Here is a 56722-nt window from a genome sequence, read left to right on the forward strand (position 1 = left end):
GGCGTGTCGACGAAGACCTCGATGAACTCGCCCTGGTCCAGCAGGTCGCGCGCCAGCTGGCGCTCGGCGCGGAACGGCGAGATGAAGGCGGTCAGCACGATCAGGCCGGCGTCGACCATCAGCTTGGCGACCTGGGCCACGCGGCGGATGTTCTCGACGCGGTCCTCCTCGGTGAAACCGAGGTCCTTGTTGAGGCCGTGGCGGACGTTGTCGCCGTCCAGCAGATAGGTGTGGCGACCCAGGGCGTGCAGGCGCTTTTCGACCAGGTTGGCGATGGTCGACTTGCCCGCGCCCGACAGGCCCGTCAGCCACACGACCTGACCCCGTTGGCTCTTCAGCGCCGAACGCGACGACTTCGTCACGTCGGTGTGCTGCCAGTGGATGTTGTCGGCCCGGCGCAGGGCGAAGTTCAGCATGCCAGCGCCAACCGTGCGGTTGGACAGGCGATCGACCAGGATGAAGCCGCCCATCTGGCGGTTGTCGGCATAGGCCTCGAATGGGATGGCCTGGTCGAGCGAGAGGTTGCAGACCCCGATCTCGTTCAGCTCCAGCCGCTTGGCGGCCGTGTGCTCCAGCGTGTTGACGTTCACGCGGTGCTTGATGTCGGTGACGCTGGCGCTGACCGTCCGCGCGCCCAGCTTCAAGAGATAGGTGCGGCCCGGGGGCAGGGGCTCGTCGTCCATCCAGACGAGCGTGGCCTCGAACTGGTTGGCGACCGGCGCGGGCGCATCGGCCGAGGCGATGACGTCGCCGCGCGAGATGTCGATCTCGTCTTCCAGGGTCAGGGTCACCGACTGGCCGGCGACGGCCTGGTCGAGGTCACCGGGCAGGGTGACGATGCGGGCCACGCGGCTCTCGCGGCCCGAGGGCAGGGCGCGGATGCGGTCGCCGGGTTTGATGGTCCCCGAGGCGACCAGGCCCGAGAAGCCCCGGAAGTCGAGGTTGGGGCGATTGACCCACTGCACCGGCATGCGGAACGGCTTGGCCTGCAGGTCGTCCTCGACCTCGACGCCTTCCAGCCAGTCCATCAGGATCGGGCCGTCCAACCAGGGCGTGTGCTCGCTGCGCGCGGCCATGTTGTCGCCGCCCAGGCCCGAGATCGGGATGGGCGTGAAGACGCTCAGGCCGATCTGGTCGGCGAAGGCGCGGTAGTCGGCGACGATGGCGTCGAAGACGCTCTGGTCCCAGCCGACCAGGTCCATCTTATTCACCGCCAGCACCACGTGGCGGATGCCCAGCAGCGAGACGAGATAGCTGTGGCGGCGCGTCTGGGTCAGCACGCCCTTGCGCGCGTCGATCAGGATCACGGCCGCGTCGGCGGTCGAGGCGCCGGTGACCATGTTGCGCGTGTACTGCTCGTGGCCGGGGGTGTCGGCGACGATGAACTTGCGCTTCTCGGTCGAGAAGAACCGGTAGGCGACGTCGATGGTGATGCCTTGCTCGCGCTCGGCGGCCAGGCCGTCGACCAGCAGGGCGAAGTCGATCGCGCCGCCTTGCGTGCCGACCTTCTTGCTGTCGGCTTCCAGGGCCGCCAGCTGGTCCTCGAAGATCATCTTGCTGTCGTACAGCAGGCGACCGATCAGGGTGGATTTGCCGTCGTCGACGCTGCCGCAGGTGATGAAGCGCAGCAGCGACTTGTGCTGGTGCTGGTGCAGATAGGCTTCGATGTCCTGGGCGATCAGGGCGGACTGGTGCGCCATCAGAAGTAACCTTCCTGCTTCTTCTTCTCCATCGAGGCGGACTGGTCGTGGTCGATGACCCGGCCCTGGCGCTCCGATGTCGTGGTCAGCAGCATCTCCTGGATGACCTGGGGCAGGGTGGAAGCCTCGCTCTCGACCGCGCCCGTCAGCGGATAGCAGCCCAGGGTGCGGAAGCGCACGCTCCTGGTCTGCGGAACCTCGCCCGGACGCAGGCGGAAACGCTCGTCGTCGACCATGATCAGCGCGCCGTCGCGCTCGACCACCGGCCGCTCGGCCGCGAAGTACAGCGGCACGATCGGGATGTTCTCCAGGTGGATGTACTGCCAGACGTCCAGCTCGGTCCAATTGGAGATCGGGAAGACGCGCAGGCTCTCACCCGGATGCTTGCGGGTGTTGTAGAGGTTCCACAGCTCGGGACGCTGGTTCTTCGGGTCCCAGCGATGCTCCGACGAGCGGAATGAGAAGACCCGCTCCTTGGCCCGGCTTTTCTCCTCGTCGCGGCGGGCGCCGCCGAAGGCCGCGTCGAAGCCGTACTTCGAGAGTGCTTGCTTCAGGCCCTCGGTCTTCCAGAGGTCGGTGTGCAGGGCGCTGCCGTGGTCGAACGGATTGATGCCGCGCGCCTCGGCGTCGGGGTTCTTGTGGACGATCAGGTCGAAGCCGAGTTCGGACGCGACCTTGTCGCGCAGGGCGTACATGTCCCTGAACTTCCAGGTCGTGTCGACGTGCAGCAGCGGGAAGGGCGGCTTGCTGGGATAGAAGGCCTTGGCGGCCAGGTGCAGCATCACCGCGCTGTCCTTGCCGATCGAATACAGCATGACCGGACGTTCGCACTCGGCCGCCACTTCCCGCAGGATGTGGATGCTCTCGGCCTCCAGGCGCTGGAGGTGCGTGAGACGGGCCGGCGAGATTTGGGTCGTCATCGGTTCCGTCGGGTACGCGGCGGGTGCGAATTGGGTAAGGGCCAAGGCGAAGATCCGCAAAGGGAAAATGTCCGGGTCCCGCTCGTCGAGCAGGGCGCCGAATGTAGGCTGGGACCTAGGCCCGACCGTCTCCGGGGACAACCGCCGGAAATCTGGGGGCGCTGTCAGTTGGCTTGGCGCCACACCTCGTAAGCTTGTGCTTTCATGACCAAAAGTTCACTCGCGATCGCCCGTCGAGTCTCGCATAACGGCGCTATCGGTTTCGATAGGTGGGGCAATGGGCTTCCTGACCGAAATGTTGGCCGTGGCGATCGTTTGGCTGTCGTCGTTCGCGCTGTGCCAGTTCGGCATGGCGGTCGAACAGGCGTGTCCGCACGCCAAGGGCCAGGCCCAGCACAAGACCGTCGCCCGCTCGCCGCGAGACCTGGTCAAGCCGCTGCCGATCGCCGTCAGCGCCCCCGCGGGCCCTTCGCGCGACGCCTGAAGGCGCTTCCAGACGCCGCAACCCCTGCAAACACAAGCAAAGTTGCTTTCCGTCAGGGCGTTTCGCCGTTAGGTTCATGCGACACGCGAATGAGGGGTTCGGCGCGCGAAGGTTGTCTCTGCGCCCCCCTCCGACGCTCTGGGACCCTGGCTGTGTATGAAGCCTAAGAAGCGCCAACCGCTCGATTTCTCCGCGACGCCGACGGAAGTTCCTCCCGAGGAGACGAAGATCGCGCCCGAGCTCCCTCCAGAGCTTCCTGAAACGACGTCGTTTGCCGAGCCCGAGGCGGACATTCCGACCGCCGAACCCTTGAGCCTGCAAGAGACCCTGCACGACGACCTCGCCGTCCCGCCGCCGTCGGCCGTGCGCTCGCGCCGTCGTCGCGAGCAAGCGCCCGAGCCGGTCACCAGCTTCGCCGAGCCTGAACTCAAGCCGGCCACGTCGCTGGCCTTTGGCGTCCAACCGGCGCCGGTCGTCGAGAGCGCGTCGGCCGCGCCGGCCAAGACCGAGAAGCGTGAAGTCGACCTGCGCGGTCCGGTGTCCGAAACGCCCACGCCGCTGACCGCCGAGCCCGCGCCGCGCCGCATGTCGGGCGTGCTGTTCTGGACGATCGCCACCGCCATCGCGGCCCTGTGGGCCCTGGCCCCGATCGCCTTCGCATTCGGTTTCGCCCGTGGCGTGCCGGCCTTCAAGGTCGAGGGCTTCGCGCTGATGGTGTTCGCGGGCCTGGCCATCGGGCCGGCCCTGCTGACCCTGCTGGGCGCCTATCTGCTGCGTCAGGCCACCGGCATCGCCGACGAGCTGAAGCGCACCCGCACCCTGACCGATCGCATCATCACTCCGGCCGCTCTGGCCTCCGTCGGCGCGTCCAGCGCGGCCGAGGCCATGCGTCAGGGAGTCGAGAACGCCGCTAACGCCGCCGAACGGGCGCGCGAACACATCATCTCGCTGCGCCAAGCGCTGGCCGAAGAGACCGCCCGCCTGGCCGAGGCCGCCGGCGAGTCGGCCAAGATGGCCAACCAACTGGCCCAGGGCCTGAGCCACGAACGTACGGCGATGGAGACCCTCTCGCAGTCGCTGGACGCCCGCTCCACGGCGGTCGTCGACGCGATCGGCAGCCAGGCCCGCATGGTGGCTGAGGCCTCCGACCTGGCCGAGACCCAGCTGCGTGAGGCCGAAGCCGCCCTGGCCGCCCGGGCCGCCGACCTGGCCGCCGCTGCCGCCGAAGCCTCGGACGCCGCCCGCGTCGGGGCCGAGGACCTGTCGCGTCAGATCGCTCGCCTGGAAACCGCCGGGACCGGCGTCGGCGACCAGGTCGCCACCGTCGAGAAGAGCTTGGCCGCCCAACGCGCCGCCCTGGTCGAGATCAGCCAGTCCCTGCGCTCGGAACAGGAAGACTTCGCCGCCGAGGCCGAGACCCGCACCGCCCAGCTCACCGAGTTCGTGGCCTATACCCGCGTCGGCGCCACCGAGCTGTCGGACACCGCCGCCATGGGCGCGGAGATCCTGCGCGGCCTGATCAGCGCGGCCTCGGACCAGTTCCGCGAGATGGGCGAGAGCGCCACGGCCCAGCGCGAGGCCTTCGCCGACAACGCCAAGAAGACGCTGGAGACGATCGGCGACGCCGCCGAGCAGCAGCGCACCCTGCTGGAGGACGAACTCAAGGCCGCCATGGAAGCCATGGCTGAGGCTGCGCTCAAGGCCGGCGAGAGCGTCGAGGCCCGCGTCGAGGCCGCGCGCAGCCGCGTCGACCAGCTGAACGAGATCGCCTTCGCCGCTGGCCAGAAGGCCGACGCCGTCTTCGAATCCCGCATGGAAGAGGCGCGCGACATCATCGAGCACTCCGCCCAAATGGTGGAACAGGCCGGGGCTCGCACCTCGCAGAAGCTGGCCGACTCCGTCCAGGCCGCGCGCGGCACGCTGGACGAGCTGGAAGCCATGCTGGCCGAGATCGGTAAGCGCACCGCCGAACTGCCGGCCGAGGCGCTGCACAAAGCCGGCGAGGTCCGCGTCTCGATCGAGCAGGGCGTCGAGCACCTGATGAACGCCATCCGTCGCACCGCCGAAGAGACGGCCGCGATCGACCAGGCCTTCCAGGAGCGCGTGCGCCGCAACTACGAGATGCTGAGCGAGGCGGCCGGGGCCGTCACCGCGTCCAGCGCCTCGACCATGGCCGCTCGCGCGACCTCGGCGACCGCGCCGCCGATCCGGACCCGCACGGCCGCGCCGCCGCCGCCGCCGGTCGAGCCCCTGCCGATGATCGAGTTCGAGGATGAGGACGAGCCGCCGGCCGATCGCCGCCGCCTGCGCCTGACGCCGACGGCCACCGACGAAGAGTTCCGCTCGGTGTTTGAGCAAGCCTCCACGCGCAAGCAGGCCGCCCAGTCCGCGCCCGAGCCGGATGGCGACGGTGGTTGGAGCTGGCGAAACCTGCTGGCCGGCATCGAGAACAGCACGCCGGGCGATAGCGGCCTGGGCGAGAAGCTGGCCGCCGAGATCACCGCGATGGGCATCGATCCGCACGCCCTGCTGCCGCGCGGCCGCATCGACGAGATCGCCGCCGCCTTGCAGACCCGCGACGCCGTCGGCGCCCGCGAAGTGGTCAAGCGCCTGGCGCCCGCCGCCATCCGCCGTCTGGTTCGCCGCCTGTTCTCGGACTCGACGCTAAAGAGCAATACCGAGCGCTTCCTGACGCGCTACGCCGGCATGATCGACGAAGCCGCCGGTCAGGACCGCGAAGGCTTCCTGCTGGCGGCGCTGCTGTCGTCGGACGCGGGCCGAGCCTATCTGTTGCTCGACGCGGCCAGCGGCGACCTGCGCTAGGTGAAACGCCTTTTCGATTTCACGGCGGCGGCGATCGGCTTGATCGTGCTGGCCCTGCCGCTTGTCGTGCTGTGGGGCCTAGTGCGGCTGACCTCGTCGGGGCCGGGTCTCTATTGGTCGCAGCGGGTGGGGAAGAGCTCAGGTTTGTTCCCGATGCCGAAGTTCCGCACCATGCGGATCGACACGCCCGAGGTCGCCACGCACCTGCTGGACAACCCCGACCAGTGGCTGACGCCGGTCGGGCCGCTGATGCGCAAGCTGAGCTTGGATGAGCTGCCACAGCTGTGGAGCGTGTTGGTCGGCCATATGAGCCTGGTCGGGCCGCGCCCGGCGCTGTTCAATCAGGACGACCTGATCGCGGCGCGTCAGGCCGCCGGCGTCGACGTCCTGCGGCCCGGCGTCACCGGCTGGGCGCAGATCAACGGCCGCGACGAGCTGGCCATCCCGGACAAGGTGGCGCTGGACGCCGAGTATCTGGCCCGGCGCTCGTTCCTGTTCGATCTGGAGATCTTGGTCAGCACCGTCGTGCCGGTGCTGACCGCAAAGGGTGTGACCCGCTAGGCGAGGTCGGCGTAGGCCTTCTCGACCGCTTCCACGAACGTCGCGTTCGAAGTCAGTTTCGCCGGGAACACGCTGTCCAGCGCCAGGAAGGCCGCGACGTCGGTCTTGGCGTCGCCCGTGACACCCACGCCGATCTCGGTCAGCTTGTCGTGCAGCGGGTCGGTGATCGCCTCGCCCGTCTTAGCGCGCAGGGCCACGAAACGCATCCAGGCCGCCAGCGGGATCGCCAAGCGCTCGACCGAGCGGCCGGCGTCCAGGGTCTCGGTCAGGGTGCCCAGGATGCGGAAGGGCAGCTTCTGAGTGCCGTCCCAGGCGATCTGGGCCAGCAGGTGGCGGATCTCGGGGTTGCGGAAGCGGGCCAGGATGGCCTCGGCGTATTCGGCTAGATCCAGGCCGCGCGGGGCGGTGAGCGTGGGGATGATGTCCTTGGCCATCATCTCGCGGGCCAGGGTCTCCAACACCGGGTCGCTGACGGCCTCGAACACCGTCTCGTGGCCGCGCAGGATGCCGACATAGGCCAGGGTCGAGTGCACCCCGTTCAGCAGGCGCAGCTTGGCGCGCTCGAAGCCGCGCACGTCGTCGGTCAGGATGACGCTGACGCTGGCCAGGTCCGGCGCGTCAGAGGGCAGCACGTCTTCGACCACCCACTGGGTGAAGGCTTCGCGCTGGATCGGCCAGGCGTCTTCCAGGCCGGTGGCGGCCTGGACGCGGGCGCGCAGGGCGTCGTCGGTGGCCGGCGTGATGCTGTCGACCATGGTGCGCGGGAAGCTGCCGTTGGCGTCGATCCAGGCGGCGAGGTCGGCGTCGATCTTGCCGGCGAAGGCCACCACGGCCGCCTTCAGGCGCCAGCCGTTGTCGGCGAGGTTGTCGCAGGCCACGACGGCGTAGGGCGCAAGGCCGGCGGCGAAGCGGCGGCGCAGGCCCTCGACGATGTAGCCGACGGCGCTCTTGGGTTCGCGCGGATTGGCCAGGTCGTGGACGATGTCGGGGTGCTTCTCGTCCAGCCCGCCCTCGGCTGACAGGGTGTAGCCCTTCTCGGTGACGGTCAGGGTGACGATGCGGGTCGAGGGGGCGGCCAGGCGGGCGAAGACCGAGGGCGGATCCTCGGGGGCGACCAGCACCTCGCGGATCGCGCCGATGACGCGGAAGGTGGTCTCGGCGTCCAGCTGGGCCAGGGTGTACAGGCCGTCCTGCGGGACCAGGGCGTCACGGACGCCGGGGCTCTTCAGCGAGACGGCGCAGATTCCCCAGCGTGGGTCCTTGGCCAGTAGTTGGTCGAAATAAAAGGCCTGGTGGGCGCGGTGGAAAGCGCCGGGGCCGAAGTGGACGACGCCGATCTCGACCTTGTCGCGGTCATAGGTCGGCAGAACCGTGCCGGGGACGGCGCCCGGATAGCTGGTCGGGCTCAGACGCAGGGCGGAGGAGGTCGCGGAGGTAGCCGTCAAGGGAGCACGCCTGGGTTCGAAATCGGGTCGGGAAGGAGAGCCCCACGCGGGAGACTCTCCTAACGGAACCCTTATTTGCGGCAGTGTGCCACCGGTGGCAACAGGATTGGCCTGACCGCCAGGCTTCAGTTCCAGACCCCGGTCGCGGCGGTGCGGGCGACATAGTCCTGGAAGCTGCCCGGCGGGCGGCCCAGGGCTTGTTCGACGCCATGGGCCAGGGGGATGTTGCGGCCGTCCAGCACGGTGGAGAACAGGTAGACGATCAGCTCGACCAGTTCGGGCGGCATGACTTCGGCCAGCCCCTGGCGATAGGCTTCCATCGGCACGGTGACCAGGGTGATCTCGCGTCCGGTGGCGCGGCCGATCATGTCGGCGGCTTCACCGAAACTCAGAGCCTGCGGTCCGGTCACTTCATAGAGCTTGCCGTTGTGGCCAGGGTCGACCAGGGCCAGGGCGACGATGTCGGCGATGTCGTCGACGTCGACGAACGGCTCGGGGGCCAGGCCGTGGGGCAGCACCAGCGTGCCTTCGCGGATCGGATCCAGGAAGAAGGCCTCGCTGAAGTTCTGCTGGAACCAGCTGGCGCGGACGATGGTCCAGTCCAGGCCGCTGGCCTGCAGGGTGTCTTCGGCTTCGATGCACTCGGGCTCGCCGCGGCCCGACAGCAACACGATTTTGCGCACGCCAGCCTTGGCGGCCTCGACGTAGAAACGCTTGACGATCGGCAGGGCGCCCGGCGCGGCGATGTCGGGCTGGTAGGTCAGATAGACCGTCTCAACCCCGGCCACGGCCGCCGGCCAGGTGGCGTCGTTCTCCCAGTCGAACGGGATGTCGGCCTGGCGCGAGCCGGGGCGGACGGCGTGGCCCTGGCTTTGGAGGCGTTGCATGACGCGGGCGCCGGTCTTGCCGGTGGCGCCCAGGACGAGGATCGGAGCGGTGGTGGTTGTCATCGGGGTATCTCCTGTTAATGTGAGGAAGTCTCGTATTCGAGAAAAGTGATAAATCCTCACATTTTTGCCGTCAATACCCCTTCTGGTGTTTTCATGAGCCAAGCCGATCCCACCGCCGCCCGTCGCACGCCTAGCCAGGCGCGCAGCCGCGAGCGGCTGGAACGCATCCAGTCCGTCGCCTGCGAGCTGATCTCGAAGACGGGCAGCGATCAGGTGAAGATGAGCGAGGTGGCGGCCCTGGCCGGGATCTCGATCGGGTCGCTGTACCAGTACTTCCCGGACAAGAGCGCCCTGATCCGCAGCCTGTTCGAGCGCTACGCGACCCAGTGCCGGGATTGCATCGCGCAGGTGCTGGAGGAGGTGACCGATCTGCCCAGCCTGCTGAAGGCCTTCGACGGGTTGGTTGACATCTATCTGGACGTCGTCATGGCCGAGCCGGTGATGCGCGACATCTGGTCGGGCACCCAGGCCGACAAGCACCTGGCCGAGCTGCAACTAGCCGAGAGCCGCGTGCAGGGCGCCTTGCTGGCCGAGGCCATGCGCAAGGTGCACTCGGGCCTCGCCGCCGAGGTGATCGACCGCAACGCCTTCTTCATCTGGGAGATGGGCGAGGCGGCCGTGCGGCTGGCGATCTCGGTCGGACCCGAGGAGGGCAAAGCCCTGGTCGAGATCTACAAGCGCATGAGCCTGAAGGAGATCGCGGCGCCGAGTTAGAGCGTCACGCCCGACTTCCAGATCGCGATCTCGCGTTCGCCGTTCAGCTCGGCCTTGGTGGCCTTGCCCGAGGCGGTGTCGACCACGAGGTCCATCAGGCGATCGGCGGCGTCGTCCATCGAGACGCCTTCCAGCACCTGGCCGGCGTCGAAGTCGATCCAGCCCGGCTTGCGCTGGGCCAGGCCCGAGTTGGAGGCGATCTTCAGGGTCGGGGCGGGGAAGCCCAGCGGCGTGCCGCGGCCGGTGGTGAACAGGATCACCGTGGCGCCGGCGGCGGTCAGGGCCGTCGACGACACCGCGTCGTTGCCGGGCGCTTCCAGGAAGGTCAGGCCGTGCGGACCGACCTTCTCGCCGTAACGCAGCACCTCAACCAGCTGAGCCCGGCCACCCTTCTGCACCGCGCCGAGGGACTTCTCCTCCAGTGTGGTGATGCCGCCGGCGATGTTACCGGGCGAGGGGTTCTCGTAGATCGGCTGGTTGTTATCGATGAAGTAGCGCTTGAAGTCGTCGATCACCGCGACAGCCTGGTCGAAGATCTCGCGGCTGGCGGCGCGCTGCAGCAGCACGTTCTCGGCCCCGAACACCTCGGGGATCTCGGTCAGCACCGGCGTGCCGCCGGCGTCGGCGACCTTGTCGGCGATGCGGCCGACCAGCGGGTTGGCCGTGACGCCCGAGAAGCCGTCCGAACCGCCGCACTTGAGGCCCACGACCAGTTCCGAGACTGGGATCGGCTCGCGCTTGTCCTGCTCGGCCAGTTCGACCAGGGCCTCGACAGCGGCCAGGCCGTCTTCCAGCTCGTCCTCGACCATCTGAGTGGTGAAGCTGCGCAGGCGATCGCGGTCGATCTCCGGGGCGCTGTCCAGCAGGGCCTTCAGCTGGTTGTTCTCGCAGCCCAGGCCCAGCAGCAGCACGCCGCCGGCGTTGGGATGGCTGGCCAGGGCCGCGATCAGCTTGCGGGTATGGGACAGGTCGTCGCCTAGCTGCGAGCAGCCGAACGGGTGGGGGAAGGCGAAGACGCCGTCGACGCGACCGGCGAAGCGCTGATTGGCCTTCTCGGCGATGCGGCGGGCGGTGTTGGCCACGCAGCCCACGGTGCACAGCACCCAGATCTCGTTGCGCGTGCCGGCCCGGCCGTTCTTGCGGCGATAGCCGTCAAAGGTGCGGGCAGGGGCGTCGACGTGGGGTTCCGGCGCGGTCGGCGTGAAGCTGTAGCCCTCGACGCCCTCCAGGCGGGTATGGACGTTATGGACGTGCACGTGGTCGCCCACGGCGATGTCGACGACGGCCCGGCCGATCGGCCAGCCGTACTTCAGGACGTCGCTGCCAGCGCTGGCAGCCAAGATAGCGATCTTATGGCCCTTGGGGATGTCGGCGCGCACCGTGATGGCCTGGCCGTGCAGGTCCAGGGTCTCGCCGGCGACGAGGTCGCGCAGGGCGGTCGCCACGTGGTCACGGGGGTCCACCGGGTGGATCGATTCGCGCTGGGCCAGGGTCGTTTCAGTCATCTTGGATCGTCGTCGCCAGAAGGAGTGTCGTCGATTTGCACATTCAATGACATGGTAACCGGTGTCAGCCGGGTCGCAAGCAGACGTTTCGACCTAGGTTGGCGATGCTTACGCCGCTAGAGTATGACAAAAGAAAATGACTTAGGCTGCTGGAAACGCCGTGAACTCTTCGAAGACGCCTTTGTCGCCCCCGGCCGAAGATAGTGAGAGCGTGGAGGGCGGTCGCCGCCGCGCCACGATCAATGACATCGCGAGATTGGCGGGGGTATCGAAGAAGACTGTCTCCCGCGTGATCAACCAGTCGCCGTTCGTTCGCGACGAAACGCGCGAGCGGATCGAGGCGGTGATCGCCGAGTGGGGCTATGCGCCCGACCCGCAGGCCCGAGGCCTGGCGTTCCGCCGCTCGTTCCTGATCGGCATGATCTATGACAACCCGAACCCGCAGTACGTCGTGAACATGCAGCTGGGTCTGCTGGACGGCATGCGGGGTTCGGGCTTCGAGCTGGTCGTCCACCCCTGTAATCGCGCCAGCCCGACCTTCCTGACCGACATCCGCTCGTTCGTGGAGCGCCAGAAGCTGTACGGCGTGGTGCTGCCGCCGTCGGTGTCGGAAGACGAACGCGTCGCCAAGCTGCTGAACGAGATCGGCTGCTCTTACATCCGCATCGCCTCGGTCGAGCTGGACAAGCCCGAGCACATGATCGTCGGTCACGACCGCATGGGCGGCGCCCAGGCGGCGCGTCACATTCTTGAGCTGGGTCACAAGACCATCGCCTTCATCTCGGGTCCCGACACCTTCCGCTCGTCGCACGAGCGGCGAGGGGGCTTCGAGGATGGCCTGGCCGAGGCGGGTCTGAAGCTGGGTCCCAAGGACATCGTCCAGGGCGCCTATACCTTCGAGTCCGGCGTGGCCTGCGGCGACGAGCTGCTGGCGCGTACGCCGCGTCCGACCGCGATCTTCTGCGGCAATGACGAAATGGCCGCCGGCGTCCTGCAATCGGCCCGCAAGGCTGGCCTGACGGTGCCCGCCGACCTGACCGTCGTCGGCTTCGACGACTTCCAGATCGCCCAGGCTGTCTGGCCGCCGCTGACCACGGTGCATACGCCGACCCGCGAGATCGGTAAGATGGCCGCCGAGAAGCTGATCGGTGTCGAGCGGCGCGAACCGCGCGACGCGACCAAGACCGAACCGAGCCTGGTGGTCCGTGAGTCCTCGGGACCGGTTCCCAGCTAGAGTATTCGCGACCCGATCGGGTTGCATCGGATCATGACACCGGTTACCAAGCGGGCCGCAGCAGCGGCCACCCGTGAAGCCGCCGGTCATAAAGGGAGCAGACGCGTCGCCATGCCCAGGCCTCTGAATTTCCACGAAGATCGGCTTTTCCCGTCGGACGCCACGACGCGTTCGTATGCGCGGGGCCTGTACGGCCTGGTCAAGGACCTGCCGATCATCAGCCCGCATGGTCACACCGATCCGTCGTGGTTCGCGACCAACGAGCCGTTCCAGGACGCCACCGACCTGCTGCTGGCGCCGGACCACTATCTGTACCGCATGCTCTACAGCCAGGGCGTCAGCCTGGACGCCCTGAAGGTGCGCTCGAAGGCCGGCGTGCCGGACACCGATCCGCGCGCGGCCTGGAAGCTGTTTGCCTCGAACTTCCACCTCTTCCGCGGCACGCCGTCGTGGATCTGGCTGAACCACGTGTTCAGCAAGGTGTTCGGCTTCACCGAGTTCCTCGAAGCCTCGAACGCCGACGACTATTTCGACCGCATCAACGAGGCCCTGGCTTCGGACGCCTTCCGCCCGCGCGCCCTGTTCGATCGTTTCAACATCGAGACCCTGGCGACGACCGAAGGCCCGCATGAGGTGCTCAAGCACCATCAGGCCATCCGTGAGAGCGGCTGGGGCGGCCACGTCATCACCGCCTATCGCCCCGACGCGGTCATCGACTTCGAAGACGAGCGCAGCCCGCGCGCCTTCGAACGCTTCGCCGACGTGTCCGGCAAGGACGTCTACAGCTGGAAGTCCTACCTCGAAGCGCACCGTCTGCGCCGCCAGGCCTTCATCGAGGCGGGCGCCACCTCCAGCGACCACGGTCACCCGACCGCCGCCACCGCCGACCTGTCGGACGTCGAGGCCGAGGCCCTGTTCCAGAGCCTGGTGAAGGGTGATGTGACGCCTGAGAAGGCCGAGCTGTTCCGCGCCCAGATGCTGACCGAAATGGCCAAGATGAGCCTGGACGACGGCCTGGTCATGCAGATCCACCCCGGTTCGCACCGCAACCACAATGTCGGCCTGCTCGAGACCCACGGTCGCGACAAGGGCGCCGACATCCCGATGCGCACCGAGTACGTCTCGGCGCTGAAGCCGCTGCTGACCCGCCTGGGCAACGATCCGCGCCTGTCGGTGATCCTGTTCACCCTGGACGAGACCGTCTACAGCCGCGAACTGGCTCCGCTGGCTGGCCACTATCCGGTGCTGAAGCTGGGTCCGTCCTGGTGGTTCCACGACAGCCCGGAAGGCATGATGCGCTTCCGCGAGCAGGTCACGGAAACCGCCGGCTTCTACAACACCGTCGGCTTCAACGACGACACCCGCGCCTTCCTGTCGATCCCGGCCCGTCACGATGTGGCGCGCCGCGTCGACTCGAGCTTCCTCGCCCGCATGGTCGCCGAGCATCGGATGGACCTGGTCGAGGCCGAGGAGCTGATCGTCGATCTGACGTACAACCTGCCTAAGAAGGCCTACAAGCTCGACCAGCGTCCCGACTGGGCTCGTCCCACGACGGCGCTGCGCGCAGCCGCCGAATAAGAACACCCTTCCGGAGACTTCCCGATGTTCGCCAAGACCTACCACGCCACCCATCCGGACATGATGTTCGCGGTCAGCAATGACGACCTGCGCGATCGCTACCTGATGCAGGGCCTGTTCCAGGACGGCCAGATCGTCCTGACCTACAACCACGCTGAGCGCTTCGTCGTCGGCGGCGTGGTGGCCACCTCGGCCATCAAGCTGCCCGACCAGACCGAGCCTGCCTCGGCCGCCGGCCACCCGTTCCTGGAGCGCCGCGAGCTGGGCGTGATCAATGTCGGCGACACCACCGGCAAGATCACCGTCGACGGCGTCGTCTACGAGATCGTTCCGCGTGACGGCCTGTACGTCACCATGGGCGCCAAGGACGTCGTGTTCGAAGGCCTGAACGGCGAAGCCGCGCGCTTCTACCTGGTCAGCCTGCCGGCCCACGCCGCGTTCGAAACCAAGAAGCTGGCCTTCGCCGACGCCGTCGCCCTGGAGCGCGGCGCGCTGGAAACCAGCAACGAGCGCACGATCTACCAGTACATCGTCCCGACCACCTGCAAGTCGGCTCAGCTGCTGCTGGGCATGACCGTGCTGAAGCCGGGCAGCGTCTGGAACACCATGCCGCCCCACCTGCACGACCGTCGTTCGGAAGCCTATTTCTACTTCGGCCTGGGCGAGAACGACCGCGTGTTCCACTACATGGGCGAGCCGGACGAGATGCGTCACATCGTGATCGCCAACGAGGAAGCCGTGATGAGCCCGCCGTGGTCGATCCACATGGGTTCGGGCACCGCCAACTACACCTTCATCTGGGCGATGGGCGGCGAGAACCTCGACTACACCGACATGAACGTGCTGGACATCTGCCAGCTGAAGTAGGGGCCTTAGGCCACCGCGCTCCGACCTGTCATCCCGGGCGAAGCGCAGCGTAGACCCGGGACCGCCCCAGTGCGTGGCGGTCCCGGCTTTCGCCGGGATGACAGCATTCTCAGACAGGAACTCGACATGGCCAATCCGTTCAGCCTCGAAGGCAAGGTCGCGCTCGTCACCGGCGCCAACACCGGCATTGGCCAGGGCATCGCCATCGCGCTCGCCCAAGCCGGCGCGGACATCGCCGCCGCGGGCCGCAGCGAACCGACCGAAACCCAAGCCGCCGTCGAGGCCCTGGGCCGCAAGTTCCTGTCGATCAAGGCCGACTTCGGTTCGACCGAGCCTGTCCAGCGCGTGGTCGACGAGACCGTCGCCGCGTTCGGCAAGGTCGACATCCTGGTCAACAACGCCGGCATCATCCGTCGCGCCGACTCGATCGAGTTCTCGGAAGCCGACTGGGACGCGGTGATGGACACCAACCTGAAGGTCGTCTTCTTCCTGACCCAGGCCTTCGCCAAGCAGGCCCTGAAGCAGGGCGGCGGCAAGGTGATCAACATCGCCTCGCTGCTGTCGTTCCAAGGCGGCATCCGCGTTCCGTCGTACACGGCCGCCAAGTCGGGCCTGGCCGGTCTGACCAAGATCCTGGCCAACGAGTGGGCGACCAAGGGCATCAACGTCAACGCCATCGCCCCCGGCTATTTCGACACCAACAATACCGAGGCCCTGCGCGCCGACGCCGACCGCAACGCCTCGATCCTGGCCCGCATCCCGGCCGGCCGCTGGGGCCGGCCCGAGGACATCGGCGGCGCTGCCGTGTTCCTGGCCTCGTCGGCTGCGGACTACGTCCAAGGGATTACTCTGCCCGTGGATGGTGGCTGGCTGGCCCGCTAGCGAAACAAATTCGTTCAAAAGCACGATGGTAGCGCAACCATCGTGCCGGGCGGCTTTCCCCGCCCTATGAACCGCGCTAGAGGGCGCCGCAGCGTTAGCAGCTGCGGCGCCCGACGCGTTTCTAGATCCATTCCAGTACGGGATCGCCGCCTTGGCGGTCCCTGGAGTCCGCCCATGCGCAACCCGGCCCTGTCGATCGACGTCGACCGTCCGACCAGCCGCCACGTCCGCCAGAACGCCAATCTGCTGAGCGACCTGCTCATCGAGGCGATCACCTATCTGGAAGGCGAGGAGGCTGCCGCCCTGGTGGCCAAGGCGCGCAAGGCCGCATCGCGTGAGGACGAGGAAACGGGCGACGCGCCGGTGCTGGACCACCTGTTCGCCGACCTCTCGACCGACCAGGCCGTGTTCCTGGCGCGAGCCTTTGCCAGCCACTCGCTGCTGGCCAATATCGGCGAGGATGTCGCCGGCCGCCGTCGCCACGCCGAGGCCGACGCCCAGCCGGGCGACGAGCGCGCCCGCACCCTGATCGACGCCGTCGAGGTCCTCAAAGGCCGCGGTAAGACCGACGAGGAGCTGGCCAAAATCTTCGCGGCCATGAACGTCGTGCCCGTGCTGACCGCCCACCCGACGGAAGTCCGCCGCCGCAGCATGGTCGATCGCGAGACCGAGATCTCGCGTCTGATGGCCCTGCGCCGCCACCACCTGCCGCCGGATCTGGAAGCCGAGATCCGCGAGGGCCTGTTCCGCGAGATCGCCCTGATGTGGCGGACGCGCCTGTACCGTCCCGAGCGGATCACGGTGAAGGACGAGATCCGCAACGCGCTGTCGATCGTCCGCACCTCGATCCTGCCGGCGATCATTGACCTGTACGGCGACTGGACCGCCAAGATCGGCTCGCACGGCCATCTGGCGCCGCTGCTGAAGATGGGTTCGTGGCTGGGCGGCGACCGCGACGGTCACCCCGGCGTCAATGGCGAGACCCTGAAGCTGGCCTTCGCCAGCCAGTCCCGCGTGATCCTCGACTGGTACGCCGGCGAGGTCCGCAAACTGTGGTCCAATCTGGCCGTCTCGACCGCCTACACCCCGGTGTCGCAAGAGCTTCTGGCCCTGGCCGCCCAGACCCGTGATCCGTCGGTGCACCGCCTGGACGAGCCGTACCGTCTGGCCCTGGAGCTGATCTTCGACCGCCTGACGGCCGTGTCGCAGAAGCTGACCGGCCAGCCCGTCGCCTATGCCAATGGCGCGACCGACGTCGAGCCCTACGGCCACCCGGAAGCCTTCGTGGCCGACCTGTCGGTGATTATCGACAGCCTGGAGCGCAACGGCGGCGAGCGCCTGGTCGGGTCCAGCCTGCGCACCCTGGTCGAGGTGGCCAAGGCCTGCGGCTTCCACCTGATGAGCCTGGACCTGCGCCAGAACGCCGACGTCCACGAGCGCACCATCGACGAGCTGTTCCAGCGCGCCGGGGCCGGCGTCCAGTACCTGAAGCTGGACGAGGACGCCCGCTGCAAGCTGCTGATCGAGGAGCTGTCGCACCAGCGCCCCCTGGTCTCGCCGTTTACCGCCTACAGCGAGGAGACGACCAAGGAGCTGGCCACGATGGAGGCCGCCGCCCAGGCGGTTCGCGACTACGGCCACGGCTGCATCGGTGCGTACATCATTTCGAAGGCGGCGACCCTGTCGGACATCCTCGAGCCGCTGGTGCTGCTCAAGCAGGTCGGCATGGTCTGGGGCGGCGCCGCGCCGCGCGCCTCGGTCAAGGTGGCCCCGCTGTTCGAGACCATCGGCGACCTGGAGAACGGCCCGGCCGTGCTGCGCCAGTGGCTGGAGCTGCCGCTGGCCCGCACCATCCTGGGCGACCGGCCGGTGCAGGAAATCATGCTCGGCTACTCCGACAGCAATAAGGACGGCGGCTATGTCGCGTCCCGTCGCGGTGTCGCTCGCGGCGCTTCGGCCTTGGCGTTCGAGGCCGACCGCATGGGCGTGGGCCTGCAGCTGTTTCACGGCCGGGGCGGCAGCGTCGGCCGGGGCGGGGGTCCCGCCGCTGAGGCCGTGCTGGCCCAGCCGGCCGGCACCGTGCAGGGCCGCATCCGCATGACCGAGCAGGGCGAGATGATCGCCCGCCGCTTTGGCGACCAGCCCACCGCCCGCCGCAACCTGGACGGCCTGGCCGCCGCCGTGCTGATCTCCAGCGACCGCCCGGTGCACCAGCCCGACCCCAAGGTCGAGGCCGCCATGACCGCCCTGGCCGAAGCCTCGTTCCACGGCTTCCGCGCCCTGGTCTATGACGATCCGGCGTTCGAGGACTTCTTCTGGTCGGTCACCCCGATCAGCGAGATCGTGGGCCTCAATATCGGCAGCCGTCCCGCGTCGCGGACCGCCAGCCGCAAGATCGAGGACCTACGGGCCATCCCGTGGGTGTTCAGCTGGTCGCAGGCCCGCTTCATGCTGCCGGGCTGGTATGGCTTCGCCTCGGGCGTCGAGCGGGCCAACCTGTCGGTCAAGCAGTTGCGCGACCTGGCCGGAAACTTCGATTTCTTCGCGTCCCTCCTGTCCAACATGGAGCTGGCCCTGGCCCAGAGCCACATGGGCATCGCCGCCCGCTACGTGGCCCTGTCGCCCGACAAGGCCGACGCCGAGCGGATCTTCGCCACGATCCAGCGCGAGCACGACGCGGCGACGAACCTGGCCCTGCAGATCCGAGGCGGTTCGAGCCTGCTGGACAACCAGCCGGACCTGGCCGAGTCGGTGGCTCTGGCCGGCCGTTCGGTCGACCCGCTGAACCACCTGCAGCTGGAGCTCTTGTCGCGCCGCCGGGCAGGGGACCAGGATGAGGAGCTGCGCCTGGCCATCCAGCTGACCGTGGCCGGCATCGCGGCCGGCCTGCGGAATACAGGCTGATCCTCACCCCCTAGACCCGATCTCCCCGGCGAAAGCCGGGGTCCAGATCGAGCCCAGGAGCCTCTGGCCAGCTGATCGGGCTTATCTCGGATCAACCCCAATCTCTCAGGATGAATCTGGGCGCCGGCTTTCGCCGGGGAAACGGGAAGGGTTTGGGTATGGGCGGATATCCAAACCCGATGAATTTCAAAGTCTTGCTGGCTTTCATTTCCCAGCTTCACGGCGCTTGCGCGAACCGGCGGTTTCTGGTTATCTCCCCATGACACCGGTGGCGAAGTGGCCTGGCCACTTTCCCGTTTACGGTGACACCGGTGTCATTACGGTTCGGATCCAGCGTCGTGGTTGGTCCGTCTCGTTTGCGGCTCTTTGAGCTCGCTCCTGCGCAAACTTTTGGGGCGTCGGCGAAATCCGACGCCCTCAATTTTGCGCTCGGAGCAGGCTCCGAAAGCTGAAGGAAAAAGGTTCGGGGAAGGAAGCGACGACCAGAGACTGCACGCGGACGGAGCCGGGGAAACCCGCCTGACCGCGCCTTGTGACCCTTAAGTTTGACGCAGCGGCAAGCCCGGTATGGCGCCCGCGCGCAACGCGGTCTAAGGGAACCCCCTGAGCCACTACCGGCGAAATATTGCGTGCGCGGCGGCCCTCGCGGCGGTCCGCGCAAGAACGATCCTTCGGGAAGGAGTCTACGATGGTAAAAGACCGTATGGCGGTGCTGACCGCCCTGATGGACCAAGGCGTCATTCCGGTTTTCTATCACCCGGACGTCGAGGTCTGTAAGAAGGTGATCCAGGCCTGCGCCGACGGCGGCGCGCCCTGCATCGAATTCACCAACCGGGGCGACTTCGCCAGCCACGTCTTCTACGAAGTGACCCGTCACTTCGCCTCGGCCGATCCGCGCGTGATCATGGGCGTGGGCTCGATCGTCGACGCTCCGACTGCCGGCATCTATATCGCCAACGGCGCCAAGTTTGTGGTCGGCCCGATCCTGAACGCCGATGTCGCCAAGGTCTGCAACCGTCGCAAGATCCCGTATTCGCCGGGCTGCGGTTCGGCCTCGGAAATCTCGTACGCCGAAGAGCTGGGCTGCGAGATCGTCAAGGTGTTCCCGGGTTCGTCGGTCGGCGGTCCCGATTTCGTCAAGGCGGTGCTGGGCCCGATGCCCTGGACCCGCATCATGCCGACGGGCGGCGTCGATCCGGACGAAGCCTCGGTCAAGAAGTGGTTCGGCGCGGGCATCGTCGCCGCCGGCATGGGCTCCAAGCTGATCACGCAGGAGCTGCTCGACGCGGGCGATTACGCCGGCATCACCGCCAAGGTCCGCGAGACGGTGGACCTGATCAAGAAGGTTCGTGGGAAGGCCTAAGACCAAATGACCGACAACATCCTCAACATCCGCCCGGCTTCGGAAACGAAGTGGGACTGCGCTTCCTTCGGTGAAGTGATGCTGCGCTTCGACCCGGGCTTCGGCCGGGTGCGCAACGCCCGTCAATTCCAGGTCTGGGAAGGCGGCGGCGAGTACAACGTCGCCCGCGCTTTCAAGAAGTGCTGGGGCAAGCGCTCGACGGCCGTGACGGCTCTGCCGGTCAACGACCTGGGCTGGCTGGTCGAGGACCTGATGATGCAGGGTGGCGTCGACACCTCGCACGTCATCTGGCGCGACTTCGACGGCCTGGGCCGCAACACCCGCGTTGGCCTGAACTTCACGGAAAAGGGCTTTGGCGTTCGTCCGGCCCTGGGCTGCTCGGACCGCGGCCACTCGGCCGCCTCGCAGATCCGCCCCGGTGAAGTGAACTGGGAAAAGCTGTTCGGCGAAGAAGGCGTGCGCTGGTTCCACACCGGCGGCATCTTCGCGGCCCTGGCCTCGAACACGGCCGAAGCCGTGATCGAAGCCGTCGAAGTGGCCCGCAAGTACGGCACCGTCATCTCCTACGACCTGAACTACCGCGCCTCGCTGTGGAAGTCGCAGGGCGGCAAGGAAGGCGCTCAGAAGGTCAACCGTCACATCGCCCAATATGTCGACGTGATGATCGGCAACGAAGAAGACTTCACCGCCTGCCTGGGCTTTGAAGTCGAAGGCCTGGACGAGCACATCAGCTCGATCGACCCGGCCAACTTCAAGAAGATGATCGAGACTGCCGTGAAGCAGTTCCCGAACTTCAAGGTCGCCGCGACCACCCTGCGTAACGCCAAGACCGCCTCGGTCAACGACTGGTCGGCGATCCTGTACGCCGGCGGCGAGTTCTACGCCTCGATGATGCGTGAGAACCTCGAGATCTATGACCGCGTCGGCGGCGGCGACGGCTTCGCCTCGGGCCTGGCCTTCGGCTTCATGGAAGGCAAGGGCCCGCAGGCCGCCGTCGAATACGGCGCGGCTCACGGCGCTCTGGCCATGACCACCCCGGGCGACACCTCGATGGTGCGCCAGGCGGAAGTCGAAGCCGTGATGAAGGGCAAGGGCGCGCGGGTCATCCGCTAAGCCTTCAGTCCTCGGACGATGATGAGCCCCCGGTCGCAAGGCCGGGGGCTTTTTCGTGGGCGAAGCGGAAGTCGCCGTTGGCGAGGGCGTTCTGGCGCTGACGTTCGACGAGCTCGGCGATGTAGGCGAACTTCTGCTCGAGCTTGGCTGTGAGCCAGGTTTGCGTGTGCCGTCGGCGACGCGTGGAGTGTGATCCACCGGGGCGGCGCTTAGGGCGGGGTTTGCGGGGCAGGGGCATGAGTGGGTCTCCCAAGGACTCCCTTCCCCCTTGATGGGGGAAGGGTAGGGGATGGGGGTGATCTGCTGAGCTGGCCGCCACGCTGGCGTCCGCCGCCCTAGTCACCCCCACCCAACCCTCCCCCATCAAGGGGGAGGGCGTGCAAGGACGGCCCGACGTGAGAGCGTCGGGTTTGGGGAGGGATGCGGAGCGCCGGGCCACGCCCGGAGTTCTGTTGTGTTGGTTACCGTTTCGACGTAGTCCGACGCTCCGCGCGATCGTTTTCCGCCAGCGTCCCGTCAGGTGGCCCTGTTCAGGCCTTACCGGGACCCAGACCCCGCCGTTTCCGGCAAGCTCTGGCGGTCGAAGAAGGCGAGCCAGAAATGGCTAGGACGCACCCCTTTACCTTCGACCACGCCGACGGCGGGCGGGCCTGGTCAGCGAACCAGGTCCCCGGACCGTCCGAGTATCCCCCTCGGACCTCCACCGCTCGACCGCCTCCTGAAGCCACGAAGGTCGCTGGCCGCGCGCCCTCCCCAGTGCTTCGAGGTGGAGACAGGATAGGGCGGGATTTAGGGCCGGGGACGAAAGGGCGTGAACGCTCGTCCTATTCCCTTCTCCCCTTGCGGGAGAAGGTGGCGCGTAGCGCCGGATGAGGGGTTGATAGGCCTGTCGGATTGGCGTTGTGGCGCAAGGCGTTGAGGTGTGTGCGACCCCTCATCCGTCCGCCTGCGGCGGCCACCTTCTCCCGCAAGGGGAGAAGGGGTTTACACCCGTCCCCGTCGCGGATTAGTGCGCCGAGAACCGCAGCATCGCCGGTTTGGCCGCCACCCCGTCCAGCGATTGGAACTTCTTGAACCGGTCGTTGTTGAAGCCGATCCAGTAGTCCTTGCCGGCCTCGACCGTGCAGTCCAGCGTGAAGGTTCTCTTGTCCGCCGACTGGACCGGAGTCTTGGCGCAGTCGGGATAGGTGGCCGGGTCACGCATCACGAAGGACCAGCTGGCCATCATCGGCTGGTCGAAGGTGACCTTGATCTGGATCTTGCCCGCCGCGATCTCTGCCCCGACGGCGGGGGAGACCGCCCGCACCTGCGGGATGGCGCCGGCGGGAGGGCCGGCCAGCGCGATGACGGCGATGAGCGGGATGATCATGGCGGGTTCCACCTGAGGGCGAGACGGCAGATCAACACGCCTTCATGACCGCTGCAACGCTCGGCGAACCCTGTTTCTTCTGGAGTCTGTCGCGGTGCGGCGCGAAACTGCCCGCCAGTGCTTCGACAGGGACTTGAGCGTCATGGATTTCTCGCGGCTGCGCACGACCAGCAAGGTCACCACCGAGTGGACTTACGAGCAGGGCGCGCCCCTGAGCACCGGCTGGCTCAAGGTCGATAGCGCGCCCGACCATGAGCTCTACTGGGAGGAATACGGCAATGCCCTGGGCGAGCCGGTGATGTTCCTGCACGGCGGGCCGGGCGGGGCCTGCGCGCCGGTGATGTCGCGGTTCTTCGATCCCAAGCGCTATCGCGTGATCCTGTTCGACCAGCGTGGTTGCGGCAAAAGCCGTCCCACCGTGGCCGCTGACGGCCCGGCCGTGGCGCTGGCCAACAACACCACCGACCACCTGGTCGCCGACATCAACACCCTGCGCGACGCGCTGAACATCACCGGCAGGATGCACGTCTTTGGCGGCAGCTGGGGCAGCACTCTGGCGCTGGTCTACGCGATCCGTAACCCCGAGAAGGTCGCCTCGCTGATCCTGCGCGGCATCTTCCTGGGGCGGAAGGAGGACTTGCTCTACATGTACCAGGGCAACGCCGCGACCTTCGCCGAACAGCCCTACGCCCTGACCGAGCCGGGCGCCTACATCGCCTATCCGGACGAGTGGAAGGCCTTCGTGGAGGTCATTCCGGCGGACCAGCGCGGCGACATGATGGGCGCCTACAAGGCGATCTTCGACATGGTCCCGGCCAATGACGCCGAGCGGGCGCTGCAGCTGCAGGCGGCCCTGGCCTGGTCGGTCTGGGAGGGCACGATCTCGAACATGATCCCGGCCGATGAGGACGCGGGCAAGTTCGGCGAGGCGGAGTTTGCTTTGTGCTTCGCCCAGATCGAGGCCCATTTCTTCGCCAACCACCTGTTCCTGAAGCCCGACGAGATCACCGACGGCGTGACCCAGCTGAAGGGCGTGCCGGTGCACATCGTCCATGGCCGCTTCGACCAGGTCTGCCCGCTGACCCAGGCCTCGCGCCTGGTCGAGGCGCTGGAGGACGCGGGGATGCCGCCGGCGACCTATGTGCGCACCGATGCGGGCCATAGCGCCATGGAGGCCCAGACCGTCCTGGCCCTGACGGCGATCATGGATGGGCTGCCCCGGATCTAGGGCGCTCATCACGATCACGCGCCTGACGGAACGGGCAGGGCGATTCCCGGGTTGAACCGGCATGGATAAACCGTGCGAGTTCACGAAGATGTCGTCGCCAGTTCAACAGCCTACCGTCGGCGCGTGGCGTCGATGCGGCGTGGCCGTTCTGGCGCTGTGCGTGGGGATGGGGGTGGCCGACGCGGCGCTGGCGGGCAAGCAGGAGGCCAAGGTTCCCCAAGAAGCCAAGGTCCCGAAGACCTCGGCCGAGGCTAATACCGACAGCCTGGGCTCGGCCGTCGTCTCGCCGCTGCGCGACATCAATGTCGTGCGCTCGCAGATCCCGGATTTGCTGACCAAGGCCGTCGCTGACCCCTACGCCCCGCCCAAGACGGGGTGCGAGCCGCTGAAGGCCGAGATCGACAGCCTGGATGCGGTGCTGGGCGACGACTACGACGACCCCAAGGACGACAACAAGGCGCCCGGCATGGGCAAGCCCGTCCTGGGCGTGGTGGCCAGCACCATCACCGACGTCATCCCGATGCGCGGCTGGGTGCGCCGCCTGACCGGGGCCGAGCGCCACGACCAGGCCGTCCGCGACGCCATCAAAGCCGGCTTCGTGCGGCGCGGCTATCTGAAGGGCCTCTACAACGCGGGCACCTGCAAGAGTAACCGCATCGTCTTCGTCTCGGCCAAGGCCGCGCCCAAGCCGGTGTTCGTGGCCGCCTCGGCGGTCCCGCCGCCCGCGCCGGTGCAGGTGGCCGCCAACCCCGCGCCCCCCTCGACCTTGGCGCCGGCGCCGCCGCGCGATCCGGGCCTGCCGCCGGCCGGCGCCGCCGTACCCTTCGGTCCCGCCGCGCCGCCGCTGGCCGTGGCCTCGGCCGCCGTTACCGGGATCCAGTAGGGCTTAGCCGCGGACGAAGATGTTGCGCAGCCACTGGGTGCCGGCCTTGGCGGCCTGGCCCCAGTCTTCCTCGTCGTCCAGCGCTTCGGGCTTGTAGCCCCAGGGATTGAACACCTTCAGGCGCGGGACCTTGGCGAAGACCGCCGGATCGCGGGTCGTCAGGGTCAGGCCGTGCTCCAGCGCCGTGGCGGCCAGCAGGGCGTCGCGGCTGTCGGCCAGGGGCACATGCGCCCGGCGGCGCACCACGGCGGCGTCGATCGACAGGATGCGGCCCTCGAAGGCCGGGGCGACGCGGTTGTCCAGCCAGTCCCTCAGCGCCGCGCCCTTGGCCTTGTCCTTGCGCTCGGCGCGGGCGGTGGCGGTCTCTAGTTCCAGCAGGGTCAGGGCCGAGACGAACAGGCTGGACCGCGCCGCGCGCGCGGCCCAGACCGCCAGGCCCGCATCGGTCGCGCCGGCCTTGGCGTTGCGCAGCTCGAAGACGACGTCGGTGTCCAGCAGGTGCATCAGTCGTCTCCCCGCCTGTCCCAGGCCTCGGTCGAGCGCGGCAGCTCCGCGGCGGGCAGGCCGGGCATGGCCAGGAGGTCGACGATGGTCTCGGTCTGGCCCGTCAGCCGGCGGTAGTTTTCGACGCTCATCAGCACGTGGGTGGGGCGGCCGCGGTCGGTGATGAACACCGGCTCGATTCTGGCCGCGCGCTTGGCCTGGCTGACATCCTGGTTGAATTCACGGCTGGTGATGATCTTCACGGCGGCTCGCTCAACCTGCAATGACAAGGCTGTCTTGTAGGTACGTTACTACTTTGTGTCGTTCCAGCAACAGAAATTTGGTCAGCAAAAACAATCGACTGACAAGGCTGTCAAAAATGGATGCGCCGCATTGCGCCGGGCGCGGATTCCTGCGCGGCATGGGCTCAAGGCGCAAAGCCAGACGACATCGATTAGGGGGCTAAGACAGTGTCAGACCTACTCTCGCAGACCATCGCCGTGGCGGGTGATCTGCTGAACAAGCACGGACCGGCCATCAAGGCGGCGCCAAGCAGCTTCTCGCCGACCGACTTTTCCGTCCATTTCTTCCTGCAGCTGGCCGTGATCGTGCTGGCCTGCCGCGTGGTCGGCTGGCTGGGCCAAAAACTGCTGAAGCAGCCCCAGGTCGTGGGCGAGATGATCGCCGGCGTGGTGCTTGGCCCGTCGCTGCTGGGCCTGCTGGCCCCCGATCTCCAGGCCGCCATCTTCCCCAAGGAAACCAAGAACATCCTGTATGTCGGCGCCCAGCTGGGCGTGGGCCTGTACATGTTCATGGTCGGCACCAGCTTCCAGGCGGGGCACTTCAAGGCCAAGGCCAAGAGCGCCATGAGCGTCTCGTTCGCCGGCATCGCCGCGCCGTTCCTGATCGCCGCCGCCATCACCCCGTTCCTGCTGAAGGTGCCGGGCCTGTTCGCCGCCGGCATCAGCCAGGCCAACGCCACCCTGTTCATGGGCGCCTGCATCGCCCTGACCGCCTTCCCGATGCTGGCCCGGATCATCAATGAGCGCGGCTTGGCCAAGACCTCGCTGGGCACGCTGTCCCTGACCGCCGGCGCCTTCGACGACGCGGTGTCGTGGTGCGTGCTGGCCCTGGTGCTGGCGACGTTCGGCGGCGGTCCCGGCGTGGCCGGCCTGGCCATTGGCGGCGGCCTGCTGTGGGTGCTGTTCGTCGTCACCATGGGTCCCAAGATCCTGGCTCCGATCGGCCGCATGGTCGAGCGCGACGGCGAGATGACCACCTCGACCCTGGCCCTGGTCATCCTGGCCTTCTGCACCTCGGCGTTCCTGATGGACGCGGTGGGCATCCACGCCATCTTCGGCGGCTTCATCCTAGGCGTGGTCATGCCGCGCGGCCTGCTGGTCGAGGAGCTGAAGAAGAAGGTCGAGCCGATCGCCGTCGTGCTGCTGCTGCCGATGTTCTTCACCTATTCGGGCCTCAACACCCGGATGGACATGGTCAACTCGCCGAACCTGCTGCTGATCGCGCTGGGCGTCCTGGCCGCCTCGATCGTGGCCAAGTGGGGCGCCTGCTACGTCGCCGCCCGCTTGACCGGCGAGAACCACGCCACCTCGATGGGCATCGGCGCGCTAATGAACTCGCGCGGCCTGATGGAGCTGATCATCATCAATATCGGCCTGCAGAAGGGCATCATCGGCCCGACCCTGTTCTCGATGCTGGTGCTGATGGCGATCGTCACCACGGTGATGGCCAGCCCGCTGTTCGAGGTCGTCTACGGCAAGAAGGCCCGGGAATCGGGCGAGCTGGGCGCGGTCCCGGATCCGGCCCGCGCCTGAAGACTTTCGATCTAGGCATTCCCCTTAGGGCCCGCTTCGGCGGGCCCTTTTCTTTTGTCAGGGGGCGCCCGCTTCGGCGGGCCTTTTCTTTAACCATGCACCGGGCAGGAAACGCCGCCATGGGCGGGCGGCGCCCGGCAGTTTCGCTCCAAATATGGTAAACGATTCCGTGGGTTAACCATCTAATCCACTCAATGTTGAGTGAATCTGCAAACTCGCACGATCGCTGCATGGGGCTCCCGCATAACGGGAGCCGTCATGACTGTAGGTAGCGCATTCCACGCGGCGGTTTCGGGCCTGTTGGCCAATTCGCAGGCTCTGGCGGCGATCTCCAACAACATCGCCAACGTCAACACGCCTGGCTACAAGCGCCAGACGACGGCGTTCTCGTCCCTGGTCGGCAATGCGGGGGGAGCCGGAGGCGTGGCCGCCAAGGCGCGCCAGCATGTCTCCCAACAGGGCGTTGCGATGTCGACCCAGTCGACGACCGACCTGTCAATCGCCGGCGCGGGGTTCTTCGTCACCACCAAGAAGGCCGAGGGGGCGACGGCGGCCGACAGTCGCCTGTTCGTCCGCACTGGCTCGTTCCTGCCCGACAGCCAGGGGTATCTGCGCAACGACGCGGGCCTGTACCTGCAGGGCTGGCTGGCCGACCCGGTGACCGGTGCCATCACCCCCGATCCGTCGAACCTGTCGAACCTGTCCACGATCCGGGTGTCCTCGAGCGGCGGCGCGACCGATAAGACCACCCGTGTCGGGCTCGGCGGCAATCTGAACGCGGCCCAGGCTATGTCGCCGGCCGCCCGCGCGAGCCTGCCCAAGCTCGGCGCGCCGGAAACCCCCTCCGGATCCGCCGACTACGAGGTCACCTACAGCCCGACGGGCCAGGGCAATCAGTACGCGGTCGAGATCAAGCGCGAAGGCGTCGCCATCTCGTCCGGCGTGGCCGCCTATGACCCGGCCAGCGGCGCCCTGATCAGCTACACGCCCAAGGGAACGACCACGCCGGTCACCAGCCTGACCACGGCCGGCCAGACGGTCACGCTGGCCGACCTGGGCCTGGGCGACAAGACCGATGTCACGGGCCTGGCCATCTACGACCCCGCGTCCCGGTCGATGGCCGACTACGCCCGGGATCCGTCCATCGGCGTCAAGCCGGACTTCGAGATGCAGATCCCGATCTCCGACTCCAAGGGCGGCGATCGCAGCCTGACCCTGTCCTTCATCAAGGGGCCGGGCCCGAACGAATGGTTTGCCGAGCTGCGCGCCAGGCCCGGCGAGCTGGCCAACAATGCCAATGGCCTGATCAGCTCGGGCAAGGTCACCTTCACCAACGACGGCAAGCTGCTGGACAGCGGCGGCCTACTGACGGGTGATCCGCCCTCGATCTCCATCGGTGGCTCCGACCCGTCCGCGACCGGCAGCGCGCCGCGATGGGCCGATAGCCTGGGGATCGCGGCCCAGACGATCAAGGTCGACCTGACCGGCGCGACCGGCGGCCTGACCCAGCTCAGCGCCCCGTCCGTGGCCGGCACGGTCGAGGCCAACGGCGCGGCGGTCGGTGAACTGACCGGCGTCGAGATCGACGAGCAGGGCTATGTCACCGCCACCTACGACAACGGCGTCGTCCGGCGGATCGCCCAGGTCCCCATCGCCACCTTCGCCAACCCCGACGGCCTGCAGGCGGTCGACGGCGGCGCCTATCAGGTGACCAGCGACAGCGGCGGCTATCAACTGCACGCGGCGGGGCAGGGCGGAGCGGGCGACATCGCCCCGGCCACGCTGGAGGCCTCGACGGTCGACCTGGCGATGGAGTTCACCGACCTGGTCACCGTGCAGCGGGCCTATTCGGCCTGCTCGCGCGTCATCAAGGTCGCCGACGATATGTTGGTCGAGCTGCTCGACATGAAGCGATGAGGTGTGGCTCTAAGCCTGTTCCAGCGCGAAGCCGAACTTGTTGATCTGGGCGATCAGGTCGCGGTGGCTGGGCAGGTCCTGCGTCGCGCGGTCGGCGAAGCCGCGGATCTTGGCGAACAGCTTGGCGGCCGCCGCGACGTCGGGGAACTCGCCCGCGCCGTCGGTCAGGTCGGTTTTGAAGCCCATGCCGTACAGGATGTACTGGTAGTTGAAGAAGGCGAAGGTCTCGAGATCCAGGATGAAGTCGAACCGGGCCGGCGGGCGGTGACGCCACTGTTCCAACAGGTCGACCAGGCGCTCGGGGATGGTCGCGGGATCGGCATTCTCGCGCCAGAACGGCTCGGGCCGTTGGCTGAGCGCGTAGTGCAGCTTCAGGAAGACGATGATGTTGTCGTAGCGCGCCGTCATCAGCTCGTTGAAGCGGCGGGCGGGGGCGCTGACCGGACCTGAGTGCGGGAAGAGCTCGGCGATCATCGCCACGGCGGCTTCGATCAGGACGACGCCTGTGGACTCCAGCGGCTCCAGGAAGCCGGCCGACAGGCCCACGGCGACGCAGTTCTTGATCCACTGCTTCTCGCGATAGCCGGCGTCGAAGCTGATCTTGCGGGTCTCGATTTCCGCCCCGCCGAGGTAGTCGCGCAGGATCGCCTCGGCGCGGTCGTCGTCGATGTGGTCGCTGGAATAGACGCAACCGACGCCGCGGCCGTGGGCCAGGGCGATGTCCCAAATCCAGCCGGCCTCGTGGGCGGTGGCGACCGTGTAGCTCTGGATCGGCGCGTCGGGACGCTCATAGGGCGCGCGGCAGGCGATGGCGCGGTCGGTGAACAGGATCGGCTTGCAGGACTTGAACGGCGCGCCCAGGGCCTTGCCGATCAACTCGGCGCGAAAGCCCGTACAGTCGACATAGAGGTCGGCGGTCAGGTCGCCGTGCTCGGCGCTGACGATGTGGTCGATCGCGCCGGTCTCATCCAGCACGGCCTCCGACAGGTTGCCCTTCAGGTGGCGAACGCCCAGCTCCTGGGCGCGCTCGGCCAGCACCGTCGCCAGCTTGGCGGCGTCGAAGTGGTAGGCGTAGTTCAGCGGGCCGGCGAAGTCGCTCTCGTGCGGGCGCTTGGGCGCGCGCTGGGCGTCGGCGACGCGGGCCTGGATGGTGACGGCCTCGGCGAACGGGGCGCGGGTGGTCTCGCTTTGCAGCAGCCAGTAGGGCGCTAGCGACGCACCCTCGGTCGAGAACGGCGCCTCGAACGGGTGGAAGAAGGCGTGATGCTTGTCGCCCTCGGGTGCGCGGGCCCAGTCGACGAAGCGGATGCCCTGCTTGAACGTCGCCGAGGTCTCGCGGATGAACCGCGCCTCGTCGATGCCCAGGAACCGCAGGGTGTTGCGGATGGTGGGGAAGGTGGCCTCGCCGACGCCGATGATGCCGATGTCGGGCGACTCCAGGAGGGTGATCTCCAGGTGCGCCTGCTCGGCCACGCGCAGGGCCTTGGCCAGATAGGCGGCCGTCAGCCACCCGGCCGTCCCGCCGCCCACGATCAGAATGCTTCGCCTGCGCTGCATCAGGGATTGATAGCAGAGTTCGGCGAGGGGCGAGGGTTTTCGCATTTCTACAATTAGCGGCCGGGGCGGGTCGGTAGCCTGACTTCACTGAAACGAAGACAGCCAACCCACACAGGACGCCCGCCATGAACCGCCGCGACTTCGCCAAGACCCTGTTCGCGACGGCCCTGACGAGCGGCCTGGCTGCCCAACCCGCCCGTGCAAAGGACCGCCCCGCCATGACCCCGATGCCTTTCAAGATCGCCATCCCGGACGCCCAGCTGGCCGACCTGAAGTCGCGCCTGCAACACACCCGCTGGCCGGACGAGCCGGCGGACTCGGCGTGGATGTTCGGGACCAGCCTGGGCTACATGCGGTCGCTGACCGACTACTGGCTGAACCAGTACGACTGGCGCAAGGCCGAGGCCCAGCTGAATGCCTTGCCGAACTACAAGGTCGCCATCGACGGGATCGACCTGCACTTCGTGCACAAGCCGGCCAAGAAGGCCGATGCCCCGGCGCTGTTGCTGGTGCACGGCTGGCCCGACAGCTTCTTCCGCTATCACAAGGTGATCGACGCCCTGTCCGAGGACTTCCACGTCGTCGTCCCGTCGATCCCCGGCACGGGCTTCTCCAGCCGCGTGGCCCAGCCGGCCGACAAGACCGCCGACCTGTTCGTCGAGCTGATGGGCAAGGTGCTGGGACATGAGCGCTTCATGGTCGCTGGCGGCGACCTGGGCTCGGTGACCGCCATGTCGCTGACCCAGCGCCATGCGGACAGGATCATCGGCATCCACGTCACCGATGTCGGCTATCCCGACCACACCACCGACTTCTCGGTCCTGAGCGGCCCCGAGCAGGCCTATGCCGGCGCCATCCAACAGTGGTTCTTCGCCCACGGCGCCTTCAACCTGGTGCAGGCCACCAAGCCCCAGAGCCTGGCCTTCGCGGTCAACGACTCGCCGGTTGGGCTGGCGGCCTGGATCATGAGTTTCATGGGCGGCATGGGCCTGGGCGACGGCGTGGATAAGCGCTTCGGCCGCGACGAGATCCTGACCAACATCATGATCTACTGGCTGACGCAGACGGCGGCGTCGTCCTTCCGGATCTACAGCCAGAACGCCATGAACGCCCCGACCATCAAGGGCGCGGGGACCAAGGTCCCGGTGGCCGTGGCGACCGAGGCCCCGATCCCCGGCGGCGTGCGCCTGCCGCGCGCATGGGCCGATCGCCAGACGGGCGGCAATGTCGTGCGGTTCACCGACATGGCGACGGCGGGTCACTTCGCGGCCTGGGAGGAGCCGAAGGTCTACGTCGCCGACCTGAAGGCCTTCGCTCAGATCTTGTGAACCGCCTCGAGGTTCGAGGGCAGGGCGCCCATGATCTTCTTGATCGATTTGATCATGTGCGGCTGGTCGGTGAAGCCCAGGTCCACGGCGACACCGGCCGGCGCTTCGCCGGCCTTCAGCCGCCTGACGGCCTCCTGGGCCCGGCGGATCTGCTGGAAGCTCTTCTGGGTGATGCCGGTGGTCTGCTTGAAGTGCTGCTGCACCGAGCGCGGCGAGGCGGCCTTGGGGTTTTCGCTGAAGGCGCGGGCGACCAGGTCGTTGGAGCGCAGCAGGCCCGCGGCGATCATGGCGTCGACCAGGGGTTCGACGTTCTCGAAGGTGGGCAACGGGAATTCCACGCCGTCCAGCTCGAAGACTTCGCGGCGCACCGGCAGGATGCGGATCGACGAACCGACCCGCGTCTCAGGATCCCGCGCCAGATAGACGTGGGCGGCGAAGGAGAGCACCACCGAGCTCTCCCCCGCCTTGTACGGCACCTCGACCGGCTCGGTGGCCTGGCCGCTCAGGAACACGAACGACTGGCCGTCCGGTGCGATGCTGCGGATCAGGTCCCACGAGCCGTCGGGCGTCGCGGAATAGACCCCATCGCTGAGACAGGCCGTCTGCCAGACCGTATCGATCCAGGGATGCGGCGACTGCCGAGCCGTGTGTTTCTGCATCAGCCTTTCGGGGTGATCTTGATCAGCTTGCCGTCGTCCTCGTCGGTGACGACATAGATCGCGCCGTCCGGACCGGTGACGACGTCGCGGACGCGGCCGCCGATGTCGGTGAACAGGCGCTCCTCGCCGACCACCTTGCCGTCCTTCAAGACCAGGCGGTCGACATGCTGCTCCTTCAGCGAGCCGATCAGCACGCTGCCCTTCAGGGCCGGGAACAGGCTGGCTTCATAGAAGGTCATGCCCGAGGGGGCGATCACCGGATCCCAGTAATAGACCGGCTGTTCCAGGCCGTCCTTCTGGGTGATGCCGTCGCCGATCGGCTTGCCCGAATATTCCTCGCCATAGGTGATGGTGGCCCAGCCGTAGTTCTTGCCGGCCTCGGGATGGTTCAGCTCGTCGCCGCCCTTGGCGCCGTGCTCGACGGTCCACAGCTTGCCGCTGGGGTCCAGGGCGGCGGCCTGCAGGTTGCGGTGGCCGTACGACCAGATCTCGGGCTTGGCGCCGGCCTGGCCGACGAAGGGGTTGTCAGAGGGGATCGAGCCATCGGCGTTGATGCGCACGACCTTGCCCAGGGTGGCGTCCAGCTTCTGGGCCTGGACGCGGCCTTCCTGGATCGAGCGTTCGCCGGTGGTGATGAAGAGCTTGCCGTCGCGAGCGAACACCAGGCGGCCGCCGAAGTGTAGGGCGCTGTCCATCTTCGGCGCCTGGCGCCAGATGACCTGGACGTTCTCCAGCTTGGGCTGGGCGCCCAGCACCAGCTTGCCGCGCGCGGCGCTGGTGCCGTTCACGCTGCCGTCCGCTTCCGAGAAGGTCCAGTAGACCAGGCCGTTGCTGGCGTAGTTCGGGTCGATCGCCAGGCCCAGCAGGCCGCCTTGGCCCTCGGCGAAGACTGGCGGCAGGCCGGTGACGGCGGGCGACAGCTTGCCGTCCTTGGAGAGCACGCGCAGCCGGCCGGCGCGCTCGGTGACCAGGATCTCGCCGGTCGGCAGGAAGGCCAGGGCCCACGGGTGGTCCAGGCCGCTGGCCAGGGTCGTGTACTGGCCGTGGGTGTTGGAGTTCAGGCCCGGCGCGCGGGTCTGGCCGGCGAAGGCGGGCTTCTGCTCAGGCGCGTTGGCGACGCGGCTCTCGACGGGTGCGCCGGCCTGGCCGGGCTGAGCGGGAGCGGGACCACAGGCGGCCAGGGCGGCGGCGAGGGCGGCGGAGGCGGTGAGCAGGGAAGCGCGCATGGGCGCGACCTTAGGATGATTTCCGTGACGGCGGCTAGCGGGTCTGCCGCACGACGTCCAGGAAGGCGCGCAGGGCAGGCGGCACGGCGCGGTGGCCGGGATAGTAGACTGTCGCGGCCTCGGCGAACTGCATCCAGGGCGACAGCACTTCGCGCAACTGGCCGGCGGCCAGGGCGGCTGCAGCGGCGGTCTCGATCACATAGGCCACGCCCAGGCCGCGCACCGCGGCGTCGACCATCAGTTCTTCGTCGTCCAGCGACACGGGGCCGGTGACGTCGAGGGTCATCGCCTGTCCGGCGCGCTCGAACTCCCAGCGATACAGGCGGCCGCTGGGCAGGCGGTGGCCGATGCACTGGTGGCGCGTGAGGTCGTCGGGCGTGGTCGGGGTTCCGGCGCGCTCCAGATAGGCCGGCGAGGCGATGCAGACGAAGCGCAGCGGCGCGCCGATCGGCACGGCGATCATGTCGCGCGGGACCGAGCCGGCCAGCCGCACCCCAGCGTCGAAGCCGGCCTGGACGATATCGATCAGCTGGCCCTGGACGACGAGGTCCACAGTCACGTCCGGATGGCGCTGGGCCATCACCGGCAGGACGTCGCGGACCAGGATGGCGGCGCCCACGCGCGGGGCGTTGATGCGCACGACGCCGGCGACTTGGCCCCGGAACGGCGCGACGCTGTCCAGGGCGCCGTCTAGCGCGGCCAGGGCCGGTTGCAGGCTCTCCAGCAGCTGGAAGCCGGCTTCGGTGGGCGAGACGCTGCGGGTGGTGCGGTTCAAGAGGCGCACGCCCATCCGCTCCTCTAGCGCCCGCATCGCGTGGCTTAGGGTCGAGGGCGCCGCGCCCAGTTCGTCAGCCGCGCGGCGGAAGCTGCGATGGGTGGCCACTGAGACGAAGGCGGCGAGGTCGTTGAGGGACGGACGGGCCATTGCTGGCGATTTTGCATCAGCTCATGCCGATTTCAACGCCTAGTGGGTCATTGGCGCGCCGCCTATCTCGCTGTGACAGAGAAAGGAACCTGTCATGTCCAAACGCGACGCCATCTTCCCCGCCGGCCGCCATGCGCTCTACGAGAAGCACCGGTACTCGCCCGCCATCCGCTCCGGCGATCTGCTGTTCGTGTCCGGCCAGGTCGGCAGCCGCGAGGACGGCACGCCCGAGCCGGTGTTCGAGGACCAGGTGCGCCTGGCCTTCGCCAACCTGCAGGCCGTGCTGGCCGCCGCCGGCGCCAGCCTGGACGACGTGGTCGACGTCACCAGTTTCCACACCGACCCGGAAGCGCAGCTGGAGACGGTGCTGGCCGTCCGTGACGAGGTGATCGGCGCGCCGCCCTATCCGAACTGGACCGCGATCGGGGTCAATTGGCTGGCCGGCTTCGACTTCGAGATCAAGGTCATCGCCCGGATCCCGAGCTAGCCGACCGGCAGCTCCCGCCGCTCGTTGCTAGCGCGCTGGGCCAGCTCCAGCAGCCGCATGGTCCGCAGCGCCTCCTCGACCGGCACGGGAGAGGAGGCGCCGTGAAGAATGGCCTCGCGCACCCCGGCGTAGAACTGGCGGTAGCCGGTGACCTCGGGCCGCACGTCCGTCTGGACCGGGACCTCGTCCACCACCGTGGTCAGCACCCCGTGGCGGCTGTCGCGGCCCCAGCCGGAGGCGCCGGGGGTCATGCCGGCCTTCAGCTGGGCTTCCTGCGGGTCCAGGCCGTGCTTGACGAAGCTGGCCTTGGTCCCGTGCACGGCGAAGCGCGGACCCGAGGCGGCGGTCAGCAGGTTGCCGTGCAGGATCACCCGCAGGACGGGATAGCGCAGCGTGACGTGGAAATAGTCGTCGGCGGTCGCGCCTTCACGCTGGGCGCCGATATCGGCCGAGATGGCCAGGGGCTCGCCGAACAGCACCAGCGCCTGGTCCAGCAGGTGCGGCCCCAGGTCGATCCAGGCGCCCGAGCCCGGACCCGCCCGCTCGCGCCAGCGGTCGCGCACCTCGGGGCGGAAGCGGTCGTAGCGGTTCTCGCACAGCACGATCTCGCCCAGCACACCCTCGGCCAGCAGGCGCTGGACGGTCAGGAAGTCGCTGTCCCAGCGGCGGTTGTGGAACACGGCCAAGAGCTTGCCGGCGGCCTGGGCGGCGTCGGCCATGGTCTTCGCCTCGGCGGCGGTGACGGCGAAGGGCTTGTCGACCACCACGTGCTTGCCGGCGGCGAGGGCGGCCAGGGCCTGGGGCGCGTGCAGGACGTTGGGCGTGGCGATGACGACGAGGTCGATGGCCGGATCGGCCAGGGCTTGATCGAGATCAGCGACGACTTGGACGTTTGGCAGGTCGGCCGCCACCTTGGCCGGGTCGCTGGACACCACGGTCCGCAGCGCAAAGCCCGGAGTCGCGTTGATCAGCGGGGCGTGGAAGGTCTTGCCGACGTAACCGTAACCGACAAGCACGACGTTCAGGTCAGGAGCGCTCATAGGGTCGCCTTCTAATGAAAAGGGCCGAGGATTGCTCCCCGGCCCTGATCGCATTCACGTGAAGCGCGCTGGTTAGATAACCACCGGCTCCATCTTGGGCGTCAGCAGGTGGATCACCAGCAGCGCGACCAGATAGACCGAACCCGCGACGATGAAGATCGGGGTGTAGGTGCCGATCTGCTCCAGCACGTTGCCGATGTACTTCGAGAAGGCCATGCCCCCGAAGGCGCCCAGCATGCCGCCGATGCCGACGACCGAACCAACCGCGGCGCGCGGGAACACGTCCGACGGCAGGGTGTAGAGGTTGGCCGAGAAGCCTTGGTGAGCCGCGGTGGCGACGCCGATGATCAGCACGGCCAGCCAGACGCTGTCGGCCTTGGCGGCGAACATCACCGGGATGGCCAGCAGGGCGCAGACCAGCATGGTCAGCTTACGGGCCTTGTTGATGGTGGCGCCGTTCTTCATCAGCGTGGAGGACATCCAGCCACCGGCGACCGAACCGACGTCCGACAGCAGGTAGATGGCGATCAGCGGCGGGCCGAAGGTCTTCAGGTCAAGGCCATAGCGCTTGCCCAGGAAGTCCGGCAGCCAGAACAGGAACATCCACCAGATCGGGTCGATCAGGAACTTGCCCAGGGCGAAGGCCCAGGTCTCGCGCTTGGTCAGCAGCTTGGCCCAGCCGATCTTCTCGACGGGGTCGGCCGGATCCTGCTCGATATAGGCCAGTTCGGCCGGCGACAGCTTCTTGGCTTCGCGCGGACGGCGATAGACGATCAGCCAGATCGGCAGCCAGACCAGGCCGGCGACGCCGGTGACGATGAAGGCCATCTGCCAGCCGAAGGCCAGCACGATGCCCGGAACGACCAGCGGCGTGACGATGGCGCCGATGTTGGTGCCGGCGTTGAACAGCCCGGTGGCGAAAGCGCGTTCCTTCTTGGGGAACCACTCGGCCACGGCCTTGATGCCGCCCGGGAAGCCACCGGCTTCACCGATGCCCAGACCCATGCGGGCCGCCACGAAGCCGCCGAAGCCGGCTGCCGCCGCGTGGGCGATGTGGGCGATTTGCCAGATGGCGAAGGCCACGCCGAAGCCCCAGCGGGCCCCGATCTTGTCCATGATCTTGCCCCAGGCCAGGTACGCGATCGCGTAGGCCAGCTGGAAGTAGAAGACCAGGTCGGCGTAGTGTTTTTCGTTCCAGCCGAACTCGTGCGACAGGTCGGCCTTCAGGAGACCGATCGTCTGGCGATCGACGTAATTGATGACCATCGCCGCGAACAGCAGCGAGACGACCACCCAACGGTACCGTCCGATTTTCTCGGACGGCGCGGGCGCTTTTGAAAAGTCCATGGACGCCTTCCTTCCCCCTTGTTGTCGGGTCTTTTTCTTTTATTTCGCCGGAACAGCCACGCAGTCCACGGTTCCGAACGGGCCGAAATCGATGTGAGCCACGTCTCCGGCCGCCACGTCGTGGATGCCGGTGGTCGCGCCGGTGGTGACGATCTGACCCTTCTTCAAAGGCTTGCCGCGAGCCGCGACGGCGCCGAGCAGGAAGGCCAGGGCGGCCAGCGGAGAGCCCGGGATCGTCGCAGCGGTCGCCTTACCGACCGACTTGCCGTTGATGATGGTCTCGACCGGCATATCCTCCCAGGCGATGTCGCGCCAGTTGGAAATGGCCTGACCAATGATCTGACCATCGTTGTTGCCAAAGTCCGAGCAGACGACCGTCGGGCCCAGGGCGTTGATGGTGGCCAGCGGGCTGCCGGCGATCTCGACGCCGACCAGCAGCTCACCGACATAGTCGGCGGCTTCTTCGGCGGTCCATTCGGTCTTGTCGGCCGGGGCGTCCTTGCCCAGGCGGATGATGAACTCGGCCTCGACGGCGCAGAAGCCGCCCTCGATGGCGCGGAACTCGTTCGGCGCGCCGACCTTGGCGTCCTGGACCTTGCTCTTGAAAATGCAGCCGGCCAGGCGCTCGGCGCCCAGGCGTTCACGGTGCTGCGGGGGCACCAGGCCCACCTTCCAGCCGACCAGCTCGTCGGGCCACAGGTCGATGGCGATGTCCTGCACCGAGTAGCCTTCGGCCATGCTCGAGGGAATCACGCCGCCCGGATAGCCGGGGACCGAAACGCCATCCTGGCGCGCCTTGACGAATTGGGGGGCGATGGCCGCGGGGGTGAAAACCACGCTGTCGGCCTCAGAAACGGTCACGCCGTAGATCCTCCCTCGAAAATCGGCACAGGTCCCGCTTGGCGGGTGTTGTGACGTCTCTAGTGGAAACCGGTGTCATTGACAATGTGCGCATTGGGGAGGGCATGCGGGATGGCTTATATCGCGGCGGCGAGGGGCGCTCGAAGTCGCATACCCGACATGAGGTCGCTTCGCGGTGGAGCTGTCTCGACAGTTTCAATTGTCGGGCGCAAAAGGTCGCCAGATTTGTGGATAGAGCAGACAGTAGATTTTATGTCTTCTGTATCCTGAACATTGCCGCAAGTCGTGTTGTATGGGGTGCAACTCAGTGGTGTATCGCGGGGAAGAGCTGCTCGAATACCTCGAGAAGCGCAATCGCCATCTGCTTGAAATTTGCCGCGTGCAATCGAAGCTTGTAGCGGCCGACTTCGATCTCGATGAATTCATGCAAATGTCGGTCAATTTGCTGCGCTCGGTCTTCGGATCGGGCGGGGTGGTGGTCGAACTCGTGGACGGCGACGAGATGGTCTATGTCGCGATCGACGCCGACCATGCCGGCTATCACGGCCTGAGGCTGTCCAAGGACGCCTCGCTGTCGGGCCGCGCCGCCATCGAAGGGCGGCTGATGCACTGTGACGACGCCCACGAGGATCCGCGCGTCGACCGGGCCAATTGCGAGAAGATCGGCATCCGCTCGATGGTCTGCGCGCCACTGCTCCAGAACGGCCGGGCCGTGGGCGTGCTCAAGGCGTTCGACGCCGCGCCCGGGGCCTTCGGCCGCGACGACATCGAGGCCGTGACCCTGGTCGCCGAGACCCTGGGTGCGGCCCTGGCCAAGCAGCTGGAATATGGCGACCGCGAAGGCCTGATGCTGGAGCTGGCCATGGCCCGTGACGAGGCCGAGGCCGAGGCCCGCCGCGCCCATATGGCCGAGGCGATGGGCGGCCTTGGCCGCTGGCGCTTCGACTATGCGACCGGGCGCAGCGACTGGTCCGATCAGATGTACGACCTGCATGGCCTGCCGCGCGGCATGGTGGTCGGCAGCGAGCAGATCATGGGCATGGTCCATCCCGACGATATCGATCGGGTGCGGGCCCTGGTGCGCGAGCCAAGCCCCCTGGGCGCGGACCGGCCGTTCATCGACTTCCGACTGACCCGCGCCGACAACGGCCAGCAGCGCCGGATGCAGGCCATGACCACCATCGAGCTGGACGCGCGCGGCGAGCGCACGGCGGTGATGGGCGTGCTGCGCGACGTCACCGAACAGTACGAGCGCGAACAGCAGCTGGCCGAGGCGCGCCGCGAGGCCGAGGCCGCGGCCCGCACCAAGGCCGCCTTCCTGGCCAACATGACCCACGAACTGCGCACGCCGCTGACGGCGGTGCTGGGCTTTTCGCGCCTGGTCGAGCGCCGCGCCGACGTCGGCGAGGAGAGCCGGGCGATGGTCCGCCGCATCCTCAACGCTGGCGAGGCCCTGCTGCACACGATCAACGACCTGCTGGACTTCTCCAAGCTGGAGGACGGCCAGGTCGAGATCCGGCCGCGTCCGGTGAAGGTGGAGGCCTGTGTTCGCGACACCCTTGAGCTGCTGGCGCCCCAGGCCGGGGCCAAGCGGCTGGACCTGGAGTTGGTCATCGATCCGACCACGCCCCAGCGGGTGATGCTGGACCCCGACCGCGTGCGCCAGGTGCTGCTGAACCTGACCGGCAACGCCGTGAAGTTCACTGATACCGGCGCGGTGGTCGTGACCCTGGCGCCCTCGGCGGATCGGCAGTCGCTGATCTGGAGCGTCAGCGACTCCGGACCGGGCATCTCGGCCGAGGGCGTCGAGCGCCTGTTCGTCCGTTTCTCGCAGGTCGAGGGCGGCGGCCAGAGCGGCGGCGCGGGCCTGGGCCTGGCCATCTGCAAGGGCTTGATCGACGCCATGGGCGGGACGATCGGCGTCGAGAGCCGGCCGGGGCAGGGCTCACGCTTCTGGTTCTCGCTGCCGGCCGTGGCCGTCGGCGCGGACGAGGCGGAGGAGGACTTCGCCGTCTGCGTCGAGGGCCGCAAGGTGCTGGTGGCCGACGACAATCCGGCCAACCGGCTGCTGCTGCGGACCATCCTTCAGGCTTTCGGGGCCGAGGTGGCCGAGGCTTGTGACGGCGGCGAGGCCGTGGACCTGGCCGACGGCGGCGGCTTCGACCTGATCCTGATGGACCTGCGCATGCCGGGCCTGGACGGGATCAGCGCCGCTCGCCAGATCCGCGCTGCGGCCGGCGAGCGCGCCGTCCCGATCCTGGCCTTCTCGGCCGATCGCGACCCGGTGATCGACGGAGCGCTGTTCAGCGGGTCGGTTCCGAAACCGATCGAGCCGGAAACGCTGTTGGCCGCGATGTCGAGAGCGATGGGCTAGGGGGCGATGGCCTAAGGGGCGATGGGCTGGCCGCGTCAGGCCGCCAGCCGTTCTCCAGCAGGTCCAGCGCCATCAGGTGCGCGACCTCCAGGGTCAGGGCCTCCAGCCCATCCAGCAATTCCTGCCGTCGCTCCTGCACGGGGGTGTAGGCGTAGAGCGCGCAGATGGCGTGGAGCCGGGCGCGGATGTTCGGCGGCTCGAAGCTCGAGCCCAGCAGGCTGAACTCGGACGGCGGGGTCTGGGCGAGGCGCAGTTGGTGATAGGCGAGGGGCATGGGAAGGACTCCTTTCTAGAGTTGGGGTTAGGCGACCAGGGCGGCGTCGCGGCAGCGCAGGCCGTTCATGCGGACATCGGCCTGGCCCAGGCGCACGCCGACCAGGCCGGTCAGGGTGTTGAGGATCTCGTCCAGGGGGCGGGCCAGCGGGGTGAGCAGGGTGGAGACGGCGCCCGTCAGGGCGCTCTCGCCCAGGCCCAGATTCAGGCCCAGCGCCGGGACGTCGGCGTCCAGGGTCAGGTTGCCCAGCAGGCTCGAGACCGTGGCGCGGGCCAGGTCAGTGGTCGAGACGGTCTTGACCACGCGGCCGCGCACTTCGTCCTGGCGGAAACGTATGGTCTGCCAAACTTGACCGCCCAGGGATGCGGACGCCTTGCCGGTCACAGAGAACAGCGGGGCCTTGGCGATGGTCGCCGGGGCGGGGGCCAAGGGGGTCTTGAAGTCGTCCAGCTTGGCGGTGTCGATCTCGCCGATCATCAGCGAGCCCAGGCCGGGGGCGACCTCCAGCGCGGCCTCGTCCGAGGCGCAGGACATCGACTTCAGCTTGGCCGCGCCCGAGGCGGCCTCGACCAGGATCGGCAGTTTGACCTGGGCCACGGACAGCAGGCCCGAGCCGCCGACCTTGGCTTCCAGATAGAGACGGGTCTGGGCGGTGCGGACGATAACGTCGCGGCTGGCGGTGATGGTCATCCAGGGCGCGTTGTTCGGCGGCTCGCCGATCGCCAGCCAAGCGGTGAGATTGGCGACGCCGGGGACGGCCGCGCCCAGGTCCAGCTGCACCTGGCGCGCGCCGTTCGACAGTTCCAGCACAGCCTTGGACAGGTTCAGGGCGTCCAGCTGCACCTTCGCCCCGCTGCCGCCCAGCACCCGACCTTGCGCGCCATAGGGGCCGGGATCGAGCAGGCGGGTCATGTCGGCCGGCGTGCGGTCGCCGGCGGCGTTGGCCAGGGCGCGGGCGGCTTGCGAGGCCCGGGTCTGGCCTTGGCCAGCCAGGACCTTGGACAGGGCTTTCAGGGCCTTGCCGGTGGTCAGCTTGGCGGCCAGCACCTCGTCATAGGTGGCGGCGGTCAGGTTCAGCTCGGTCTTCAGCGCGTCCATGTAGTCGAACAGGTCGACATCGGCGTCGGCCAGGGCGTCGTAGTCCATCACCGACAGGCTGACGTTCGACCCCGTCAGGCCGGTCAGCAGGGCGTTGGCCAGGCCGCCGTCCAGGGCCGCCAGGCGCGTGCCGATCGAGAAGCTGGCCAGGTCGGCGCGGGCGGCGGTGGCCTGGCGGGCGATCGGCTGGCTGTCCTTGCCGGTGAAGGCTTTGCCGAAATAGAGCGGCGTCTGGCTTTCGATCCGCACGCGCACCGCGTCGGGATCGGCGCCGCCGGGCTGGAAGCGCTCCTGGGCGGCGACGGCTTGGCTGCTGGCGTAGCGGCCCTTCTCGACGATGACCGTCAGCGGACCGTCCCAGCCGTTGGCGCGGGCCGTGGCCAGGGCGGCGGCCTCGGCGTGGTCCAGGTCGCGGGCGGCGGCCAGGGCGGCCAGGTCCGCCGTGCCTTGCAGCTTGCGGCTCTGCAGGAAGATCGAGCCCATGTCGACGACCAGGGCGGTGGTGCCCAGCAGGGCGGACATGGCGACCGCGCTGATCAGCGCGAGGCCGCCGTCCTCGTTACGGGCGAAGTTGGGGTTCGAAGCAGGGTTGGGGCGGGCCATCTCAGTACCCTCCCAGACGGACCGAGGCCTGGCGCAGCACGGTCTTGGGCGGCGAGGGGACCAGGCCGTCGAAGGCCCGGAAGGCGTCTTGGCCGGTGTCGTAGCGGATCGACACCGTCAGCCGGTCGGGCTGGTTCTCGACGACCACGGCGGCGGCCTCGGGGCGCAGGCTGGGATAGTCGGCGACCTCGGCGGTCAGCGTGGCGCGGGCCAGCGACTCGCGCTCAGCCGTGTTGAGGCCCGCCAGGGCCGCGCGGGCCGAGTCGTTGGCCAGCTGCTGCACCGTGTGCGAGACCCAGAAATACTGGCCCCAGACCAGGATCCCGATCAGCAGGACCAGGAACATCGGGCCGACAATGGCGAATTCGACGGCGACCGCGCCGCTCTCGGGGCCGCGAACCGTCTTGTTTTGCGTACGTCCTCTCATGTGACGTCTCCTCCTCAGGAAGAGAAGTGTGCGTATGCACGCCTTGAGATTGGTAACGGCCCGATCGCGCGGATTCTTCGTGATTAGTGCGACACCCTGCCGCACGGGTTGCACGCGTCCCGGATGTTGTGGCGCGCGTTATGCAACAATAACGTGCTCGCGTGATGGTTCGGAGTGAACGTCCTTAAGGCGAGCGTGTCGGCGTTTTACGGATTTTACGGACAGCCAGGAGGCTGCGATGAAGACCCTGAACTCCGAGCCGTTGTCGGTCACCGCCGGCGAGATCAGCCGCAACTTCGGTCATTGGCAGGATCGGGCCCTGGAGGCGCCGGTCATCGTCACCCATCACGGCCGCCCGCGCGTGGCGGTGGTGTCGGCGGGGCTGTTCTTCGGCCTGTCGGAAGACACCGGCGGGCGCGAGGCCCAGGCGCGGTCGCAGACGGCGCTCTCGGCTGTCCTGGGCGCGATGAGCGAGGCCTTCATCGCCTTCGACGAGCATCTGAAGGTCGCGGCCGTGAACCACCCGTTCGAGGCGCTGGCGGGCCTCAGCGCCAGCCAGCTGGAGGGATTGGCCTGCGCCGATCTCTTCCCCGCGCCGTGCCAGGCCCTGATCGGCGAGCAGCTGCTGCGCGCCCTGAAGGCCGGCGAGGTCCTGGAGTTCGAGGCCAACGCCTCGCCCGACGGCGCGCGCCGCTGCAGCATGCGGGCCTTTCCGTATCCGGGCGGCGCGGCCCTGGTGCTGCTCAACCGCAGCGAGGAGCGCGACCTGCGCCGCCGGTACGAGGCGGCCGAGGCGTTCCGCACCGCGACCTCGAACCTGCACGACGTGGGCGCGGCCCGGCTGAACGTGCGCGGCGCCTTCGCCGAGCTGGACGAGCGGTTCGCGGCCATGACCGGCTTCAAGGTCGAGGAGTTGATCGACTACCGCCTGACCGACGTGGTGCGCCCGGCCGAGCGCCACGCCCTGTCGGCGCAGATCGAGTCGGTCTTGCGGACGAATGTGCCGGCGGTGACGGTGGCGACTCTGCTGGTCAAGAACGGCGGCGAGCGATCGGTGGAACTGAGTCTGGCCCCGGTCCTGGAGGATTATGCGCCCACGGGGCTGATAGCTGCAGCGAGAGCGGCCTAGCGGCTTGACACACGTAATAGCGGGTATAGCGTCACCCGTTGAATTACGGGTGTACGTCATGCACATCACCGCCGCCGAAGCTCACGTCATGGAAGCGCTCTGGCGCCGTCAGCCGCTGTCGGCCGACGAGCTGGTCGCCGAGGTCGGCGAGTCCCAGCAATGGGGCGAGGCCACCGTCAAGACGCTGATCAACCGCCTCCTGAAGAAGAAGGCGATCAAGTCCGAGCGCGCCGAAGGCAAGCACGGCTATCGCCCGCTGGTCGACCGCAGCGCCTATGTCCAGGCCGAGAGCCAAGGCCTGCTGGACCGCCTGTTCGACGGCCAGCTGGCCCCGCTGATCAGCCACTTCGCCCAACACCGCCCGCTGCGCGCGGATGAGGTGGAGAAGCTGAAGAAGCTGATCGACGAGATGGGCGAGAAGTAGGATTTCCCTCTCCCCTTGCGGGAGAGGGTGGCCTGCGAAGCAGGTCGGGTGAGGGGTTGCGCTCCGTCATCCGGACAGGCCTTTCGACCCCTCATCCGTCAGCTGCGCTGACACCTTCTCCCGCAAGGGGAGAAGGGATCATTCTTAAGCCCGCATCGCCTTCGCCTCAGGCTGCGCCCGCAGCTTCTTGGCCGCCACGTCCAGGCTCTGCACCGGCGTCGGCGGCTCTTCGCGATCATCGTTGTCGGGATCCGGCCGCGCCCGCAGCGCGCTGACGAAGTTGTCGCGCCAGGCGGTGACGTCTTCGCGGGTGACGTTCTCGAACAGGGCCTCCCAGCGGCGCTTGCGCTCGTCGACGCCCATCGACAGGGCGCGTTCCAGGGCGTCGGAGATCTCCTCCGGGCTGTTGGGATTGATGATCAGGGCGTCCTTCATCTGCCGCGCCGCGCCGGCGAAGCGCGACAGGATCAGCACGCCAGGATCCTCGGGGTCCTGGGCCGCGACATATTCCTTGGCCACCAGGTTCATGCCATCGCGCAGCGGCGTCACCAGGGCGGCCTTGGCGGCGCGGTAGATCCCGGCCAGCTCGTCGCGGCGATACGAGCGGTTCACGTAGCGGATGGGCGTGGAGTCCATCTCGGCATAGGCGCCGTTGATCCGGCCGATCAGGCCGTCCAGCCGCCCGCGCAGGTCCTGATAGGCCTCGACCTCGTCGCGTGAGATCGGGGCGATCTGCAGCAGCATGGTCTCGCGGACCTTGTCCGGGTGATCGTGCAGGAACCGCTCGAAGCCGATCAGGCGCTCTTCCAGGCCTTTGGAATAGTCCAGGCGATCGACGCCCACGACCATCTTGCGGAAGACGCTGTGGGCCATCATCCGGTCGTAGGTCTTGCGCGCCGTCTCGCCCTTGACGATCTGGGCGAAGTCCTGGGCGTCGACGCCGATCGGGAAGGCCGAGGCGTCCAGCTTGCGCCCGAAGGCCTGCAGCTCGCCGCGCTCGTTCTTGGAGCCGTGCACTTCCGAGAACACGTAGCCTTCGAAGGCGTGCAGCGATTCCTCGGTCTGGAAGCCCAAGAGGTCGTAGTCGAACAGGGCTTCGACCAGCTGCCGGTGGCGGGGCAGGGTGACCACCAGCTGGTGGGCCGGCCATGGGATGTGCAAGAAGAAGCCGATCCGGTTGGTCACGCCCATCCGCCGCAGCTCTCGCGCCAGCGGGATCAGGTGGTAGTCGTGCACCCAGACGATGTCGTCCGGCTCAATGAGGGGCAGCAGGGTCTCGGCGAACCGCTTGTTGACCCGGTCGTAGCCCTCGCCGAACGAGCGGTCATAGGCGGTCAGGTCGACGCGGTAGTGGAACAGCGGCCACAGCGTCTTGTTGGCGTAGCCGTTGTAATATTCCTGGTAGTCGGTCTCCTCGAGGTCGACCGTGGCCACGGTGACGCCGTCGATCCGCTGCATGTTCAGCTGGCCGGTGAATTCCGGGATGGTCTTGCCGCTCCAGCCGAACCAGATGCCGGAATATTCGCGAAGGGCCGCGGCCAGCGCCATCGCCAGACCGCCCACCGAACCTTCGCCGCCCTCCGCCGGGTTCGGCGGATTGACGCGGTTCGACACCACGATGAGCCGGCTCATGCGTGCACCCCAAAAGCACGTTGGGGAGCCGTGAGGCTCTCCAGCCAGCGGAAGACCGCGTTGGTGTCCTCCAGGCAATAGCGCGCTTCGGTGGGGCGGCGCTGGCCGACCAGCACGCCGAAGCCTCCGAGACGATTGGCGGCGGCGAAGCCGTCCTCGTCGGTCAGGTCGTCGCCGATGAACACCGGCGTCGCGCCTAGGAACGGGGCCTCGCGCAGGAAGGCGGTGACCGCCGCGCCCTTGTCGGCGCCGGGGGTGCGCAGCTCGACGACCATGTCGCCCAGCTGCAAGACTAGGCCCGTGGCTTGCGACAGGCGCTCGCCGGCCTCGATCACCGCCTCGGCGCAGGCCGGGGCGTTGCGATAGTGCAGGGCGACCGACAGGCTCTTGTCCTCGAACAGCAGGCCGCGTTCGCAGTGGGCCAGCTCGACCAGGATGCGGCGGGCGTCGGCCAGGCCGGGGTGCGGCTCGCGCGCGATGACCGCTCCGTCGGCGGTGCGCCGCACCAGGCCGTGGACCGCGCCGATCGCCGGCATCTCGCCGCCCAGGATGTAGTCCAGGTTCGGCAGGTCGCGACCGCTGACCACGGCGACGCGGTCCTCGAAGGTTACGCGCAGCCGCGCCAGCACCTGCGCGCGGCGCGCGTCGGGGCCGACGTCGTCGGGGCGAGGCATGATCGGCGCCAGGGTGCCGTCGAGGTCGAGAAACAGCGCCGTACGGCGCGGCAGGTCGACAGGCGGGGGCGGGAAATCAACAGATTCCAGGCGCGAGACCGTGTGAGCCGCGGTCATGGCGTGAACCCCCTCATCAATAAGCAACATGCGCCAAGAACGTCGAACGGCCCGGTTCGATCCCGCGATAAACTGAAGCTTACGGGTTTTTGCGCAGGTGCTTAAGGAGGAGGCAGGGGCTGTGCGTCCTTCGAGGCCCGCTGAGCGGGCGCCTCAGGATGAGGACCTTTGTACTGATTTCCTCATCCTGAGGTGCTCGCCCCTAGGCGAGCCTCGAAGGACGCACTGAGCCTTAGAACAGCAGCTTCCGCACGTTGAACTGGATCACCCGCCCGCGCTGATCCAGGTAGTCCTGCTGATACGTCAGAGGCGTCACCCCCGTCGCGTCACGCACCGTCTGCTGCTGGTCGAACAGGTTGTTGACCGACAGGGTCAGGCGCGTGCCGCGCAGCAGCGGGTGCTTCTGGACCAGCTCGCGGCGCACGCCCAGGTCGGCGAACAGGCGCAGGTTGATCGTGGCCAGGCTGGAGAAGTCCAGGTCCGTGCTGGCGCCGCCGGCGCTGGCGTTGACGTGGGTGCCGCTCTTCCAGTTGGCGGTCATCCGCGCGCCCAGGCCATAGCGGGTGATGCCTGCCTGGGCCTCGATCTCGTTGCGGGCCTGGCCGCCGCTGGAGCCGATGACGTCGCCGTTCAGCAGGTTCAGGGCGGGCACGCCGTCGGCGATGGTCACCGTCTCCTTCAGGTGGACGGTGTGGAAGAGGGCCAGCTGCAGGCGCGTGGCGCGCGGATTGCCGCCACCGCCGCCCCGGCCGCCGCCGCCAAAACCACGACCGCCGCCGCCACCACCGCCGGCGAAGCGTTGACCGCCCTGGCCGCCGCCTTCGCCGCCGAAGTTCGGGCGTGGGGGCTCTTCGCCGGTCGGTTGGATCTGATTGGCCTGCTGTTGTTGGGCGTTGGGGTCGCTGGGCGTCTCGGGCTGAGGCGCGCGCGGGGCGTCATTGTTGTCGCCGCCGCTCGGACGGTTCTGCCGTTGCAGCAGCTCGGCGCCAGGCGGTTGCGCACCGCCGGCGCCCTGCCGACCGCGCCAGCCGCCCGGAGGCGGCGGCGGAGCCTTGCCGATCTGGCGCGAGAAGTTGAAGCCCCAGCGGATCTGCTCGCTCTCGCGCTTCTGGAAGTTGACCGGCCGGGTGTCGATCCGGGTCAGGGCGCCATCGGCGTCCCGGGTGAAGCGATCGGGGAAGGCGGCCTCGACCGCCGCCGTGGCGGCCGGGAAGCCGGCGACCGGGTTGTCGATGCGCGAGCGGGTGTAGTTGGCCGTCAGCGACAGGCCCTGGATCTTCTCGGGCTTGTAGCTCGCGCCGAAGCGCAGGACGTTGCGGGTCTCGCCCTTCAGGTTGGGATTGCCGCCGCTGATCCGGGTGACGTCAACGCTTTGGCCTCGCACATAGTCGAAGACCTGGCTGTTGGGCGTGGTGATCAGCGGATTGCCCAGCTGGCTGATGCTGGGGGCGTTCTCCTGGCGGTTCGCCGAGACGATGAAGCTGACCGGCTTGACCGGCGACCAATTCACGCCGCCGCCGATGGTGGTCAGGCTGCCGTAGTCGGCCACTTGGCGCACGGCCAGGTTCAGGTTGGTCGACAGGTCGCCGATCGCCAGCACGCCCTTGCGACGGCTGGCCAGGGGCAGGTCGAAGCTGACCTGGGCGCTGGCGTCGCCGCGCGACTGGGTGCTGTCGCTTTCGACGCCCGCGCGGATCGAGTGCGCCACCAGGCGCGAGCCGCTGACACCCAGCTTCAGGGTCGAGGACAGGTCGCCAGCCGGCAGCTTGGCCAGGGCGCGGTTGGCGACGAACTGCAGGTCGGCGCTGTCGGTGGTCGACTTGGCCCGGTCGCTGTTGACGCGTTGACCTGGCAGCGGTCCGAACGGGTTGAAGGTCGGGTCCAGCGCCGTGAGGCGGGCCTGGGTGTCGGTCAGGTCGACGCTGCGGTCGGTTTCGGTCCTGTTGATCGCGTGGTCGTAGTTGCCGGTCAGCGACAGGCGCAGGGTCTCGGTGTCGCGGTTCAGGGTGAAGCCGGCGTGGCCTGCCAGGTTCTTGGAGGTCTGGCCCAGGGCCGACTGGTCGCCGAGATAGCGGTAGAGGGCGACGTCCTGACCGAACGGCGAATAGGGATTGGCCCCCGGGATCAGCAGCCGCGCCCGCGCCGGGCCCAGCAGGGAGTCGCTCTGCGATTCGGTCAGGCCTAGGTTCAAGGTCGCCGAGATGTTGTCGAGGATGTAGCGATTGGTGACGCTGTTGATCGACACCTGGGTGTTGCGCGGCAGCAGGGTGCGGTCGTCGGTGATGTCGGAGACGTTGGCCTTGTTGGCGGTCGGCAGGAAGGTCGCCAGGCTCGGCGCGCCCGATCCCAAGGCGCTGGGCACACCCGCCACCGTCACCGGCGTTCCGGCCAGGGCGCTCAGGGCGTTCAGGTTGCCGCCCGAGGCGGGACCGATATTGCCGACATAGTCATAGAGGCCGCTGTTGGTGCGGCTGACCAGGTCGCGGTCGCTTTCCAGCATGTGGTCGGCGTTCTGCAGCTTGATCGACAGGTTGGTGCGGCCCTGGCGGTTCAGGCGCAGCTGGCTCCAGTTGGCCTGCTCGGTGATCTGGCCGCCCTTGGCCGAGCCGCCGACGGTGGCGTCGATGGTCGAAGCGCGGAAGCGCTGGCGCAGGACGATGTTCACGACCTTCTGGTCGGCCGAGTAGCCGTATTTGAGGGCCACTTCCTCGGGCAGGATCTCGACGCGCTGGATGGCTTCGGTCGGGATGTCGCGGATCTCGCCCTGGCCCGAGATGCGCCGGCCGTTCAGCAGGGTGACGGGATCGCCGCCCAGGCCGCTGGTGGTCTGGGGCGCCAGCTCGGTCAGCAGGTCTTCCATCGACGAGACGCCGAACGAGCGCACGTCGGCGGCGCTGAAGGTCTCTTCCGGCGGAATGTCGCCCAGCACCGCGCCATAGGGCTTGCCGCTGGCGGTGATGGTGACGGCCTCGACCTCGGTGTCGAGGTCTTCGGGCGTGACGGGTTTCTGGGCCGCTGCGGGCGCAGCGGCAGACTTAGCCGCCGGCTTGGGCGCCGGTTGTGCGGGGACGGGGGACGTGGTGACGGGCGGGGCGGCCTCCTGTGCATGGGCGGTCGTCGTCGCGACACACCCCAGGATCCCGACCAGGGCCAGCTTGCGGCTCATCAAAGAGCTTCTCCGAATTCTCTACGTCCCAACACCTGCGGTTGCCTGTCCGATGTGACGGCCAGATTTCAATCCCGCAACATCGGCGCCGTCCGAAGGTCTAGCGAACCGATGTCCAGGGCCGGCTGAGCAGCACTGCGCAGTTGATGATGCCCACCAATGAGTAGGTTTGAGGATAATTGCCCCACAGTTCGCCATCCGCGAAGCCGATATCTTCTGACAGCAGTCCCGCGCCGGTACGGCGCGAAAGCATGTCCTCGAACAGCTCGCGCGCTTCTTCGGTGCGACCCGACAGATGCAGGGCCTCGACCAGCCAGAAGGTGCAGATGTTGAAAGCCGTCTGCGGTGAGCCGAAGTCGTCGGGAATGGCGTAGCGCAGCAGGTAGGAGCCGCGTCGCAGACCGTCCTCGATCGCCTTCAGGGTGGCGACGTTGCGCGGGTCGTCGGGCTTGTGGAAACGCAGGTCGACCAGCTGCAGCAGGGAGGCGTCCAGGGTGTCGCCCTCGAAGGTCGCCGAGAAGCGACCTAGCTCCTCGTTCCAGGCGCGATCCTCGATGACTTGGCGGACCTGGGCGGCCCGACCGTTCCACAGGGCGGCCTTGTCGGTCAGGCCCAGCTTCTCGGCGGCGTTGCCCAGTCGGTCGCAGGCGGCCCAGCACATGGCCGACGAGTAGGTGTGGACATTGGCCCGGCCCCGGAACTCCCACAGGCTGGCGTCGGGCTGGTCGTGCATCCGGTAGGCCTGCTCGCCGACCGGCTCCAGGGCCTCGAAGTCCTCGACAGTGGCCGGGCGCAGCAGGCGCTCGTCGAAGAAGGCCTGCACGGTCGACAGGATGATCTGGCCGTAGACGTCGTTCTGGATGTGCTCGAAGGCCTGGTTGCCGACGCGCACCGGTCCCATGCCGCGATAGCCGGGCAGATCGGGGGCGAAGCGCTCGGTCAGCTGCTCCTCGAAACCCACCCCGAACAGCGGCTGGATGTGGCCGCCGTTCGCCCGGTCGACGATGTTGCGCAGGTAGCCCAGATAGTTCTCCAGGATGTCGACCGCGCCCAGCCGGTTCAGCGCCTGGACCACGTAATAGGCGTCGCGCAGCCAGCAGTAGCGGTAGTCCCAGTTGCGGCCGCTATCGGAGTGCTCAGGGATCGAGGTGGTCAGGGCCGCCACGATGGCGCCCGTCTCCTCGTGCATGCAGAGCTTCAGCGTGATGGCCGCGCGGATCACCGCCGTCTGGTAGTCCAGCGGGATGGCCAGGCCCCGCACCCAGTTCTTCCAGTAGAGATCGGTCTCGCGCAGCATCCGCTCGCAGGTGGCGCCGATATTGGCGTCGAAGCCTTCGTCCGCGCCCAGGAACATGGCGATCGGCCGCTCCAGCCGGAACGTGCGCTCCTCCAGGATGTGCGACACCGGCGCGTCGGTGGACAGGCGCAGTGTCATGTCCGAGCACAGGAAGCGGATGTGGTTCGAGCCCGAGGTGTGCTCGGCGACCTTGGCGCCCCAGCCGGCGGTGGGCTTCACGCGCAGGGTGACGCGGGCCACGCCGGTGATCGGCCGGATCAGGCGGATGAAGGCCGTCGGGCGGAAGGTGCGGCCGTGCTGGATGTAGCGGGGGGAGAAGTCGATGATCTCGAACCGCGCCCCGTCCTCGTCGGCGATCTCGGTGCGCAGGATCGGCGTATTGCGCAGATAACCCTGGCGAACCTCGGCCCGGCGGTCGACCTGGATGTCCCACAGGCCCTTGGCGTCCGGGCCATCGGCGTCGACGTCGTCCAAGAGAGCGCTGAACACGGGATCGGAATCGACGCGCGGCGCGCAGGCCCACACGAACCGGCCGCAGCTGTCGATCAGCGCGCTGACCGCGCAATTGCCGATCGGAAACAGGTCGAGCGTCTTTTGCGAGCTTCTAGTCATCGAGACCCCGGATGCGTGCTTTTGGGCTTTCCCCATTTCGGGTGAAACCGACGGTGTGGCTTGCGGGTTCCTGTTCTCGAAAAACGTCTTCGCGAGGGGCGGGGAGGGTTCGCCTTTCACGCTACTCGCGTTGACGCGACAGGCCGGTACCGGCCATCTGGTTTCCTTAACGCGGCAAGGCCGCGCGAGTGCGGCGGGCTGTTCGACGGTGATGCGATTTACGAGAACCTGCGGCGTCCTGGCGGCGGCGATGAGCCTGCTGTCCCTGGAAGTCGCCCAGGCCCAGTCGCAGCGTCCGGCCCTGGCTGGCGGTCGTCCGGTTCAAGCGAACCCGCAACAAGCCGTGCCGCTGGTCCAGCCGCGCGCGACGGTGTTCCTGCCTGACCTGTCCGTCGTCCAGCTGCGTCCCGACCAGGCCGACATGCTGCGCCGGGTGCTGGGCGACGCCTACACCCACGGCTTCGACGTGCGGACCTTCTCGCCCGAGCAGGCGGTCACCCAGGCGCAACTGATCAACCTGACCCTGGCCTACGCCCGCGCCGTGCGCAGCGGCCGCCTGCCGGTCGACAAGTTCATGAACGAGTGGGGCCTCAAGCCCGCGCCGTACGACCCGACGATCGACTTCATCAACGCCGTCCAGCAGGACCGCCTGGGCCCGTGGCTGGACACCCTGCCGCCGCCCTATACCGGCTACCAGACCCTGCGCGGGGGTCTCGCCACCTATCGCGACATCGCCGCCAAGGGCGGTTGGCAGCCCCTGGCCGCCGGTCCGGACCTGAAGGAGGGCGCGACCGGCGCCCGTGTCGTGGCCCTGGAAGCGCGCCTGGCCGCCGAGGACCCGACCATCGCGGTCGACGCCGCCCCGATCTTCGACGCCGCCCTGACCCAGGCCGTGCAGCGCGCCCAAAAGCGCTTTGGCCTGAATCCGAACGGCATCGTCAACAAGGCGACGCTGGACGCCCTGAACACGCCCGTCGAGCGGCGCATCGACCAGATCGTCGCCAACATGGAGCGCTGGCGCTGGCTGCCCCAGACCCTGCCGGCCGAGCGGATCCAGGTGAACGTCGCCGCCGCCATCCTGTCGGTGTTCAGCCACGACACCCCGACCCTGACCATGCGCGCCGTCACCGGCCGTCCGGGCGACGAGACGCCGATGCTGTCGTCGATGATCCACTCGATCGTCTTGAACCCGCCGTGGAACGTGCCGTCGTCGATCGCCTCCAAGGAGCTGTGGCCCAAGGAGCGCAAGAGCCCAGGCTATCTGCGCCGCAATGACTTCATCGTCATCCCCACGGGCGACGGCGGCTCGCGCCTGCAGCAGAAGGCCGGCCCGTTGGCGGCGCTGGGCAAGCTGAAGTTCGACTTCGCCAATCCCTACGGCGTCTATCTGCACGACACCCCCAGCCGCGCCCGCTTCGACAGCTTCAGCCGCCTGGCCAGCCATGGCTGCGTGCGCCTGCAGAAGCCGACCGAACTGGCCAAGGCCCTGCTGGACGGCGACGCTGTCTGGACGCCCGAGAAGATCGACGCGACCCTGGCGTCGGGCGACACCGTGCGCGCCAAGCTGCCGCAACAGATCGCGGTCTTCCTGCTGTACTGGACGGCCTATGTGACCCCGGACGGGCAGGTGAATTTCCGCCAGGATCCGTATGGCTGGGATCGCGAGCTGGTGCAGCGGATCGCCGCACTGTGATCCTGCTCAGCTTGCTTTCTTAACATTCTTGCGGTGTCCTCCCGCCACTTAGTGTCGGGATAGGGCGTACGCATGCATCGACGTAAGCTGCTCCAGTGGGGGCTGGGCGCTGTCGCAACGGGGCTTTTGCCCCTGGCCGCACGGGCTGATGACGACATCATCGGTGCGATCCTGGAAGGGAAACAGGTCGGCGTGCCGGCGGTTCCTACGGCGCCGGTCGCTTTGCGTCCGACCCCGGTCGAGAGCCCAATTGTAAAATCCGCCGCCGTGATCGAGCCGCGCTGGGTCAAGCTGCGCAACATCCACACCGACGAGAAGCTGGAAGCCGTCTACTGGGAAAACGGCGAGTACGTTCCCGATGCGGTCAAAGCCCTGAACCACGTCCTGCGCGACTATCGCAATGACGAGAGCCACCCGATCGATCCGGGCCTGTACGACATCCTGGGCAAGATCGCCGAGAAGACCGGCACGAAAGCCCACTTCCAGGTGATTTCCGGCTACCGCTCGCCGGCGACCAATCGCCTGCTGGCCGAGCGCAGCGGCGAAGTGGCCAAGCGCAGCCTGCACATGGACGGCAAGGCTATGGACATCTACCTCGAGGACATCGCCCTCGAAGAGATCCGCGCCGAGGCCCTGGGCCTGCAGCTGGGCGGCGTCGGTTATTACCCCAAGAGCAAGTTCGTGCACGTCGACGTGGGCCCCGTGCGCAAGTGGTCGGGTACCTGAAGCTGTACAATTCGCCTGCCGGGCGAGCCCCTTGGCGAAACGGGTAACCAAGCTCTAGTTCGCACGTTTAGAGCATGGTAGCCGGGCTCTAGCCGGTAGCGTTTCAGGGGAAGCAGGCCAGATGAGCGAGCGTCGCAGCAATCCGTTCGGCTGGATGATCCTCGGCTTTATCGTCGGCGTCCTGGTGACGTTCGGCACGATCCTGTTCCTGACCTCCAGCGGCGGCGGCTACGAGGACGGCCCGTCCGAGACCCGCACCGCCGCCGACGACGCCGCCACTGCGGCGATGAACGCCTCGACGACCGGCTCGCAGCCGGCTCCGCACAAGATGGAAACCTCGGCTCCGGTGGCGACGGATCCTACTGCTGCTGCGCCTCGCGCCGAGCGGCAGGCGCCCGTGCAGGACCTCGACCCGCAGGTGGCCGACGACGCAGCGGCGGCTGGGATGACCTCGCGGACGCGGTAGGCGCCGCTTTTCTCCATTTCTTCCCCGTCATCCCGCGCTTTATGCGCGGAACCCATCTGTCCGCCGCAGGTGCGGTGCGGGCTCATACTCCCACGTAGAAGCTGAACCATGGGTCCCGCGCATAAAGCGCGGGATGACGATTGTTGTGCGTGTGAGCCAGGGCGCCTCTGCGACAACCCGCCCCACCGTTATCCACAGCCTGCTGCCACCAAGCTGGCGGCAGGGGAGGCGCAGAACCTTGGGAGTCCAAGGAGATGCGCATTTGTCGATCAAGGGAAGTTGCTGCTGCGGCGGCGTCCGCTTCGAGCTTTTCGAACCGCCCCTGATGCTGGGGACCTGCCACTGTTCGCGCTGCCGTAAAGCCGGGTCCGGGGCCTATGCCTATGTCCGGGCCGAGGCGTTCCACTGGCTGGCGGGCAGGGAGCTGGTTGTCCGCTACCACCCCAAGCCGCCGATGAAGTTCAACCGGTCGTTCTGCAAGCGCTGCGGCACGTCGCTGGGCGATCCCGACAGCGGTCGCATCCTGGCCATCGCCGCCAACTGCCTGGACGACGATCCCGGCGTGCCCGTCAGCTTCCAGGAGTTCACGCCCGACGCCCCGCCCTGGGAGAAGCCGGCATAGAAAAAGGCGGCCACCTAAGCAGCCGCCTTCTCTAAGTCAAAGCTCGTGGAGAGCCTTAGTCCTTCGGCATCGGCATGGCCGGCAGGGCGCCCGCCTTGCCCTTCATGGCCTGGTGCTGCGCGGGCGGCAGCGGGATCAGGCCACGGCCTTGCAGGTAGCCGCCACGACCCGTGGCCGCGTCCGACACGAACTCGGTGACGAATTCCTTCAGGCCCGGCGTCACGCCGACCTGCGACTTCTTCACATAGACGTACAGCGAGCGCGACAGCGGGTACTGGCCGCTAGCGATGGCCGCCGGGGTCGGCTTCACGCCGTTGACCGACGCGCCCTTGATGCGCGAGGCGTTCTCTTCCAGGAACGAGAAGCCGAACACGCCCAGGGCGTTCGGGGTCTTCTCGATGGTGCCGACGATGGCGTTGTCGTTCTCGCCGGCGTCGACCCAGCCGCCGTCGGTGCGCATCGGCGACACGGTGGCCTTGAACTTCTTCTCGTCCTCGCCCTTCAGCTTGGCCAGGGTGGGGAGCTTGGCGGCGCCGCCTTCCATGGCCAGTTCGACGAAGGCGTCACGGGTGCCCGAGGTGGGCGGCGGGCCGTAGGCCAGGATACGGGCCTTGGGCAGGCCGGGGCCGACCTCGTTCCAGTTCTTGTAGGGCTGCTTCACCAGCTGGCCGCCACGCAGGGACTGGTCGGCCAGGCCCAGATACAGCTGCTCGAGCTTGAAGTTGAAGTCCGGGCCCTTCTTGTCGACCGCGACGACGATGCCGTCGAAGCCGATCTTGATCTCGACGATGTCCTTCACGCCGGCCTTCTGGCAGGCCTGATATTCGGACTTCTTCATCGGGCGCGAGGCGTTGGCGATGTCGGGGAACTTCTCGCCGGTGCCGCCGCAGAACATCTTGATGCCGCCGCCGGTGCCCAGGCTCTCGACCTTGGGCGACTTCTTGCCGGTCTTCTTCGAGAAGTTTTCGGCGACGCGGGTCGAGAAGGGGAACACGGTCGAGGAGCCGGCGGCCCACACGTAGTCGCGAGCGGCGTGCGCTTGGTCGGCGACGGCGAACAGGGCCAGCGTGGCGACCGCGCCAAGGAGCTTTTTCATGTCGTCAAATCCTGTGTGATCCGGGGACGCGGGGAACGTGCCGGAGCAATGCAGCGGCTTTTGTCACGGTTCCGCGACAGTTTTACGACGCTCTATCCGTAGGC

Annotated in this window: 47 protein-coding genes and 1 pseudogene (1 of these 48 running past the window's edge); 24 read left to right on the plus strand and 24 right to left on the minus strand. The window is 67.8% G+C overall.

Annotated elements, in window-relative coordinates; genetic code table 11:
- Positions 1 to 1700 carry the 5' portion of a sulfate adenylyltransferase subunit CysN gene (gene cysN, locus AC07NF_RS04290; RefSeq protein WP_494628642.1) on the minus strand. It extends 208 nt beyond the left edge of the window, so 1700 of the gene's 1908 nt are visible here — the first part of the coding sequence; it begins with the start codon at positions 1698 to 1700; its stop codon lies off the left edge, out of view.
- On the minus strand, positions 1700 to 2665 hold the full coding sequence (gene cysD / locus AC07NF_RS04295) for a sulfate adenylyltransferase subunit CysD (protein WP_494628641.1): 966 nt from the start codon (positions 2663 to 2665) through the stop codon (positions 1700 to 1702). The genes cysN and cysD overlap by 1 nt, the downstream gene beginning before the upstream one ends.
- A gap of 220 nt (positions 2666 to 2885) precedes the next feature.
- Between cysD and AC07NF_RS04300 the strand changes: the two are divergent.
- From AC07NF_RS04300 to AC07NF_RS04310, 3 genes and pseudogenes are all read left to right on the plus strand, one after another.
- Positions 2886 to 2973, plus strand: a pseudogene (locus tag AC07NF_RS04300) (hypothetical protein); the annotation flags it as partial.
- Positions 2974 to 3260: 287 nt separating this feature from the next.
- A complete protein-coding gene (locus AC07NF_RS04305; protein ID WP_494628640.1) occupies positions 3261 to 5927 on the plus strand; it encodes a coiled-coil domain-containing protein in 2667 nt (888 codons plus the stop codon).
- Complete coding sequence (locus tag AC07NF_RS04310) at positions 5928 to 6488, plus strand: sugar transferase (RefSeq protein WP_494628639.1); 561 nt, start codon at positions 5928 to 5930, stop codon at positions 6486 to 6488. It begins immediately after the preceding gene.
- Here AC07NF_RS04310 and AC07NF_RS04315 read toward each other — a convergent pair.
- Together AC07NF_RS04315 and AC07NF_RS04320 are read right to left on the minus strand one after the other, a co-directional pair.
- Positions 6485 to 7933, minus strand: coding sequence for a mannitol dehydrogenase family protein (locus AC07NF_RS04315; protein ID WP_494628638.1), 1449 nt, complete (start codon positions 7931 to 7933; stop codon positions 6485 to 6487). The two genes, AC07NF_RS04310 and AC07NF_RS04315, sit on opposite strands and share 4 nt — an antisense overlap.
- A gap of 125 nt (positions 7934 to 8058) precedes the next feature.
- Positions 8059 to 8883 (minus strand): NmrA family NAD(P)-binding protein, encoded by an 825-nt coding sequence (locus AC07NF_RS04320; protein ID WP_494628637.1) that lies wholly within the window; start codon positions 8881 to 8883, stop codon positions 8059 to 8061.
- A gap of 93 nt (positions 8884 to 8976) precedes the next feature.
- On the opposite strand from AC07NF_RS04320, the gene AC07NF_RS04325 reads away from it, so the two are divergent.
- Positions 8977 to 9597 (plus strand): TetR/AcrR family transcriptional regulator, encoded by a 621-nt coding sequence (locus AC07NF_RS04325; protein ID WP_494628636.1) that lies wholly within the window; start codon positions 8977 to 8979, stop codon positions 9595 to 9597.
- Here the strand turns inward: AC07NF_RS04325 and AC07NF_RS04330 are convergent.
- Positions 9594 to 11102 (minus strand): UxaA family hydrolase, encoded by a 1509-nt coding sequence (locus AC07NF_RS04330; RefSeq protein ID WP_494628635.1) that lies wholly within the window; start codon positions 11100 to 11102, stop codon positions 9594 to 9596. The two genes, AC07NF_RS04325 and AC07NF_RS04330, sit on opposite strands and share 4 nt — an antisense overlap.
- 160 nt (positions 11103 to 11262) lie before the next feature.
- Here AC07NF_RS04330 and AC07NF_RS04335 point away from each other — a divergent pair, with 160 nt between their 5' ends.
- The 7 genes from AC07NF_RS04335 to AC07NF_RS04365 all read left to right on the plus strand — a co-directional run bounded on the left by AC07NF_RS04335 (position 11263) and on the right by AC07NF_RS04365 (position 21043).
- Entirely contained in the window at positions 11263 to 12336 is a 1074-nt protein-coding gene (locus AC07NF_RS04335) for a LacI family DNA-binding transcriptional regulator (RefSeq protein WP_494628634.1), read from the plus strand.
- A 111-nt stretch (positions 12337 to 12447) separates the two neighbouring features.
- The gene (gene uxaC / locus AC07NF_RS04340) at positions 12448 to 13914 is read left to right on the plus strand and encodes a glucuronate isomerase (RefSeq protein WP_494628633.1); all 1467 of its coding nucleotides are present in this window, start codon (positions 12448 to 12450) and stop codon (positions 13912 to 13914) included.
- A 24-nt stretch (positions 13915 to 13938) separates the two neighbouring features.
- On the plus strand, positions 13939 to 14781 hold the full coding sequence (kduI, locus tag AC07NF_RS04345) for a 5-dehydro-4-deoxy-D-glucuronate isomerase (RefSeq protein WP_492809613.1): 843 nt from the start codon (positions 13939 to 13941) through the stop codon (positions 14779 to 14781).
- 126 nt (positions 14782 to 14907) lie between these two features.
- The gene (gene kduD, locus AC07NF_RS04350; protein ID WP_492809614.1) at positions 14908 to 15663 is read left to right on the plus strand and encodes a 2-dehydro-3-deoxy-D-gluconate 5-dehydrogenase KduD; all 756 of its coding nucleotides are present in this window, start codon (positions 14908 to 14910) and stop codon (positions 15661 to 15663) included.
- 174 nt (positions 15664 to 15837) lie between these two features.
- A complete protein-coding gene (gene ppc / locus AC07NF_RS04355) occupies positions 15838 to 18567 on the plus strand; it encodes a phosphoenolpyruvate carboxylase (protein WP_494628632.1) in 2730 nt (909 codons plus the stop codon).
- 688 nt (positions 18568 to 19255) lie between these two features.
- Positions 19256 to 19930: a bifunctional 4-hydroxy-2-oxoglutarate aldolase/2-dehydro-3-deoxy-phosphogluconate aldolase gene (locus AC07NF_RS04360; protein WP_018113188.1), complete on the plus strand. Its 675-nt coding sequence runs from the start codon at positions 19256 to 19258 to the stop codon at positions 19928 to 19930.
- A gap of 6 nt (positions 19931 to 19936) precedes the next feature.
- The gene (locus tag AC07NF_RS04365) at positions 19937 to 21043 is read left to right on the plus strand and encodes a sugar kinase (protein WP_099579441.1); all 1107 of its coding nucleotides are present in this window, start codon (positions 19937 to 19939) and stop codon (positions 21041 to 21043) included.
- A 4-nt stretch (positions 21044 to 21047) separates the two neighbouring features.
- Here AC07NF_RS04365 and AC07NF_RS04370 read toward each other — a convergent pair whose 3' ends face one another.
- Positions 21048 to 21281 carry a hypothetical protein gene (locus tag AC07NF_RS04370; protein ID WP_494628631.1) on the minus strand — a complete coding sequence of 78 codons (234 nt, stop codon included), beginning with the start codon at positions 21279 to 21281 and terminating at the stop codon, positions 21048 to 21050.
- A gap of 768 nt (positions 21282 to 22049) precedes the next feature.
- On the minus strand, positions 22050 to 22412 hold the full coding sequence (locus AC07NF_RS04375; RefSeq protein WP_494628630.1) for a hypothetical protein: 363 nt from the start codon (positions 22410 to 22412) through the stop codon (positions 22050 to 22052).
- A gap of 142 nt (positions 22413 to 22554) precedes the next feature.
- Between AC07NF_RS04375 and pip the strand changes: the two genes are divergently transcribed.
- Both pip and AC07NF_RS04385 read left to right on the plus strand, forming a co-directional pair.
- The gene (gene pip / locus AC07NF_RS04380; protein WP_494628629.1) at positions 22555 to 23640 is read left to right on the plus strand and encodes a prolyl aminopeptidase; all 1086 of its coding nucleotides are present in this window, start codon (positions 22555 to 22557) and stop codon (positions 23638 to 23640) included.
- Between the two features lie 139 nt (positions 23641 to 23779).
- On the plus strand, positions 23780 to 24523 hold the full coding sequence (locus AC07NF_RS04385) for a hypothetical protein (RefSeq protein ID WP_494628628.1): 744 nt from the start codon (positions 23780 to 23782) through the stop codon (positions 24521 to 24523).
- Positions 24524 to 24526: 3 nt separating this feature from the next.
- Here the strand turns inward: AC07NF_RS04385 and AC07NF_RS04390 are convergent, their stop codons facing one another.
- A complete protein-coding gene (locus AC07NF_RS04390) occupies positions 24527 to 25027 on the minus strand; it encodes a PIN domain-containing protein (RefSeq protein WP_494628627.1) in 501 nt (166 codons plus the stop codon).
- Positions 25027 to 25296, minus strand: coding sequence for a type II toxin-antitoxin system Phd/YefM family antitoxin (locus AC07NF_RS04395; protein WP_494628626.1), 270 nt, complete (start codon positions 25294 to 25296; stop codon positions 25027 to 25029). Before AC07NF_RS04395 ends, AC07NF_RS04390 begins: the two co-directional genes overlap by 1 nt.
- Positions 25297 to 25476: 180 nt before the next feature.
- On the opposite strand from AC07NF_RS04395, the gene AC07NF_RS04400 reads away from it, so the two are divergent.
- Both AC07NF_RS04400 and AC07NF_RS04405 read left to right on the plus strand, forming a co-directional pair.
- On the plus strand, positions 25477 to 26841 hold the full coding sequence (locus AC07NF_RS04400; protein WP_494628625.1) for a cation:proton antiporter: 1365 nt from the start codon (positions 25477 to 25479) through the stop codon (positions 26839 to 26841).
- Between the two features lie 258 nt (positions 26842 to 27099).
- Positions 27100 to 28758: a flagellar hook-basal body complex protein gene (locus AC07NF_RS04405; RefSeq protein ID WP_494628624.1), complete on the plus strand. Its 1659-nt coding sequence runs from the start codon at positions 27100 to 27102 to the stop codon at positions 28756 to 28758.
- A gap of 9 nt (positions 28759 to 28767) precedes the next feature.
- On the opposite strand, the gene AC07NF_RS04410 is transcribed toward AC07NF_RS04405, so the two are convergent.
- Positions 28768 to 30315 (minus strand): tryptophan halogenase family protein, encoded by a 1548-nt coding sequence (locus AC07NF_RS04410; protein WP_494628623.1) that lies wholly within the window; start codon positions 30313 to 30315, stop codon positions 28768 to 28770.
- Positions 30316 to 30440: 125 nt separating this feature from the next.
- Between AC07NF_RS04410 and AC07NF_RS04415 the strand changes: the two genes are divergently transcribed.
- Positions 30441 to 31643, plus strand: a complete 1203-nt coding sequence (locus tag AC07NF_RS04415) for an epoxide hydrolase family protein (RefSeq protein WP_494628622.1) — start codon at positions 30441 to 30443, stop codon at positions 31641 to 31643.
- Here the strand turns inward: AC07NF_RS04415 and AC07NF_RS04420 are convergent.
- From AC07NF_RS04420 to AC07NF_RS04430, 3 genes are read right to left on the minus strand one after another with little or no spacing between them, the layout of a single operon-like run.
- Positions 31631 to 32302: a helix-turn-helix domain-containing protein gene (locus AC07NF_RS04420; protein WP_494628621.1), complete on the minus strand. Its 672-nt coding sequence runs from the start codon at positions 32300 to 32302 to the stop codon at positions 31631 to 31633. The genes AC07NF_RS04415 and AC07NF_RS04420 overlap by 13 nt on opposite strands.
- Positions 32302 to 33528 carry a PQQ-dependent sugar dehydrogenase gene (locus AC07NF_RS04425; RefSeq protein ID WP_494628620.1) on the minus strand — a complete coding sequence of 409 codons (1227 nt, stop codon included), beginning with the start codon at positions 33526 to 33528 and terminating at the stop codon, positions 32302 to 32304. Before AC07NF_RS04425 ends, AC07NF_RS04420 begins: the two co-directional genes overlap by 1 nt.
- A 34-nt stretch (positions 33529 to 33562) precedes the next feature.
- Positions 33563 to 34453 (minus strand): LysR family transcriptional regulator, encoded by an 891-nt coding sequence (locus AC07NF_RS04430; RefSeq protein WP_494628619.1) that lies wholly within the window; start codon positions 34451 to 34453, stop codon positions 33563 to 33565.
- 94 nt (positions 34454 to 34547) lie between these two features.
- Between AC07NF_RS04430 and AC07NF_RS04435 the strand changes: the two genes are divergently transcribed.
- A complete protein-coding gene (locus AC07NF_RS04435; RefSeq protein ID WP_494628618.1) occupies positions 34548 to 34940 on the plus strand; it encodes a RidA family protein in 393 nt (130 codons plus the stop codon).
- On the opposite strand, the gene AC07NF_RS04440 is transcribed toward AC07NF_RS04435, so the two are convergent.
- The 3 genes from AC07NF_RS04440 to AC07NF_RS04450 form a co-directional block, all read right to left on the minus strand.
- A complete protein-coding gene (locus AC07NF_RS04440) occupies positions 34937 to 35980 on the minus strand; it encodes an oxidoreductase (RefSeq protein WP_494628617.1) in 1044 nt (347 codons plus the stop codon). The two genes, AC07NF_RS04435 and AC07NF_RS04440, sit on opposite strands and share 4 nt — an antisense overlap.
- A 72-nt stretch (positions 35981 to 36052) precedes the next feature.
- The gene (locus tag AC07NF_RS04445) at positions 36053 to 37327 is read right to left on the minus strand and encodes an MFS transporter (protein WP_492809639.1); all 1275 of its coding nucleotides are present in this window, start codon (positions 37325 to 37327) and stop codon (positions 36053 to 36055) included.
- 39 nt (positions 37328 to 37366) lie between these two features.
- Positions 37367 to 38188, minus strand: coding sequence for a 2-keto-4-pentenoate hydratase (locus AC07NF_RS04450; RefSeq protein ID WP_494628616.1), 822 nt, complete (start codon positions 38186 to 38188; stop codon positions 37367 to 37369).
- A gap of 292 nt (positions 38189 to 38480) precedes the next feature.
- Here AC07NF_RS04450 and AC07NF_RS04455 point away from each other — a divergent pair, with 292 nt between their 5' ends.
- Positions 38481 to 40562: a hybrid sensor histidine kinase/response regulator gene (locus tag AC07NF_RS04455; RefSeq protein ID WP_494628615.1), complete on the plus strand. Its 2082-nt coding sequence runs from the start codon at positions 38481 to 38483 to the stop codon at positions 40560 to 40562.
- Here the strand turns inward: AC07NF_RS04455 and AC07NF_RS04460 are convergent.
- The 3 genes from AC07NF_RS04460 to AC07NF_RS04470 are packed head-to-tail and all read right to left on the minus strand — an operon-like array spanning position 40492 to position 42964.
- Complete coding sequence (locus AC07NF_RS04460; RefSeq protein WP_494628614.1) at positions 40492 to 40836, minus strand: hypothetical protein; 345 nt, start codon at positions 40834 to 40836, stop codon at positions 40492 to 40494. The two genes, AC07NF_RS04455 and AC07NF_RS04460, sit on opposite strands and share 71 nt — an antisense overlap.
- A 27-nt stretch (positions 40837 to 40863) precedes the next feature.
- Entirely contained in the window at positions 40864 to 42537 is a 1674-nt protein-coding gene (locus AC07NF_RS04465; protein ID WP_494628613.1) for a TadG family pilus assembly protein, read from the minus strand.
- 1 nt (position 42538) lies between these two features.
- Entirely contained in the window at positions 42539 to 42964 is a 426-nt protein-coding gene (locus AC07NF_RS04470; protein ID WP_492809648.1) for a TadE/TadG family type IV pilus assembly protein, read from the minus strand.
- A gap of 238 nt (positions 42965 to 43202) precedes the next feature.
- Between AC07NF_RS04470 and AC07NF_RS04475 the strand changes: the two genes are divergently transcribed.
- Together AC07NF_RS04475 and AC07NF_RS04480 are read left to right on the plus strand one after the other, a co-directional pair.
- The gene (locus AC07NF_RS04475) at positions 43203 to 44093 is read left to right on the plus strand and encodes a PAS domain-containing protein (protein WP_494628612.1); all 891 of its coding nucleotides are present in this window, start codon (positions 43203 to 43205) and stop codon (positions 44091 to 44093) included.
- Between the two features lie 58 nt (positions 44094 to 44151).
- Positions 44152 to 44517 carry a BlaI/MecI/CopY family transcriptional regulator gene (locus AC07NF_RS04480; RefSeq protein ID WP_492809651.1) on the plus strand — a complete coding sequence of 122 codons (366 nt, stop codon included), beginning with the start codon at positions 44152 to 44154 and terminating at the stop codon, positions 44515 to 44517.
- Between the two features lie 144 nt (positions 44518 to 44661).
- On the opposite strand, the gene AC07NF_RS04485 is transcribed toward AC07NF_RS04480, so the two are convergent.
- The 4 genes from AC07NF_RS04485 to AC07NF_RS04500 all read right to left on the minus strand — a co-directional run bounded on the left by AC07NF_RS04485 (position 44662) and on the right by AC07NF_RS04500 (position 52015).
- Positions 44662 to 46149, minus strand: a complete 1488-nt coding sequence (locus AC07NF_RS04485) for an alpha,alpha-trehalose-phosphate synthase (UDP-forming) (protein ID WP_492809652.1) — start codon at positions 46147 to 46149, stop codon at positions 44662 to 44664.
- The gene (otsB, locus tag AC07NF_RS04490) at positions 46146 to 46940 is read right to left on the minus strand and encodes a trehalose-phosphatase (protein WP_492809653.1); all 795 of its coding nucleotides are present in this window, start codon (positions 46938 to 46940) and stop codon (positions 46146 to 46148) included. Before otsB ends, AC07NF_RS04485 begins: the two co-directional genes overlap by 4 nt.
- Positions 46941 to 47172: 232 nt before the next feature.
- Positions 47173 to 50106 (minus strand): porin family protein, encoded by a 2934-nt coding sequence (locus tag AC07NF_RS04495; RefSeq protein ID WP_494628611.1) that lies wholly within the window; start codon positions 50104 to 50106, stop codon positions 47173 to 47175.
- A gap of 100 nt (positions 50107 to 50206) precedes the next feature.
- Positions 50207 to 52015, minus strand: a complete 1809-nt coding sequence (locus tag AC07NF_RS04500) for a glycoside hydrolase family 15 protein (RefSeq protein WP_494628610.1) — start codon at positions 52013 to 52015, stop codon at positions 50207 to 50209.
- Positions 52016 to 52223: 208 nt separating this feature from the next.
- Here AC07NF_RS04500 and AC07NF_RS04505 point away from each other — a divergent pair, with 208 nt between their 5' ends.
- The 4 genes from AC07NF_RS04505 to AC07NF_RS04520 all read left to right on the plus strand — a co-directional run bounded on the left by AC07NF_RS04505 (position 52224) and on the right by AC07NF_RS04520 (position 55522).
- On the plus strand, positions 52224 to 53708 hold the full coding sequence (locus tag AC07NF_RS04505; RefSeq protein ID WP_494628609.1) for a L,D-transpeptidase family protein: 1485 nt from the start codon (positions 52224 to 52226) through the stop codon (positions 53706 to 53708).
- Positions 53709 to 53780: 72 nt separating this feature from the next.
- The gene (mepK, locus tag AC07NF_RS04510; RefSeq protein WP_492809660.1) at positions 53781 to 54434 is read left to right on the plus strand and encodes a peptidoglycan L,D-endopeptidase MepK; all 654 of its coding nucleotides are present in this window, start codon (positions 53781 to 53783) and stop codon (positions 54432 to 54434) included.
- Between the two features lie 121 nt (positions 54435 to 54555).
- Positions 54556 to 54900: a hypothetical protein gene (locus AC07NF_RS04515; RefSeq protein WP_494628608.1), complete on the plus strand. Its 345-nt coding sequence runs from the start codon at positions 54556 to 54558 to the stop codon at positions 54898 to 54900.
- Positions 54901 to 55162: 262 nt separating this feature from the next.
- Positions 55163 to 55522 carry a GFA family protein gene (locus tag AC07NF_RS04520; protein WP_494628607.1) on the plus strand — a complete coding sequence of 120 codons (360 nt, stop codon included), beginning with the start codon at positions 55163 to 55165 and terminating at the stop codon, positions 55520 to 55522.
- 55 nt (positions 55523 to 55577) lie between these two features.
- Here AC07NF_RS04520 and AC07NF_RS04525 read toward each other — a convergent pair whose 3' ends face one another.
- Positions 55578 to 56618: a substrate-binding domain-containing protein gene (locus tag AC07NF_RS04525; protein WP_494628606.1), complete on the minus strand. Its 1041-nt coding sequence runs from the start codon at positions 56616 to 56618 to the stop codon at positions 55578 to 55580.
- Between the last annotated feature and the right edge of the window lie 104 nt (positions 56619 to 56722).

The organism is Caulobacter sp. GW821-FHT10A06 (assembly GCF_059415805.1).

Bases quoted from the DNA above. Each gene is read 5' to 3' on its own strand.
- AC07NF_RS04305 (WP_494628640.1), top strand. From the start codon at position 3,261: ATGAAGCCTAAGAAGCGCCAACCGCTCGATTTCTCCGCGACGCCGACG.
- AC07NF_RS04320 (WP_494628637.1), bottom strand. From the start codon at position 8,883: ATGACAACCACCACCGCTCCGATCCTCGTCCTGGGCGCCACCGGCAAG.
- AC07NF_RS04325 (WP_494628636.1), top strand. From the start codon at position 8,977: ATGAGCCAAGCCGATCCCACCGCCGCCCGTCGCACGCCTAGCCAGGCG.
- AC07NF_RS04330 (WP_494628635.1), bottom strand. From the start codon at position 11,102: ATGACTGAAACGACCCTGGCCCAGCGCGAATCGATCCACCCGGTGGAC.
- uxaC (WP_494628633.1), top strand. From the start codon at position 12,448: ATGCCCAGGCCTCTGAATTTCCACGAAGATCGGCTTTTCCCGTCGGAC.
- kduI (WP_492809613.1), top strand. From the start codon at position 13,939: ATGTTCGCCAAGACCTACCACGCCACCCATCCGGACATGATGTTCGCG.
- kduD (WP_492809614.1), top strand. From the start codon at position 14,908: ATGGCCAATCCGTTCAGCCTCGAAGGCAAGGTCGCGCTCGTCACCGGC.
- ppc (WP_494628632.1), top strand. From the start codon at position 15,838: ATGCGCAACCCGGCCCTGTCGATCGACGTCGACCGTCCGACCAGCCGC.
- AC07NF_RS04360 (WP_018113188.1), top strand. From the start codon at position 19,256: ATGGTAAAAGACCGTATGGCGGTGCTGACCGCCCTGATGGACCAAGGC.
- AC07NF_RS04365 (WP_099579441.1), top strand. From the start codon at position 19,937: ATGACCGACAACATCCTCAACATCCGCCCGGCTTCGGAAACGAAGTGG.
- AC07NF_RS04370 (WP_494628631.1), bottom strand. From the start codon at position 21,281: ATGCCCCTGCCCCGCAAACCCCGCCCTAAGCGCCGCCCCGGTGGATCA.
- AC07NF_RS04375 (WP_494628630.1), bottom strand. From the start codon at position 22,412: ATGATCATCCCGCTCATCGCCGTCATCGCGCTGGCCGGCCCTCCCGCC.
- pip (WP_494628629.1), top strand. From the start codon at position 22,555: ATGGATTTCTCGCGGCTGCGCACGACCAGCAAGGTCACCACCGAGTGG.
- AC07NF_RS04390 (WP_494628627.1), bottom strand. From the start codon at position 25,027: ATGCACCTGCTGGACACCGACGTCGTCTTCGAGCTGCGCAACGCCAAG.
- AC07NF_RS04405 (WP_494628624.1), top strand. From the start codon at position 27,100: ATGACTGTAGGTAGCGCATTCCACGCGGCGGTTTCGGGCCTGTTGGCC.
- AC07NF_RS04410 (WP_494628623.1), bottom strand. From the start codon at position 30,315: ATGCAGCGCAGGCGAAGCATTCTGATCGTGGGCGGCGGGACGGCCGGG.
- AC07NF_RS04415 (WP_494628622.1), top strand. From the start codon at position 30,441: ATGAACCGCCGCGACTTCGCCAAGACCCTGTTCGCGACGGCCCTGACG.
- AC07NF_RS04420 (WP_494628621.1), bottom strand. From the start codon at position 32,302: ATGCAGAAACACACGGCTCGGCAGTCGCCGCATCCCTGGATCGATACG.
- AC07NF_RS04425 (WP_494628620.1), bottom strand. From the start codon at position 33,528: ATGCGCGCTTCCCTGCTCACCGCCTCCGCCGCCCTCGCCGCCGCCCTG.
- AC07NF_RS04430 (WP_494628619.1), bottom strand. From the start codon at position 34,453: ATGGCCCGTCCGTCCCTCAACGACCTCGCCGCCTTCGTCTCAGTGGCC.
- AC07NF_RS04435 (WP_494628618.1), top strand. From the start codon at position 34,548: ATGTCCAAACGCGACGCCATCTTCCCCGCCGGCCGCCATGCGCTCTAC.
- AC07NF_RS04440 (WP_494628617.1), bottom strand. From the start codon at position 35,980: ATGAGCGCTCCTGACCTGAACGTCGTGCTTGTCGGTTACGGTTACGTC.
- AC07NF_RS04445 (WP_492809639.1), bottom strand. From the start codon at position 37,327: ATGGACTTTTCAAAAGCGCCCGCGCCGTCCGAGAAAATCGGACGGTAC.
- AC07NF_RS04455 (WP_494628615.1), top strand. From the start codon at position 38,481: ATGGGGTGCAACTCAGTGGTGTATCGCGGGGAAGAGCTGCTCGAATAC.
- AC07NF_RS04460 (WP_494628614.1), bottom strand. From the start codon at position 40,836: ATGCCCCTCGCCTATCACCAACTGCGCCTCGCCCAGACCCCGCCGTCC.
- AC07NF_RS04465 (WP_494628613.1), bottom strand. From the start codon at position 42,537: ATGGCCCGCCCCAACCCTGCTTCGAACCCCAACTTCGCCCGTAACGAG.
- AC07NF_RS04470 (WP_492809648.1), bottom strand. From the start codon at position 42,964: ATGAGAGGACGTACGCAAAACAAGACGGTTCGCGGCCCCGAGAGCGGC.
- AC07NF_RS04475 (WP_494628612.1), top strand. From the start codon at position 43,203: ATGAAGACCCTGAACTCCGAGCCGTTGTCGGTCACCGCCGGCGAGATC.
- AC07NF_RS04480 (WP_492809651.1), top strand. From the start codon at position 44,152: ATGCACATCACCGCCGCCGAAGCTCACGTCATGGAAGCGCTCTGGCGC.
- AC07NF_RS04485 (WP_492809652.1), bottom strand. From the start codon at position 46,149: ATGAGCCGGCTCATCGTGGTGTCGAACCGCGTCAATCCGCCGAACCCG.
- otsB (WP_492809653.1), bottom strand. From the start codon at position 46,940: ATGACCGCGGCTCACACGGTCTCGCGCCTGGAATCTGTTGATTTCCCG.
- AC07NF_RS04495 (WP_494628611.1), bottom strand. From the start codon at position 50,106: ATGAGCCGCAAGCTGGCCCTGGTCGGGATCCTGGGGTGTGTCGCGACG.
- AC07NF_RS04500 (WP_494628610.1), bottom strand. From the start codon at position 52,015: ATGACTAGAAGCTCGCAAAAGACGCTCGACCTGTTTCCGATCGGCAAT.
- mepK (WP_492809660.1), top strand. From the start codon at position 53,781: ATGCATCGACGTAAGCTGCTCCAGTGGGGGCTGGGCGCTGTCGCAACG.
- AC07NF_RS04515 (WP_494628608.1), top strand. From the start codon at position 54,556: ATGAGCGAGCGTCGCAGCAATCCGTTCGGCTGGATGATCCTCGGCTTT.
- AC07NF_RS04525 (WP_494628606.1), bottom strand. From the start codon at position 56,618: ATGAAAAAGCTCCTTGGCGCGGTCGCCACGCTGGCCCTGTTCGCCGTC.